At 59.9% G+C, this 48,895-nt stretch carries 47 protein-coding genes and 1 rRNA gene (1 of these 48 running past the window's edge); 17 read left to right on the forward strand and 31 right to left on the reverse strand.

What is annotated here, in order from left to right; all coding sequences use genetic code 11:
* The 4 genes from ACQUTG_RS17110 to apbC form a co-directional block, all read right to left on the reverse strand.
* Positions 1–375 carry the start of a valine--pyruvate transaminase gene (locus tag ACQUTG_RS17110; RefSeq protein ID WP_428920541.1) on the reverse strand. Its footprint begins 903 nt before the window's first position, so only the first 375 of its 1,278 coding nucleotides appear in the window; it begins with the start codon at positions 373–375; its stop codon lies off the left edge, out of view.
* A 65-nt stretch (positions 376–440) separates the two neighbouring features.
* Complete coding sequence (locus ACQUTG_RS17115) at positions 441–1,040, reverse strand: YjaG family protein (protein ID WP_428920542.1); 600 nt, start codon at positions 1,038–1,040, stop codon at positions 441–443.
* A complete protein-coding gene (gene dcd / locus ACQUTG_RS17120; protein WP_428920543.1) occupies positions 1,037–1,603 on the reverse strand; it encodes a dCTP deaminase in 567 nt (188 codons plus the stop codon). Before dcd ends, ACQUTG_RS17115 begins: the two co-directional genes overlap by 4 nt.
* 251 nt (positions 1,604–1,854) lie before the next feature.
* Entirely contained in the window at positions 1,855–2,955 is a 1,101-nt protein-coding gene (apbC, locus tag ACQUTG_RS17125) for an iron-sulfur cluster carrier protein ApbC (protein ID WP_428920544.1), read from the reverse strand.
* 190 nt (positions 2,956–3,145) lie between these two features.
* Here apbC and metG point away from each other — a divergent pair, with 190 nt between their 5' ends.
* From metG to nth, 8 genes are read left to right on the forward strand one after another with little or no spacing between them, the layout of a single operon-like run.
* Positions 3,146–5,176, forward strand: a complete 2,031-nt coding sequence (gene metG, locus ACQUTG_RS17130) for a methionine--tRNA ligase (RefSeq protein WP_428920545.1) — start codon at positions 3,146–3,148, stop codon at positions 5,174–5,176.
* 25 nt (positions 5,177–5,201) lie between these two features.
* Complete coding sequence (gene rsxA / locus ACQUTG_RS17135) at positions 5,202–5,783, forward strand: electron transport complex subunit RsxA (protein WP_092002993.1); 582 nt, start codon at positions 5,202–5,204, stop codon at positions 5,781–5,783.
* Positions 5,784–5,799: 16 nt separating this feature from the next.
* Entirely contained in the window at positions 5,800–6,378 is a 579-nt protein-coding gene (gene rsxB, locus ACQUTG_RS17140) for an electron transport complex subunit RsxB (protein ID WP_428920546.1), read from the forward strand.
* A complete protein-coding gene (gene rsxC, locus ACQUTG_RS17145) occupies positions 6,378–8,207 on the forward strand; it encodes an electron transport complex subunit RsxC (protein ID WP_428920547.1) in 1,830 nt (609 codons plus the stop codon). The genes rsxB and rsxC overlap by 1 nt, the downstream gene beginning before the upstream one ends.
* A 21-nt stretch (positions 8,208–8,228) precedes the next feature.
* Complete coding sequence (rsxD, locus tag ACQUTG_RS17150; protein WP_428920548.1) at positions 8,229–9,281, forward strand: electron transport complex subunit RsxD; 1,053 nt, start codon at positions 8,229–8,231, stop codon at positions 9,279–9,281.
* Positions 9,282–9,284: 3 nt separating this feature from the next.
* Positions 9,285–9,920, forward strand: coding sequence for an electron transport complex subunit RsxG (rsxG, locus tag ACQUTG_RS17155; protein WP_428920549.1), 636 nt, complete (start codon positions 9,285–9,287; stop codon positions 9,918–9,920).
* Positions 9,921–9,922: 2 nt separating this feature from the next.
* Entirely contained in the window at positions 9,923–10,639 is a 717-nt protein-coding gene (locus ACQUTG_RS17160) for an electron transport complex subunit E (protein ID WP_428920550.1), read from the forward strand.
* A 28-nt stretch (positions 10,640–10,667) separates the two neighbouring features.
* On the forward strand, positions 10,668–11,306 hold the full coding sequence (nth, locus tag ACQUTG_RS17165; protein WP_428920551.1) for an endonuclease III: 639 nt from the start codon (positions 10,668–10,670) through the stop codon (positions 11,304–11,306).
* A gap of 79 nt (positions 11,307–11,385) precedes the next feature.
* On the opposite strand, the gene ACQUTG_RS17170 is transcribed toward nth, so the two are convergent.
* The 17 genes from ACQUTG_RS17170 to ACQUTG_RS17250 form a co-directional block, all read right to left on the reverse strand.
* A complete protein-coding gene (locus tag ACQUTG_RS17170; RefSeq protein ID WP_428920552.1) occupies positions 11,386–11,961 on the reverse strand; it encodes a chalcone isomerase family protein in 576 nt (191 codons plus the stop codon).
* A 200-nt stretch (positions 11,962–12,161) separates the two neighbouring features.
* Positions 12,162–13,151, reverse strand: a complete 990-nt coding sequence (rpoS, locus tag ACQUTG_RS17175; protein WP_428920553.1) for an RNA polymerase sigma factor RpoS — start codon at positions 13,149–13,151, stop codon at positions 12,162–12,164.
* 206 nt (positions 13,152–13,357) lie between these two features.
* On the reverse strand, positions 13,358–14,155 hold the full coding sequence (locus ACQUTG_RS17180) for a peptidoglycan DD-metalloendopeptidase family protein (RefSeq protein WP_428920554.1): 798 nt from the start codon (positions 14,153–14,155) through the stop codon (positions 13,358–13,360).
* Positions 14,156–14,360: 205 nt separating this feature from the next.
* Positions 14,361–15,332 (reverse strand): DUF368 domain-containing protein, encoded by a 972-nt coding sequence (locus ACQUTG_RS17185; RefSeq protein ID WP_428920555.1) that lies wholly within the window; start codon positions 15,330–15,332, stop codon positions 14,361–14,363.
* Positions 15,333–15,361: 29 nt separating this feature from the next.
* Entirely contained in the window at positions 15,362–16,018 is a 657-nt protein-coding gene (locus ACQUTG_RS17190) for a protein-L-isoaspartate(D-aspartate) O-methyltransferase (protein WP_428920556.1), read from the reverse strand.
* The gene (surE, locus tag ACQUTG_RS17195; RefSeq protein WP_428920557.1) at positions 16,015–16,785 is read right to left on the reverse strand and encodes a 5'/3'-nucleotidase SurE; all 771 of its coding nucleotides are present in this window, start codon (positions 16,783–16,785) and stop codon (positions 16,015–16,017) included. Before surE ends, ACQUTG_RS17190 begins: the two co-directional genes overlap by 4 nt.
* A 21-nt stretch (positions 16,786–16,806) precedes the next feature.
* Complete coding sequence (truD, locus tag ACQUTG_RS17200; protein WP_428920558.1) at positions 16,807–17,859, reverse strand: tRNA pseudouridine(13) synthase TruD; 1,053 nt, start codon at positions 17,857–17,859, stop codon at positions 16,807–16,809.
* The gene (gene ispF / locus ACQUTG_RS17205) at positions 17,856–18,335 is read right to left on the reverse strand and encodes a 2-C-methyl-D-erythritol 2,4-cyclodiphosphate synthase (RefSeq protein WP_428920559.1); all 480 of its coding nucleotides are present in this window, start codon (positions 18,333–18,335) and stop codon (positions 17,856–17,858) included. The genes truD and ispF overlap by 4 nt, the downstream gene beginning before the upstream one ends.
* Positions 18,336–18,377: 42 nt before the next feature.
* The gene (ispD, locus tag ACQUTG_RS17210) at positions 18,378–19,079 is read right to left on the reverse strand and encodes a 2-C-methyl-D-erythritol 4-phosphate cytidylyltransferase (protein ID WP_428920560.1); all 702 of its coding nucleotides are present in this window, start codon (positions 19,077–19,079) and stop codon (positions 18,378–18,380) included.
* 142 nt (positions 19,080–19,221) lie between these two features.
* The gene (locus tag ACQUTG_RS17215) at positions 19,222–19,494 is read right to left on the reverse strand and encodes a septum formation initiator family protein (protein ID WP_113862191.1); all 273 of its coding nucleotides are present in this window, start codon (positions 19,492–19,494) and stop codon (positions 19,222–19,224) included.
* Positions 19,495–19,694: 200 nt separating this feature from the next.
* Complete coding sequence (eno, locus tag ACQUTG_RS17220; RefSeq protein WP_428920561.1) at positions 19,695–20,990, reverse strand: phosphopyruvate hydratase; 1,296 nt, start codon at positions 20,988–20,990, stop codon at positions 19,695–19,697.
* 180 nt (positions 20,991–21,170) lie between these two features.
* Entirely contained in the window at positions 21,171–22,016 is an 846-nt protein-coding gene (gene kdsA / locus ACQUTG_RS17225; protein ID WP_343816990.1) for a 3-deoxy-8-phosphooctulonate synthase, read from the reverse strand.
* 2 nt (positions 22,017–22,018) lie between these two features.
* Positions 22,019–23,647 carry a CTP synthase gene (locus ACQUTG_RS17230; protein WP_428920562.1) on the reverse strand — a complete coding sequence of 543 codons (1,629 nt, stop codon included), beginning with the start codon at positions 23,645–23,647 and terminating at the stop codon, positions 22,019–22,021.
* Between the two features lie 88 nt (positions 23,648–23,735).
* Positions 23,736–25,091 carry a tRNA lysidine(34) synthetase TilS gene (tilS, locus tag ACQUTG_RS17235; RefSeq protein ID WP_428920563.1) on the reverse strand — a complete coding sequence of 452 codons (1,356 nt, stop codon included), beginning with the start codon at positions 25,089–25,091 and terminating at the stop codon, positions 23,736–23,738.
* Positions 25,075–26,028 (reverse strand): acetyl-CoA carboxylase carboxyl transferase subunit alpha, encoded by a 954-nt coding sequence (gene accA, locus ACQUTG_RS17240; protein WP_428920564.1) that lies wholly within the window; start codon positions 26,026–26,028, stop codon positions 25,075–25,077. The genes tilS and accA overlap by 17 nt, the downstream gene beginning before the upstream one ends.
* Positions 26,029–26,133: 105 nt before the next feature.
* Positions 26,134–29,616 (reverse strand): DNA polymerase III subunit alpha, encoded by a 3,483-nt coding sequence (gene dnaE, locus ACQUTG_RS17245; RefSeq protein WP_428920565.1) that lies wholly within the window; start codon positions 29,614–29,616, stop codon positions 26,134–26,136.
* Positions 29,617–29,659: 43 nt separating this feature from the next.
* Positions 29,660–30,124, reverse strand: coding sequence for a TlpA family protein disulfide reductase (locus tag ACQUTG_RS17250; RefSeq protein WP_428920566.1), 465 nt, complete (start codon positions 30,122–30,124; stop codon positions 29,660–29,662).
* Positions 30,125–30,194: 70 nt separating this feature from the next.
* Between ACQUTG_RS17250 and arsC the strand changes: the two genes are divergently transcribed.
* From arsC to ACQUTG_RS17265, 3 genes are read left to right on the forward strand one after another with little or no spacing between them, the layout of a single operon-like run.
* Entirely contained in the window at positions 30,195–30,548 is a 354-nt protein-coding gene (arsC, locus tag ACQUTG_RS17255) for an arsenate reductase (glutaredoxin) (RefSeq protein ID WP_428920567.1), read from the forward strand.
* Between the two features lie 49 nt (positions 30,549–30,597).
* Positions 30,598–31,203, forward strand: coding sequence for an NAD(P)H:quinone oxidoreductase (gene wrbA, locus ACQUTG_RS17260; RefSeq protein WP_428920568.1), 606 nt, complete (start codon positions 30,598–30,600; stop codon positions 31,201–31,203).
* Positions 31,204–31,217: 14 nt separating this feature from the next.
* Entirely contained in the window at positions 31,218–31,577 is a 360-nt protein-coding gene (locus tag ACQUTG_RS17265) for a DUF2069 domain-containing protein (RefSeq protein ID WP_428920569.1), read from the forward strand.
* 25 nt (positions 31,578–31,602) lie between these two features.
* On the opposite strand, the gene ACQUTG_RS17270 is transcribed toward ACQUTG_RS17265, so the two are convergent.
* The 9 genes from ACQUTG_RS17270 to smrA all read right to left on the reverse strand — a co-directional run bounded on the left by ACQUTG_RS17270 (position 31,603) and on the right by smrA (position 39,215).
* Positions 31,603–32,661, reverse strand: coding sequence for a DUF3080 domain-containing protein (locus ACQUTG_RS17270; RefSeq protein WP_428920570.1), 1,059 nt, complete (start codon positions 32,659–32,661; stop codon positions 31,603–31,605).
* 29 nt (positions 32,662–32,690) lie between these two features.
* Entirely contained in the window at positions 32,691–33,380 is a 690-nt protein-coding gene (gene mtnC / locus ACQUTG_RS17275; protein WP_428920571.1) for an acireductone synthase, read from the reverse strand.
* On the reverse strand, positions 33,377–33,937 hold the full coding sequence (locus tag ACQUTG_RS17280; protein WP_428920572.1) for a 1,2-dihydroxy-3-keto-5-methylthiopentene dioxygenase: 561 nt from the start codon (positions 33,935–33,937) through the stop codon (positions 33,377–33,379). Before ACQUTG_RS17280 ends, mtnC begins: the two co-directional genes overlap by 4 nt.
* Positions 33,934–34,560, reverse strand: coding sequence for a methylthioribulose 1-phosphate dehydratase (locus tag ACQUTG_RS17285; protein WP_428920573.1), 627 nt, complete (start codon positions 34,558–34,560; stop codon positions 33,934–33,936). Before ACQUTG_RS17285 ends, ACQUTG_RS17280 begins: the two co-directional genes overlap by 4 nt.
* A 71-nt stretch (positions 34,561–34,631) precedes the next feature.
* Positions 34,632–35,576, reverse strand: a complete 945-nt coding sequence (locus ACQUTG_RS17290; protein ID WP_428920574.1) for an XdhC family protein — start codon at positions 35,574–35,576, stop codon at positions 34,632–34,634.
* Positions 35,577–35,619: 43 nt separating this feature from the next.
* Positions 35,620–37,824, reverse strand: a complete 2,205-nt coding sequence (locus ACQUTG_RS17295) for a molybdopterin cofactor-binding domain-containing protein (protein WP_428920575.1) — start codon at positions 37,822–37,824, stop codon at positions 35,620–35,622.
* Position 37,825: 1 nt separating this feature from the next.
* Positions 37,826–38,305, reverse strand: coding sequence for a (2Fe-2S)-binding protein (locus ACQUTG_RS17300; protein ID WP_428920576.1), 480 nt, complete (start codon positions 38,303–38,305; stop codon positions 37,826–37,828).
* A gap of 72 nt (positions 38,306–38,377) precedes the next feature.
* Positions 38,378–38,572 carry a hypothetical protein gene (locus ACQUTG_RS17305; protein WP_428920577.1) on the reverse strand — a complete coding sequence of 65 codons (195 nt, stop codon included), beginning with the start codon at positions 38,570–38,572 and terminating at the stop codon, positions 38,378–38,380.
* Positions 38,573–38,633: 61 nt separating this feature from the next.
* Entirely contained in the window at positions 38,634–39,215 is a 582-nt protein-coding gene (gene smrA, locus ACQUTG_RS17310) for a DNA endonuclease SmrA (RefSeq protein WP_428920578.1), read from the reverse strand.
* Positions 39,216–39,384: 169 nt separating this feature from the next.
* Here smrA and ACQUTG_RS17315 point away from each other — a divergent pair, with 169 nt between their 5' ends.
* The 6 genes from ACQUTG_RS17315 to ACQUTG_RS17340 all read left to right on the forward strand — a co-directional run bounded on the left by ACQUTG_RS17315 (position 39,385) and on the right by ACQUTG_RS17340 (position 48,436).
* Positions 39,385–41,298, forward strand: coding sequence for a putative nucleotidyltransferase substrate binding domain-containing protein (locus ACQUTG_RS17315; protein WP_428920579.1), 1,914 nt, complete (start codon positions 39,385–39,387; stop codon positions 41,296–41,298).
* Positions 41,299–41,310: 12 nt separating this feature from the next.
* Positions 41,311–42,018, forward strand: coding sequence for a 3'-5' exonuclease (locus ACQUTG_RS17320; RefSeq protein WP_428920580.1), 708 nt, complete (start codon positions 41,311–41,313; stop codon positions 42,016–42,018).
* 210 nt (positions 42,019–42,228) lie between these two features.
* Entirely contained in the window at positions 42,229–42,492 is a 264-nt protein-coding gene (locus ACQUTG_RS17325; RefSeq protein ID WP_113862171.1) for a DUF4212 domain-containing protein, read from the forward strand.
* Between the two features lie 6 nt (positions 42,493–42,498).
* The gene (locus ACQUTG_RS17330; protein ID WP_428920581.1) at positions 42,499–44,265 is read left to right on the forward strand and encodes a sodium:solute symporter family protein; all 1,767 of its coding nucleotides are present in this window, start codon (positions 42,499–42,501) and stop codon (positions 44,263–44,265) included.
* A 97-nt stretch (positions 44,266–44,362) separates the two neighbouring features.
* Positions 44,363–44,869: a hypothetical protein gene (locus tag ACQUTG_RS17335; protein WP_428920582.1), complete on the forward strand. Its 507-nt coding sequence runs from the start codon at positions 44,363–44,365 to the stop codon at positions 44,867–44,869.
* Positions 44,870–44,920: 51 nt separating this feature from the next.
* Entirely contained in the window at positions 44,921–48,436 is a 3,516-nt protein-coding gene (locus ACQUTG_RS17340) for a PAS domain-containing hybrid sensor histidine kinase/response regulator (protein ID WP_428920583.1), read from the forward strand.
* A 331-nt stretch (positions 48,437–48,767) separates the two neighbouring features.
* On the opposite strand, the gene rrf is transcribed toward ACQUTG_RS17340, so the two are convergent.
* Positions 48,768–48,882: ribosomal RNA gene (gene rrf / locus ACQUTG_RS17345) — 5S ribosomal RNA — on the reverse strand.
* Positions 48,883–48,895 lie beyond the last annotated feature (13 nt).

Consider the following 48,895-nt stretch of genomic DNA (forward strand, 5'->3'; position numbering starts at 1 on the left):
GTCGCCATAATCGCCGCCAAACATGTTGAACAGCATGAAGAAGGCGGCCTGGCTGCCGTTGGTCAGGGCAATGTTTTCGGGTTTGAGGCCCCAGCCATACTCCCGGTTCAGCAGGTCCGCCAGCGAGGCGATAAATTGCTTCTCGCCCTGGGGCGGATCGTAGACCCCCACCAGGCGGCGGACATCATCCTCATTCCGGCTCATATCCCCGAGAATTTCCTGCACCCGCTGCTGGATCTCCGGAATATGCCCGGGATTCCCTCCGCCCATCATGATCATGTCATCCCCGGAGGCCATGGCATTTCCCAGATCGTCCATCAGGGAAGTGATGCCGGCATCGGCGGTGAATTTGCGACCAAAAGCAGAGAGTTTCATGGCTCTATCCAATCAGGGCTGACAAACAGGTTTAACATCAAGTGTAGCGCGGACAGCCGGGTTGTTTAGCTGTCCAGGGCAATTCCGAGATTGCTGACGCCGTCATTAGCGGCTTCCGCCCTCAACTCGGCGATAAAGGACTCCTTGGGAACCCGCTGGCGTTTCAACTCAAGCACCAGGTCCCGCTGGAACATCTTGTCTTCTTTCATCAGAGGGTGGTGATCGAGCAGGCGCACCAGCTCATCTTCCGAAAGGTCTTCGCCTTCTGACATCTCGATGAAGTTCATCACCGTTGCGGTGGCCAGCTGGGAGGCCTCGGTTGCCCGATGCTTGTTGGGGTTCAGGCGGTTGAGCAACGCCTGCTCCAGTAACTGGCAGAAGTCGAAGGCCGGGTAAACGCCATAGGCATCGTAGTCGTCCACGTTGGGCGACAGGGTTTCGAGTTTGCTGAGTAACTGGGGAATGGCGGCTTCGCTGGCCTCTTTCTGGAGCATGTCCCACCCCAGGTCCAGCAGCTGGCGCATCTTGGCGCCCGTTTTCAGGCCAACGGCGTCGGCGAACAGGGCATAGTTCGGGAACGAGCGTTCCGCAAGGGCGAGCAGGAAGGCGCATTCACGCCATCCCTGCAGTTGTGCGACGGCTTTGAGAAACTGGTTGGCGTTCATGTCCTGGGCAGGGTCACGCCGGTCTGGCCGAGATATTTGCCGCCCCGGTCCTTATAGCTGGTATCGCAGACCTCATCGGACTCGAAAAACAGCATCTGGGCAACGCCTTCGTTGGCGTAGATCTTGGCCGGCAGGTTGGTGGTGTTGGAAAATTCCAGGGTCACCTGGCCTTCCCATTCCGGTTCCAGCGGCGTGACGTTCACGATGATACCGCAACGGGCATAGGTACTTTTGCCGAGGCAGATTGTGAGCACGTTTCTCGGAATCCGAAAATACTCGACGGTCCGCGCCAGCGCGAAGCTGTTGGGCGGGATGATGCAGACGTCGCCGGTGTAGTTGACGAAGCTGTTGTCGTCGAAATTCTTCGGATCGACAGTGGCGCTGTGGACGTTAGTAAAGATCTTGAATTCGTTGCTGCAGCGGACGTCGTAACCGTAGCTGGAGGTTCCGTAGGAGATGACACGGCCTTTTTCGGTTTCGCGAACCTGTCCGTGTTCGAACGGTTCGATCATGCCGTGTTGTTCGGACATCCGGCGGATCCACTTGTCGGATTTGATGCTCATTGGTGAAATCTCGTTTCCACTGGAAAAATTGAGGCGTAGTTTACCTGTTAGCTCGGAGTCTGTCGAAGGCTCCCGGGCTTATCTCAGGACTGCTTGTTTTGGGGGCTGCGAAGCCAGGGGCTGCTGTCCAAAACATGCTACAAGCACATCCCTGTGCGCTTGTTTCGGGCCGTCCCTGGCCCTCAACAATTTTGGACAGCAGCCCCTGGCCTCGCGATCGAGCCTTTCGGAATTCGCCCACTAAAGCCGGCTTAGTGTTCGGTTACGGAAACACTTGAGATTGAACCAGACAGGTTACGCTCCCGGGTAGACAGCTCCGCACCAACCCGACGGGCAATGTCCCGGTAACGGCGGGCCACTTCAGAATCCGGCTCGGCAATGACGGAGGGGGTACCGCCGTCGGTCTGTTCCCGGATGGTCATGTGCAGTGGCAGCTGACCTAACAGGGTGGTGTCGTATTCCGCCGCGATGCGTTCGCCGCCGCCGTGGCCAAACAGGGGTTCTTCGTGGCCGCAGTTGCTGCAGATATGGACGCTCATGTTTTCGATCACGCCCAGGACCGGGATGTCGACCTTGCGGAACATTTCAATGCCTTTTTTGCCGTCCAGCAGGGCGATGTCCTGGGGGGTGGTGACGATGACGGCGCCGGTGACCGGGACTTTCTGGGCCAGGGTGAGCTGGATGTCACCGGTGCCCGGGGGCATGTCGACGATGAGGTAGTCGAGTTCGTTCCAGAGGGTCTGTTGCAGCAGTTGCATGACGGCGCCGCTGACCATGGGACCACGCCAGACCATGGGGGTTTTCTCGGTGACGACGAAGGCCATGGAGTTGGCTTGCAGGCCGTGGGCTTCCATGGGGACGAAGTATTTGTTTTCTCTCGTATCCGGGCGTTTGCCTTCGGGTACGCCGAGCATCATGCCGATGCTGGGGCCGTAGATGTCGGCGTCGAGGATGCCGACTCTTGCGCCTTCGGCCTGCAGTGCCAGGGCAAGGTTGACGGCGGTGGTGGATTTGCCGACGCCGCCTTTGCCGGACGCCACGGCGATGATGTTCTTGACGCCTGGAACCGACGGGATGTCTTTCTGGACTTTGTAGGAGTGGATTTTCTGGCCGACGTGGACGTCGGCGCTGTCAACGCCGTCGACGTTTTCCAGAGCGTTGGTGACGATCTGCTTGAGCGCTCCGGCAATGCCTTTGGACGGGTATGGCAGCTCGACCATGAGGGTAACTTTGCCGCTGTCGTCGGCAGACAGATTTTTGACGGCGCCGAGTTCGTACAGGTCCTTTTCAAGGTAAGGATCCCGGTATTCGCGGACAGCGGCTTCGAGGGCCTGCTGGGAAATCTGGGTCATCGGGTTCTCCGGAATAAGCTCATGAACACGGAAACGGGCGTTTCAGGTGAAAAATTACTGCTTGGAAGGTATCATCTGTGCCCGTTTCTGACCATATGGGGTCTTTACCTGGAACAATCAATTCGGGATCTGTGCCAGGACCCTGTTTTTGTCTTTCCAACCCTTACCAACAGAAGGTTCGGACATCACCATGACGCAAGCGAGCAAGCATCAGCGCGATATTCTGGTTACCAGCGCCCTGCCCTATGCCAACGGGCCGATCCACCTGGGTCACCTGCTGGAGTATATTCAGACCGATATCTGGGTGCGCTACCAGAACATGCGTGGCCACAACTGCTACTACGTTTGCGCTGACGATGCCCATGGCACCGCGATCATGCTGCGTGCCGAGCGAGAAGGCATTACTCCGGAGCAGCTGATCGACCGGATCAGCCAGGAGCACCAGGAAGACTTTGCGGGCTTCCATATCCGCTTTGACAACTATTACTCCACCCACTCGGAGGAGAACCGTTACTTCTCCGAGTACATCTACCGCCAGCTGCAGGAAAACGGGCACATCGCCACCCGGAAGATTACCCAGTTCTTCGATCCGGAGAAGGAGATGTTTCTGGCGGACCGTTTCATCAAGGGCACTTGCCCGAAATGCAAGGCGGAAGACCAGTACGGGGACAACTGCGAGGCCTGTGGCGCCACCTATACGCCGGCGGAGCTGATCAATCCGCGCTCTGCAGTGTCCGGCGCCACACCAGTGGAGAAGCAATCCGAACACTATTTCTTCAAGCTTCCGGATTTCCACGACTTCCTGGCCAAGTGGACCCGCAGCGGCACCCTGCAGCCGCAGGTAGCCAACAAGCTGGCTGAGTGGCTGGACGCCGGTCTCCAGGAGTGGGACATCAGCCGTGATGCGCCCTACTTCGGTTTCGAGATTCCGGATGCCCCGGGCAAGTATTTCTATGTCTGGCTGGACGCCCCCATCGGCTACCTGGCCAGCTTCAAGAATCTGTGCAACCGCGAAGGCATCGACTTCGAACACTTCTGGAAAGCAGATTCCGAAGCCGAGGTCTATCACTTCATCGGCAAGGACATCATCAATTTCCACGCCCTGTTCTGGCCGTCCATGCTCCACGATGCCGGTTTCCGGACGCCGACCGCAGTCTGGGCCCACGGCTTTGTGACCGTCAACGGCAAGAAGATGTCCAAGTCCCGTGGCACCTTCATCATGGCGCGCACCTACCTGGATCATCTGAACCCGGAGTACCTGCGCTACTACTTTGCAGCCAAGCTCACCGGCAGTGTCGATGACATGGACCTGAATCTGGAAGACTTTGCAGCGCGGGTGAATTCAGATCTGGTGGGCAAGGTGGTGAACATCGCCAGCCGCAGCGCCGGATTCATCACCAAACGCTTTGATGGCCAGCTGGGCACGGTGACCGAGCATGGGAAGCTGAAGGAGTTCATCGAGGCGGGCAAGGAGATCGAGGAGTTTTTCGAGGCCCGTGAATTCGGCCGCGCCATGCGTCGGATCATGGAACTGGCGGATATCGCCAACCAGTACGTGAACGACGAGCAGCCCTGGGTCATCGCCAAGCAGGAAGGCCAGGACGACAACCTGCAGGCAATCTGCACCAATGCCATCAACATGTTCCGTATCCTGATGACCTACCTGGCACCGGTGTTGCCGAAGACTGCCGAGGCCTCCGAGGCGTTCCTGAATGCCAGGCTGGACTGGAACAACCGTGCGGAACTGTTGGAAAACCACGGTATCAACAAGTTCAAGCCCCTGATGAACCGCGTGGACATGGCCCAGATTGAGAAGATGCTGGATGCCTCCAAGGAGGAACTGCCTGCAGCGACTGGTCAGCCGGAACCTGCTGCCAATCTGGAGCCGATCGCCGATGAGATAGAATTCGGTGATTTCGCGAAAGTGGACCTTCGGGTCGTTAAAATTGTCAAAGCAGAGCATGTTGAGGGTGCAGACAAGCTACTTCGCCTGACTCTTGACGTGGGACATGGCGAACGCAACGTGTTTGCTGGTATCAAGTCCGCATACAAGCCGGAGGAACTGGAAGGCCGCATGACCGTGATGGTGGCCAACCTGAAACCGAGGAAAATGAAGTTCGGCATGTCTGAGGGCATGGTTCTGGCCGCCGGCCCGGGGGGCAAGGATATTTTCATCCTGTCGCCGGACTCCGGGGCGACCCCGGGCATGCGGGTAATGTAAGGCAGCGCGAGGAAGAGCAGCTCCGATGACAGAGTATTTGCTGATACTGGTCAGCACCATTCTGGTGAACAATTTCGTACTGGTTCAGTTTCTGGGCCTGTGCCCGTTCATGGGTGTGTCCGGGAAGCTGGAGACCGCCATGGGCATGTCTCTGGCCACCACCTTTGTGCTGACCCTGTCATCGGTATGCAGTTACCTGGCCTACACCTACCTGCTGGCGCCACTGGATCTGGCATTCCTGAAGACCATCACCTTCATTCTGGTGATTGCGGTGGTGGTCCAGTTCACCGAGATGGTGGTTCGCAAGACCAGTCCGCTGCTCTACCGGGTTCTGGGCATCTTCCTGCCCCTGATCACCACGAACTGCGCTGTTCTCGGCGTGGCACTTCTTAACCTTAACAAAAACAACAACTTCGTTGAGTCTGTCCTGTACGGGTTCGGTGCAGCGGCCGGTTTTTCCATGGTACTGGTGCTGTTTGCCGCCATGCGTGAGCGTATCGCGGTGGCCGATGTTCCGGTTGCCTTCCGGGGCGCCGCCATTGGTATGGTAACCGCAGGGCTGATGTCGCTGGCATTTTTGGGCTTCACCGGCCTGGTCACTGTCTGACGGAGCATTTGTTGTTATGTGGACGGGCATTCTGATCGCCGTTGCTGTGCTGTTGGCCCTGGCCGTGGTTTTTGGCGGTCTGCTGGGCTTTGCCTCCGAACGGTTCAAGGTTGAGGGTAACCCTCTGGTCGACCAGATCGACGCCCTGTTGCCACAGACCCAGTGTGGCCAGTGCGGCTTCCCGGGTTGCCGCCCGTACGCCGAAGCCATCGCCCAGGGCGAAGCCATCAACAAGTGCCCTCCGGGCGGTGAGAGCACCATCAAGGCCCTCGCCGACCTGCTGGACGTCGAACCCCAGCCCCTGGATGCCGAACACGGCGTCGAGCAGGCCAAGCGCGTCGCGGTCATCCGTGAGGATGAATGTATCGGCTGTACCAAGTGCATCCAGGCCTGCCCGGTGGATGCCATCCTGGGCGCAGCAAAACACATGCACACGGTGATCGAGAGCGAGTGCACCGGTTGCGACCTGTGCGTCGAGCCGTGTCCGGTTGACTGTATCGACATGGTCACTCTCGAACCGGACATCCGCACCTGGACCTGGACACCGCCGAGTTCCGGAATCATTGCCACTGACCGCCAGGGAGCCAGCGCCTGATGACTCAATTGTGGGATTTCTCCGGCGGCATCCATCCGGCCGAGAACAAGCAGCAGTCCACCTCCGGACCGATCCGGACAGCCGGGTTGCCCGAACGTCTGGTGCTGCCGCTGCAACAACATATCGGTGATCCCGCAGAACCACTGGTGGAAGTCGGTGAACGGGTGCTGAAGGGACAGAAGATCGCCGATGTCACCATCGGCATGGGCGTACCGGTTCACGCCCCCACGTCCGGGGTGATCGAGAGTATTGCCGAAATGCCGGTGCCACACCCTTCGGGGCTGGATGACTGGTGCATCACCCTCAAACCTGACGGTGAGGACCAATGGCGGGAACGGAATCCGATGTCCGATTACCGTGGGCTGGATCGGGAGACGGTGCTTGGAATCATCCATGAGGCCGGCATTTCCGGCATGGGCGGCGCCGGCTTCCCCACCGATATCAAACTCCGTCCACCCAAGGACCGCAAGGTGGACACCCTGATTCTCAACGGCGCCGAGTGCGAGCCCTACATCACGGCCGATGACATGACCATGCGGGAGAAAGCGGCCGAGGTGGTTGCCGGCCTCAAGGTAATGGCCTGGATCCTGCGCCCGGAGCGTTGCGTGATCGGCATCGAGGACAACAAGCCCCAGGCCATCGAGGCCATGCAAAAGGCCTGCGAAGGCACCCAGATCGAAATTGCGGTGATCCCGACCAAGTACCCGTCCGGTGGTGAAAAACAGCTGATCCGGGTCCTGACCGGACTGGAAGTCCCCAGTGCCGGAATCCCGGCCGATATCGGCGTCATGTGCCAGAACATCGGCACCGCCGTTGCGATCTCCCGGGCAGTCTTTGAAGACAGCCCGCTGATCTCCCGGATCGTCACCATTACCGGAGACGCGGTCCGGGAGCCGGGCACGTTCGAGGCGCTGATCGGCACACCGATCGACTACCTGCTTGAACAGGCAAAGCTGGAGCCGCAGAAGGTCAACCGTCTGGTACTGGGCGGCCCTATGATGGGATACACACTGACCACCACGGCGGTTCCGGTGACCAAGACCACCAACTGCGTGATCGCAGCCACCGAGACCGAATTGCCGGCGCCGCCGCCGGAACAGCCCTGCATCCGCTGTGGCCAGTGTGCGGAAGTGTGCCCCATGGAGCTGCTACCCCAGCAGCTGTTCTGGTATTCGAAATCCGGCGAATTCGAAAAGGCGGAACACCTGAACCTGTTCGATTGCATTGAATGCGGTGCCTGTTCCTACGTGTGCCCCAGTTCCATTCCCCTGGTGCAGTATTACCGTTACGCCAAGGGCGAGATCCGGGTCCAACGGGCGGAGCAGATCAAGGCAGATCGAGCCCGGGAGCGCTTCGAGGCCCGCCAGGCACGACTGCAGCGGGAGCAGCAGGAAAAGGAGCAACGGCGTAAGGAACGCGCGAAAGCCGCTGCCGAAGCCCAGGCGAAAAAACAGGCAGAGGCTGAAAAAGCCGCCGAGGCCGGTGAGGCGGTTGATGATCGTGCCGCCAAGGCGGCGCTGGTGCAGCAGGCCCTGGAACGCAAGAAGGCCAAAGCCGCCAAGGCAAGTCCGGAAGCCAGTGCGCACACAGCCACCAACGAGGATAAGCCCGACATCGAGGCGCTGGAACAACAGTTAAGCCAGGCAAAATCCAAACTGGACACCATGCAGGGCATGCTGGATGAAGCCAAGGCCCAGCAGGCGGACAACGTCGACAAGCTGGAGCGCGCCGTGGCCAAAAATCACGATCGAGTAAAACGTGCCGAGCAGGCCCTGGCGGACGCCAGCAAGGCCCTGGCCGGCACCACCGAATCCCAGACATCCGATTAACCGAGCCCAGGCCCGATCTCCATGGCATTTGTTCAACAATCATCGCCCCATGCCCGCAACGCCCGACCAACGTCCCGGGTCATGCTCTGGGTCATCATCGCGGCATTGCCCGGGCTGATTGCCCAGACCGTCTTCTTCGGCTGGGGCAACCTGATCAACGTGGTCTGGTGCATTGCCGTCGCCCTCGCCTCCGAGGCAGCTTTCCTGAAACTGCGCGGTAAGCCGGTGGCGTTTTTCCTGAAGGACAATACTGCAGCTGTTACCGGCCTGTTGCTGGGTCTCTCCCTGCCCCAGTTTGCCCCCTGGTGGGTATCCGCCATAGCCGTCATCACTGCCATCATCATTGCCAAGCAACTATACGGCGGCCTGGGCTCCAACCCGTTCAATCCTGCCATGGTCGGCTACGCCCTGGTGTTGATTTCCTTCCCGGTTGCCATGACCACCAACTGGGCCGAGGCGGCGATGCTGTTCCAGGGCTCGCCCGGATTCGGTGAAACCCTGGCCCGAATCTTCTCGGCCTCCCAGACCGCCGTCGACGGCTGGACCATGGCCACGCCGCTGGGAGAATACAAGCACAAGATTGCTTCCCACACTGCCACCGAGGTTCTGGCTCACCCCACGTTCGGTGAGGGTATCGCCAGGGGCTGGGAATGGGTCAACGTTGCCTTCCTGGCCGGCGGCTTGGTGCTGGTGTTCCTGCGCATTATCACCTGGCATATCCCGGCGGGCTTCCTCGGCGGGCTGGTCCTCATGAGCCTGGCCTTCGGTGCCAATGCCGATCAGTACGCGCCCCTGTCCCTGCACCTGCTGGCAGGCGGCACCATGCTGGGCGCCTTCTTCATCGCAACCGATCCGGTCTCGGCGGCAACCAGTCACCACGGCAAGCTGATCTACGGCGCAGGCATTGGCGTGCTGATCTACGTCATCCGTTCCTGGGGTAACTACCCGGATGCGGTAGCGTTCAGCGTCCTGCTGATGAATTTCGCCGTACCTTTTATCGATTACTACACGCCACCGCGTGCCTATGGCCACCACAAGGCCCGCCGCGGTTTGCCTGGCAAGGATCAGGGGTAAGACATGGCTGCACTGGCAAAATCCATTCGACGCAGCGCCATCGGCCTGGGCCTCTTTGCCATCATCACCGGCGGGTCCATCGCAGTGACACAGGCCCTGACCGAGGAGCGCATCCAGGAAGAGGCGGCTCGGGCAGAGGCGCGAGCCCTGTTTGAAATCATCCCGGAAACTCAGCATGACAACGATCTGCTGAACGATACGGTCCAGTTACCGGCCAGTGAGCGGCTTGCCACCAAAGGACCGGTGACCGTCTGGGTAGCGCGGAGAAACGGTGAACCTACGGGCTTCATCATGCCGGTAGTGGCCCCTGACGGGTACTCCGGCGACATCCGGCTATTGGTTGGTATCGACCTCCAGGGCACAGTGCTTGGCGTGCGCGTGGTGAACCACAAGGAGACACCGGGACTCGGCGATCGCATCGAAACCAAGAAATCCGACTGGATTTACAGTTTCGAGGGCCGTTCCCTGGACAACCCCGAACCCCGTAACTGGAACGTCAAGAAAAACGGCGGCGCGTTTGACCAGTTCACCGGGGCCACCATCACCCCCCGCGCCGTGGTCAAGGCGGTCCAGAAGTCTCTGGTATACTACCGCCAGAATCGGCGGGAAATCCTGAACCGACTTGAGGAGACGCCCTGATCATGGCAAGCAAGACCTCCGCAGAAATCATCCGCGACGGGCTGTGGAACAACAACCCCGCGCTGGTTCAGGTCCTGGGTTTGTGCCCCCTGCTGGCAGTAACCAGCACCGTGGTCAACGCCATCGGGCTCGGTTTGGCCACGCTGATGGTACTCATGGGCTCGAATCTGGCGGTATCATTGATTCGCAACTTCGTGGGTGAGTCGGTCCGGTTACCCGCGTTTGTGATGATTATCGCGTCGTTCGTCACCTGTGCCGAGTTACTGATGCAGGCCTTCACCTACGAGCTTTACCAGATTCTGGGCATCTTCATTCCCCTGATCGTCACCAACTGCACCATCCTGGGCCGGGCCGACGCCTTTGCCTCCAAGAACAGCCCGGGACCGGCGGTGCTGGATGGCACCATGATGGGCCTTGGATTTCTGGCGGTGCTGATTGTTCTCGGGGGAATGCGCGAGCTGATCGGCCAGGGCACCCTGTTTGCCGATATGAATCTGCTGTTGGGACCCATGGCCGCCGACTGGGTGGTTCGCCCGTTTGAAAACTATCCGGACATGCTGTTCATGGTGTTGCCTCCCGGCGCTTTTGTCGGGCTGGGGCTGCTGATCGCCCTGAAGAACGGCATCGATAGTCAACTCGAGGCCAGGCGCAAGGCCGCAGCGCCGGAACCCGCCACCAGTGGCAGCAAGCGTGTCCGCGTCACGGGCAATGTTTCCTGAACCCAAACCAGAGCAGTACTGCTGACGGATGAACAAGCAAAAACGTATCGAAATCTTTACCCGGCTGCGGGATGCCAACCCCAACCCGTCCACGGAGCTGAACTATTCGTCGCCGTTCGAGTTACTGATTGCCGTGATTCTCTCGGCCCAGGCTACGGACGTGGGAGTCAACAAGGCCACCGACAAGCTGTTCCCGGTGGCGAACACACCGGAAGCGATTCTGGCGCTGGGGGTGGATGGACTCAAGGAATACATCAAGACCATTGGCCTGTTCAACAGCAAGGCCGAAAACGTCATCAAGACCTGCAGAATCCTGATCGAAAAGCATGGCGGCCGGGTCCCGGAAAAGCGTGAGGATCTCGAAGCCCTGCCCGGTGTCGGGCGCAAGACTGCCAACGTGGTGCTCAACACCGCTTTCGGTCACATGGCCATGGCCGTGGATACCCATATTTTCCGGGTATCGAACCGCACCGGAATTGCACCGGGGAAAAACGTCCTGGAAGTGGAAAAGCGCCTGTTGCGTCTGGTACCGAAGGAATTTCTTCTGGATGCCCACCATTGGCTCATCCTCCACGGCCGTTACACCTGCACCGCCCGCAAGCCCAAGTGTGGCGCCTGCATCATCGAGGATCTGTGCGAGTTCAAACAGAAGCGGGACTACCTCTGACCCCCCACTCCGGAAACAAAAAAGCCGACGCTCCCTGGCGGGTGCGCCGGCGTCCCGATGTGTTCTCAGCGGCTGAGGATCAGCGCTGACCCAGCATCCGCTCTTTCAGGTTTTCCTGGGCGGGCTTATCGGACAGCCAGATTCCGAACAGCGCCTTCTTGAACGCCAGATCACCCACGGTATCCCGCACTTCGCCGTTCTTCAGGGCCCGCACGCCCTCACCCGGCAAGTAGACCAGATCAAACACATCGCCTTCCTGGATCTCTTCCTGGAATACGGCCATGAACTGGTCGATGTTATCCTGGACCGGTGCCATGTTGCCATCGGTAGAGGCCTTGAAGCCCTCAAGAGTCGCCTCGGTCATACGCTCGCTGGTGATCATCCCCGAGATGATGTGCAGGGTAATGGCCTGGGGCTCGTCGGCATTGATCACCGCCTCGCCGTCACTGATACTTTCTGGAACGTACAGACCACCCACATAGAGGTCCATGAACCATTTCGAGCGGGTACCGGCGCCGTTGAGCTTCAGCTCGGTGCCCATGGCCTGATAGGTCTCGGGAACATCGACACCTTCAACGGTCAGAGCCGAGGCAGGGGCTGATAACATTGCTGTAAGGATCAGGGATGCGAATCCTGATGAGAGAGCCTTCTTCATAGTCCTTTCCTTTTCCATCGTTATTATTCAATGCGTTTTCATTCGTCACCGGGGCTCGACACCCTATCCTGCCCGGTCAACGCATTCTAACAACGACCCCGGGCAGCAGAGCGCCACCTGGTTCTCATTTGCGAGGCATAAAAACAGAAAAGCCAGCCAAGGTCATTGGCCGGCTTTTCGATTACTGACGTCGGTGGAACTTACTGGAACAGCAGATTACCGGAGAGGCCTTCCTTTTCCAGGATTTCCCGCAGGCGACGAAGCGCCTCCACCTGGATCTGACGTACCCGCTCGCGGGTCAGCCCGATTTCCTGACCGACTTCCTCGAGGGTACTCACCGGATAGCCGCGCAGACCAAAGCGGCGGGAAAGCACTTCCTGCTGCTTGTCGCTGAGCTGATCAATCCAGTTCTCGAGGCAGGAACACATGTTGTTGTCCTGCAGCAAGTCCGCCGGATCCGAGGCACCTTCGTCTGCCACGGTATCGAGCAGGGATTTCTCACCTCCGGCACCGATCGGGGTGTCCATGGAGGCAACCCGCTCATTAAGGCCCAGCAGTCGCTTCACGTCCGACGCCGGCTTATCGACCATCTGAGCGATCTCTTCCGCAGAAGGCTCATGATCCAGTTTCTGGGTCAGCTCCCGGGCCGCACGCAGATACAGGTTGAGTTCCTTGACCACATGAATCGGCAGACGGATAGTCCGGGTCTGGTTCATGATGGCCCGTTCGATAGTCTGGCGAATCCACCAGGTCGCATAGGTGGAGAACCGGAAGCCACGCTCGGGATCGAACTTCTCGACCGCACGAATCAGGCCCAGGTTACCCTCCTCAATCAGGTCAAGCAGGGTAAGACCGCGGTTGACGTACCGGCGGGCGATCTTGACCACCAGGCGCAGGTTGCTTTCAATCATGCGTTTACGCCCTGACTCCTCGCCTTTGCGGGCGAGACGGGCGAAGTAGACTTCCTCTTCCGGCGTCAGGAGGGGTGAAAAACCGATTTCGTTGAGATAGAGCTGGGTTGCGTCCAGCTGCTTCTGGCTGGTGAAGTACCGTCCCTGAGTGGAGATTTCCTCTTCATCGGCGCTGCCCGCCGACTCCTTTTCAACTTTCTCTTCTGCTAGCACTTGATCCTCGGAATCATCCAGATCCTCGACACGATCAACAATGATGTCTTCTTGCTCTGCTGACATGTTTCTTGCCCCGCCTCTCAATAATCCTGTGGAAGGTCCGATACTTCTTCTTATCCCGGACTCTAATTCATTCGTCTTCGTTTTATTCAGGACATTTGTTGTTTGGCCAAATCCGGCCGGATCATTCTTGTTATTTTGTCGTACGCGGTTTCTGTCAGTGCCGGCCTCCAGGCTTGCAACAGCGATCCTGGCTGCTTGCGTGAGCGCTAGCGGGGTGGCAGGTAATGGAGTGGATCGACAGGGTTGCCATTCTTCCGGATTTCAAAATGCAACATGGGTCGTTCCGCACCGCTGCTCCCGAGCTCTGCGATCACCTGTCCGGCGTTAACGTCCTCCCCTTCCTGCACCAGAATCTTCCGGTTATGGGCGTAAGCACTCAAGTAGTGCTCGTTGTGATTCACGATAATGAGGTTACCGTAACCAAGCAACCCGTTACCGGCGTAGACCACATTTCCTCTGGCCGCCGCTTTCACAGCATCGCCGGCTTTTCCGGCAATATCAATACCTTTATTGACTTTTCCGGATGTTGAATATCCTGCAATTACGGTGCCAGCGTGCGGCCAGCGCCAGCTGACGCTGGCGACAGTTTGCGAGCGTTTGTCCAGGGACTCGCCGGGCGCTGCAGGCCTGGTAACTTTCGGCCTGGGTGCCGATTTTGGCGTCGGCGCCGGGGGTGCAGCCCTGGATGGAGCCGCGGCAACCCTCTGCTTCTGACTATTCTGGCCAGAAGATGTGACAGTTCCGCGAAGGTCCAGGCGCAGCACCTGGCCGGGTTTGATAGTCCAGGGAGGCCCAATGCCGTTGGCACTGCCCAGTTCCCGGTAGTCGCGGCCATAACGCCAGGCAATCCGGTAGAGGGTTTCGCCGGGCTGAACGACGTGTCGTCCCCAGTACACGGGCGGGTTGTAGAGATCGTCCTGGTAGATCGCCGAAGTGTTGCAGGCCGTGAGCGCAACTACGCCCAGTGCGACCAGGAGCATTTTCAGGAAACGAGGCCGGGGCATGGCACCTGGGTGGAACCGCGGAAAGGCCGACCGAGCGGCATTGACGAGCCCACGCAAAAATCTCACAGGAATAAAGCTGCCCCAGTTATGAAAAATCCGTCTAAAAAGACCGAAGGATCAATCCAGATTCTAAAGTTTTTATAGTAACTCGCTAATTTATTGCACATTTCCAGAGGCAATCCAAGTTACGTGCTGGTTGCCCTTGTTACCGTGGGGAACACTGATTCTGTGCGTCAGGTAACACTTTTCGATTCCCGACCCACTCAATCGCCAGCACCAACAGCAGCCCGACCAATGCCATCAGTAACGCCATAGGCACCTGCGGATCCTGGCCCGTCAGCTGCTCAAAGGTTGCAGGACCAATGCTGATCTCATTAAGGGGTACCTGCTCGCCGGCACTGTTGGTACGCCAGCTGAGAACCTCTTTCCAGGGCCAGACCTTGTTCAGCGCCCCGACCATGAAACCGGTCAGCAGTGCCAGCACCATGTCGTGAAAATGATGAAATGCCCAGGTAATCAGACGCGCGATCGACAGCAACCCGACCAGGCACCCGGCCATGAACAACGCCAGAACCCCGAGGTCCGCCGCCTTGATCGCTGCCAGAACCGGCGCGTACATACCGATAATCACCAGGATGAAGCTCCCGGAAATCCCCGGCAGGATCATGGCGCAGATCGCCAGGGCGCCGGAACCGAAAAATGCCAGTGCCGATGGAGAGAGCTCGCCGCCGGACAGCGTGGTGACCCACCAGGCTACGGCAATGCCAGCAATCAATGGCAGCAACAGGGAAACGCGATAGCGGCGAACCTGCCGACCGACATGCCAGACAGACGCCACGATCAGCCCGAAGAAAAAGCTCCAGATCAGGATCGGATAGTTCGCCAGGGCGAAGCTTATGGCCGAGGCCAGGGTCACAATGCTGGACAGGATGCCCGCCAGCAGGCAGACCAGAAAGGTACCATCACAGGCGGCCCAGAACGCCCGGAACCGCCCCTTGAACAATTCCCGGAAAACAGCAACCGGGACGGCATTGATGGCTTCCAGCAAACGGAAATAGATGCCGGTGATGAATGCGATGGTGCCACCGGACACACCGGGAACAATATCGGCTGCGCCCATGGCCATGCCACGCAGGAAAACGGCAGCGGGATGCTGATTTCTCTGAACGTCAGGCATGGCTTCGTTTGATCCGTCACTCGATTTCCTCACCGGATCACGCCCCCGAGCAGGGGGACGAAGTGCACGGGCTCAAGCTCCCGCCGTTCAAAATGCTCGCCACGGCGTACGACTTCCACCAACACCTGTTTCTCCTCTCCGACCGGGGCAATCAGAACCCCGTTATCCGCCAGCTGCGCCAGCAACTCTTTCGGCACATCGCCGGGTGCGGCGGTGACGATGATACCGTCAAACGGTCCCCGCTCCGGCCAACCCATGCCACCATCAGCGTGCTTGAGCAGGACATTGCGCACACCCAGCTGCCGCAAACGGTCCCGGGCACGATCCTGTAAAGGCTTGATGCGCTCAACGCTGTACACTTCCTCGAACAGCTTCGACAGCACCGCCGTCTGGTATCCGGAGCCGGTCCCCAGCTCCAGGATACGAGCCGGCCCATGGTGATGCAGGATCTCGGTCATACGGGCAACGATATAGGGCTGGGACAAGGTTTGTCCGTAGCCGATCGGAAGCGAGGTATCCTCATAGGCCCGATGGGCCAGCGCCTCGTCCAGAAAGATGTGACGGGGTACCTCACCGATGATTTCCAACACCCTGTCGGACTCGATCCCGGATTCCCGCAGCCGCTGAACCAGGCGCATCCGAGTGCGCCGGGAGGTCATTCCAATTCCCTGGAGCTGGGCACTCATGACGACAGCCCTCCATCGGAAACCAGTTCCTCGACCCACTCCCGCAGCGGCACCAGCGCCTCATGGCGGGTCATATCAATGTGAACCGGGGTGATCGATACATAGCCCTCGCGGACCGCATGAAAATCCGTTCCAGGGCCGGCATCGCCGCCCTCTCCGGCGGCTCCGATCCAGTACCTCTGCTTGCCCCTCGGACAGGTCATGGGCACAGCCCCTTCGGCACGTTCCCGGTGGCCGAGGCGAGTGACACGAATACCGGCCAGCTGCTCCCACGGCAGGTCGGGAACATTCACATTCAGGATCGAGCGGGGCCCAAGCTGAAGCGGACGGTTCTGCTCCAGGAGCATACGGACAACCCGGGCGGCGGTCTCGTAATGGAAATGGCCGTCGTTCACCAGGGACACCGCAATCGCCGGCAAACCGAGGTGACGTCCTTCGGTAGCGGCAGCCACCGTGCCGGAATAAATGATGTCATCACCCAGGTTGGCGTGGGTGTTGATACCGGACACCACGCGATCAAAGGATTCCTCGAACAGACCATTCACCGCCAGATGCACGCAATCGGTAGGCGTGCCATCCACGGAATGGAATCCGTTGGGGTGCTCCTCGACGGTAAGGGGCCGGTTCAGGGTAAGTGCGTTACTCGCACCACTGTGGTCCCGGTCCGGGGCCACGACTTCAAGATCTCCCAGGCCCTGAAGCCCCTCATAGAGGGCGACAAGCCCCGGCGAATGCACACCATCATCATTCGATAACAGAATTCGCACAGTGTTCTCCGCTAGCACTTTTTATTCGTTATGACGGCCGAGGCTCATGTCCTCCAGCTCGAAAATATCGCCCAGCACGGTGGTGGCATACTGGCCAGGCGGCAAAACAAAACAAATCAAGAGGGTATCTCCGCCCTGCCACTCCCAGTCCAGCTCCTGCGGCTGAACAACCAGTGGCCGGCGCTCCGGCTGCATCCGCGTGGCAGCAAACAACCGTTCAAGCTCCGGCCACTTACCGACCACGTCCCGCTCCAAGGCTTCCTGACCATCGGTTGCGGTGGTCCCGCCATCGCCCCACATCGGCCCCGTGGGCCCGACAGCGCTCTCTGCCGGCTCTCCCGGCAGGCAGGTGTTCCAGCTACCATCCGATACCCGCGTAGCAAGCACCTCGTTGAACAACCAGGATCTCGCCGCCGAAAAGTACAATACGTTTTTCGATCCATCCCTGCCACCTCGGGAGCCACGTTTTGCGCGACCTGCCCGGCGGTTCAGTTGCGAGGGATCCATCTGCAGGGCCCGGTCAAGGTTGCCACCATCACGGCCAAAGCGCTGCGGCCCGAAGTAATTGGGCGCGCCCTGCTCTCCAAGGCGATTCAATGCTTCGTCAATCTCCGCCCTCGGACCCTCAACGCTCCTCAGCACGATGACAAACCGGTTACCCGAATGCTCCCCCCGACGCAATTTCCGGGGCGCCCTCGCCGACGCCAACACGCGCCAGTGCCCGGCCACCTCCCGGATAAAATCAGCGTCCCCGGTGTCCATACCCGGGCGGTAAAGACTGAACCATTGGCGGGTTACCGCGTGGCGATCCTTGAGCCCACAAAACCCGACATCAAAACTGCGACACCCGGCCATCCGCGCCAACTGCCTGGCTACAAACTCGGTGTTATCGCCCTTCTTCTCGAGGCAGAGACAAAGATGCTCACCTTCGCCGGGAACCAGCTCGGAAACCGCCAGGACTTCCTCGACCCGGAAATCCTCGGGAACGCTCTTCAGCTGCGCGCTGGCAACCCGACCGTGACTGGTTGGCCAGTCCAGGCGCCATTGATGGCCTGTGGTGTTTTGACTGCTCACGTGCTCACCGGCTCAAGCAGACAGATTGCCTGACAGGCAATCCCCTCGCCCCGCCCCGTAAAACCCAGCTTCTCCGTGGTGGTCGCCTTGACGCTCACCCGGTTCGCGGCAATCCCCAGATCCTCGGCAATGTTCAGACGCATGGCGTCGACATGGGGTGCCATCTTCGGCGCCTGGGCAATGATCGTGCTGTCCACGTTCACCACCTCGAAGCCCTCGTCACGCACCCGGGCCATCACCCGGCGCAGCAGATCCCGGCTGTCGGCGCCGGCCCATTCGTCACTGGTATCCGGAAACAGATGGCCGATATCCCCCAGGGCAACGGCCCCGAGCAGCGCGTCCGCCAGGGCATGGAGCAACACATCCCCATCAGAATGCGCCTTCAGGCCCTGACTGTGGGGAATCTGGACACCACCAAGAATGACGGAATCACCTTCGCAAAAGGCATGGACATCAAAGCCCTGACCAATCCGCATGCTGTTCTCCGGAACGTTGAAAGGAATTTCGGGCGGAACCGGTTACAGCCGGCTCAGGATAAAACCGGCCAATGCCAGATCTGACGGAACCGTAACCTTGATATTATCCGGCCGCCCCTCCACCAGAACCGGCATGTTACCGGAAAATTCCATGGCAGAGGACTCATCCGTCACCCCATACCCGGCATCAAGACACGCCTCCAGTGCCCGGGTCAGCGCCCCGAACCGGAACATCTGAGGCGTCAACGCCCGCCACAGCCTGCTGCGATCCACCGTGCCCTCCACCTCCGGCGGCTGGCCGTCGGCGGCCTGCTTCAGCGTATCCGCCACCGGAGCCGCCAACAGCCCGCCAACGGGGTGCCCGGAAAGGGTATCGATAAGGTTTGCCAGATCATCAGGATGGACACAGGGCCGGGCCGCATCATGCACCAGCACCCAATCGTTCTCATCGGCCTGCTCCTGCAACGCATGAAGCGCCGAAAGCACCGAATCGGCGCGTTCCTCACCACCGGTGCAGGTCTGGATACGGTCATCGTTGACGGCTTCGGTATCAGGCCACCAATGGTCCTGGGGGCTCAGGGGGACCATGCAGCCAGAAAAATCGGCATTATCGAGTAGGCGGGAAAGAGTAATATCGAGAATGAAACGGTTCGACAGCGTCAGGTACTGTTTCGGCACTTCTGACTTCATGCGCTTGCCAATGCCGGCAGCAGGAACAATCAACCAAAGTCTGGGGTAGGTCATAAGAGGTCTGCACGTGGTCTGGAGAGTGGCGGGGCAGTCCTTTCCAGGACTGTCTGTGGCCATGGATGGCCACAGTCAAGCGCACAGGGCGTGCTTGTAGCGTGTCCTGGAAAGGACTGCCCCGCCGCTCTGTGCTCCGCCCTTAGTTCTCAACAACCAGGAAGAAAGTCTCGTCCTCGCGAATCAACCCAAGGTTCATCCTGGCCCGCTCCTCCAACGCCCCCTGCTCACTGCGGAGGTTCCGCACCTCCGCATAGAGGCGATCGTTACGGGCCGCCAGATCGGCATTCTCCGCACGCTGCTCGGCAATCGACTGCTCCAGGGACCACACCTGCGCAAAGCTGCCCTCCCCGACCCACAGGCGAACCTGCAGCAGGAGAATCAACACAACCATGATGGCCCAAAGCGTCTTCATTCCAATTCCGTCGGAGAAATAACCGTTCAAAAATTCAACACTGACTAATGAGTATAGACCTTAGAGTAGATTAACAACAAATTCTTCTAACTGGTTGTACAAAAAGGCCATCGTGTCTGAATTTTCATCCAGAACGCGATGGCCTTAATATTTTGTTACCTACCGGCTGCCGCCGGCAAGCAGTTTTTTAACGCCGGACCTCAGCCCTGACCCTTGATCTCGCTCAGGCCACGGTAAGGCGCCTTGCCATCCAGCGCTTCTTCAATGCGCAGCAGCTGGTTGTACTTGGCAACCCGGTCGGAACGGCACAGCGAACCGGTCTTGATCTGGCCCGCGCAGGTGGCAACCGCCAGATCCGCGATGGTAGTGTCCTCGGTCTCACCGGAACGGTGGGAGATGACCGCGGTGTAGCCCGCATCCTGGGCCATCTTGATGGCATCCAGGGTCTCGGTCAGGCTGCCGATCTGGTTGAACTTGATCAGGATGGAGTTACCAATCCCCTTATCGATACCCTGCTTCAGGATTTTGGTGTTGGTCACGAACAGATCATCGCCCACCAGCTGAACCTTGGTGCCCAGCTTGTCGGTCAGGACCTTCCAGCCGTCCCAGTCACTCTCGTCCATACCGTCTTCGATGGAAACGATGGGATAACGCTCGCACAGACCGGCCAGGTAATCGGCAAAGCCTTCAGAATCGAAGCTTTTACCTTCGCCGGAGAGCTGGTACTGGCCATCCTTGTAGAATTCGGAAGAGGCACAGTCCAGAGCCAGGGTGACGTCTTTGCCCAGCTCGTAGCCCGCTTTTTCAACCGCTTCCTTGATGGCTGCCAGCGCCGCCTCGTTGGACGGCAGGTTCGGAGCAAAGCCGCCCTCATCACCGACCGCCGTGTTCAGGCCCTGGGCCTTCAGAACCTTCTTCAGACTATGGAAAATCTCGGCGCCCACACGCAGGGCTTCAGCGAAGCTCTTGGTGGCAACCGGCTGAACCATGAACTCCTGGATGTCGACGTTGTTGTCCGCGTGCTCACCACCGTTCAGGATGTTCATCATCGGCACCGGCATGGAGAACTTGCCGGAGGTGCCGTTCACATCGGCAATATGCTCATACAGCGGCTTGCCCAGGGAGGCAGCAGCGGCTTTGGCGGCAGCCAGGGAAACAGCCAGAATCGCATTCGCACCCAGGTTGGCCTTGTTCTCGGTTCCGTCCAGATCAATCATCACCTTGTCCAGACCACGCTGATCTGCGGCATCTTTGCCCACCAGAGCATCACGGATCTTGCCGTTCACGGCTTCAACCGCTTTCAGAACACCCTTGCCAAGGTACCGGGACTTGTCACCATCACGCAGCTCCAGAGCCTCCCGGGAACCGGTCGAAGCGCCGGAAGGTGCGCACGCACTTCCGATAGTTCCATCTTCGAGGATAACGTCTGCTTCGACAGTGGGGTTACCACGGGAATCCAGAACCTCGCGGCCCTTGATGTTGGCAATCTTGGTCATTCTTCTCTGTCTCCAAGTTCGTGTTCAGATTTGGGAGTCAGAGCGAGCGGGAACGGCCCTGCGAAAACCGCTACAAGCACGTCCATGTGCGCTTGTTTCGGGCCATCCCTGGCCCTCTACATTTTCGCAGGGCCGTTCCCACTCGCTCCCATAGTCCGTATGAAACGCCAACACCGCCAATCAGGCGGTGTCGATGGGTTTAAAACTTTTAACCAGGTCATCCACGGCTTTGACCCGCTCAAGGAACGGCTCAAGCTGGCTGAGCCGCAAGGCGCACGGGCCATCACACTTGGCCTGGTCGGGGTCCGGATGCGCCTCCAGGAACAGACCGGCCAGGCCCTGGGACATACCCGCCAGCGCCAGATCCGTCACCTGGGCACGCCGGCCACCGGCCGAATCGGCTCGGCCACCCGGCATCTGCAGTGAATGGGTCACATCAAACATCACGGGCACATTCATCGCCTTCATGATGCCGAAGCCGAGCATATCCACCACCAGGTTGTTGTACCCGAAGCTGCTGCCCCGCTCGCACAGGATCACCTTGTCGTTGCCGGCCTCCTCGCACTTGGTGATGATGTGCTTCATCTCCTGGGGCGCGAGAAACTGGGCTTTCTTGACGTTGATCACCGCACCGGTCTCGGCCATGGCGACCACCAGATCGGTCTGGCGGCTCAGGAATGCCGGCAACTGGATGATATCGCACACTTCCGCCGCCGGGGCCGCCTGGGCAGGCTCGTGAACATCGGAAATAATCGGGACGCCGAACTTGCTCTTGATGTCCGCCAGGATCTGCAACCCCTTCTCAAGACCGGGGCCACGGAACGAGTGCACGGACGAGCGGTTCGCCTTGTCGAAAGAGGCCTTGAACACGTAAGGGATGCCGAGGCGACCACAGACATCCACATACTTTTCAGCCACCTCGAAGGCCAGCTCCCGGGACTCGAGCACGTTCATTCCGCCGAACAGCACGAATGGCTTGTCGTTGGCGACTTCGATGCCCGAGACGTTTACCGTGCTCTGCGCCATGCTCAGGACTCCTTCTTGTGCGCCAGAGCCGCTTCAACAAATCCCTTGAAAAGCGGGTGACCGTCCCGGGGGGTGGAGGTGAATTCCGGGTGGAACTGGCAGGCAACGAACCAAGGATGATCCGGAGCTTCCACCACTTCCACCAGTTTGCCGTCGCTGGAGCGGCCAGAGATTTGCAGGCCCGCACCCTCAAGCGCCGGCAGGAAATGGTTGTTCACCTCATAGCGATGACGATGACGCTCGCGAATGGTCTTCTTGCCGTAACAGTTGGCAATGGTAGATCCCTCGCTCAGGACACAGTCCTGGGCACCCAGGCGCATGGTGCCGCCCAGATCAGACTCTTCCGTGCGCTCTTCGCGCTCACCGGTGGCATCCAGCCATTCGGTAATAAGCCCCACCACCGGCTCCGGGGTATGGGTACGGAATTCGGTGCTGTGAGCATCCTTCAGGCCGGCCACGTTGCGAGCGTATTCAATCACTGCTACCTGCATGCCGAGACAAATGCCCAGGTAGGGCACCTTGTTTTCGCGGGCATACTGTACGGTGCGGATCTTGCCTTCAACACCGCGCTCGCCGAAGCCACCGGGCACCAGGATCGCATCGGCGGACTCAAGCACACGGGTGCCGTCACGCTCGATGTCTTCGGAATCGATGTAGTTGATATTGACCTTGGTGCGAGTCTTGATGCCCGCGTGCAGCAGGGATTCAATCAGAGACTTGTAGGCATCCAGCAGCTCCATGTACTTGCCGACCATGGCAATGGTCACTTCCTGATCCGGATGCATCAGGGCATCGACCACGCTGTCCCACTCGCCCAGGTCCGCGGAGCGTGCATCCAGACCAAACCGCTCGATCACCAGCTGGTCCAGGCCATGCTCGTGCAGCATGCGCGGAATGGCATAGATAGACTTGGCGTCCTGGAGCGGAATGACGGCGCGCTCTTCCACGTTGGTAAACAGCGCGATCTTGCGGCGGGAGCTGGCATCCACTTCATGCTCGGAACGGCACAGCAGAATGTCCGGCTGCAGACCGATGGAGCGCATCTCCTTTACGGAGTGCTGGGTCGGCTTGGTCTTGATCTCGCCGGCAGTGGCGATATACGGAACCAGTGTCAGGTGCATGAACAGGGCACGCTGGGGACCGACTTCAACCTTCAGCTGACGGCAGGCTTCCAGGAACGGCAGGGATTCGATGTCACCCACGGTGCCACCGATCTCGATCAGTGCCACATCCACGCCTGCGGCGCCTTCCACTACCCGGCGTTTGATTTCATCGGTGATGTGGGGAATGACCTGCACGGTACCGCCCAGGTAGTCGCCACGCCGCTCCTTACGGATCACTTCCTCGTAGACGCGACCGGTGGTGAAGTTGTTGCGGCGGCTCATCCGGGTGCGGATGAAACGCTCATAGTGGCCAAGGTCCAGATCGGTTTCCGCGCCATCTTCGGTGACAAAAACCTCACCGTGCTGGAACGGGCTCATGGTGCCGGGGTCTACGTTGATGTAGGGGTCCAGCTTGAGAATGGTGACCTTCAGGCCGCGTGCCTCGAGGATGGCTGCCAGGGAGGCAGACGCAATACCTTTCCCCAAGGAGGACACGACACCGCCGGTGACGAAAATATAACGCGTCATGCAGATTCCGTGATTATCTGGTTCGGTGAAGGAGGGAGATTGTTCATCTCAAGATGGGACGCCAGACTACCAGAAAGCCCCCCCTGACTCAATCACAATCCCGTTCCACAAACAGCCGCCAGCCGGCGGCAGGGGCGCCTCCCGAGTATTGTCCAGAACACCACAAATCGCCAATTGCGATCAGGGTTTCACCCTTCCCATCCCGGCTGAAAACCAGCGGAATACGTGGCCTCTCCCAGGGCGGAATCCCCTGCTCCTGCAACCATTTTTTGACCAGTTTTCCGGGCCCATCCGGCACCGGACGGAAACGCTCACCCCCTTGCCTCGTAGATACCCGTATTGCCGGCGGTGGCTGTTTCTGGCCATCTACCGGAAGCAGCAGGAGGCGCCAGCCTCCCCAACAGAGTGGCTCATCGGGCACAAGCTCTGCGCTTGCCGTCTCCGGTTCAGGCTGGTCGGGAACCAGATACAACCGCCCCCGGAAACGACGGATGGCAAAGCCCGCACCGAGCAATTCCGGCTTACCGTCTTCCCGGGCATGGATCAGATCGGAGATCACCTGCCGCCAGTCCTGTATCGACGGCAGCTCGTAACCGGAAGTCCGGATCCACCAGCGCAACAGGTTTTTCTGTTCCGGGAACGGCAACTGGTTCAGACGTTCGGTGCACGGATACCGGCCATCGGGCGCACAGTCGCGCCACTGGATCTCTGCCAGCCGGTCGGTCAGTGCCACCTGTTCGGCACAGGCAGCGGCGGTATGACTGAGCCTGGCATTCAGGCCAGGCCAGCGCTCTTTGAGTTCCGGCAGGATTCTATGCCTGAGAAAATTCCGGTCGAAACGTTCGTCGACATTACTCGGATCCTCCACCCACTCCAGACCGGCCTCATTGGCCCATTGAGACAACTGCGCACGGTCGAACTCAAGCAGTGGGCGCACAAGTCGCCCTGACCCCAGTGCCCGCTCACTGGGCATACCCGCCAGCCCCCGGGCACCAGTGCCGCGAAGCATTCTGAACAGTACTGTCTCGGTCTGGTCGTCGGCGTGGTGGGCCATCAGCAGCAAATCACCGGCCTCCAGGATCTCCTCGAACACGGCGTAGCGGGCGTGGCGGGCAGCCTCCTCGATGCCACCGGCGCTGCCCTCGGCTGTCTCTGCCCGGACATCCACCCGGCGCACGAGCAATGCAATGCCCAGAGCCTCACAGGTCTGGCGGCAGAACTGCTCGGATTGCTCCGAATTGGCCTGTAACTGGTGATTGATGTGAACAGCGCGAAGATCGGGACTGCCCGGAAAACAGCAGGCTGCCAAGTGCAGCAGCAGGGTGGAATCCAGACCGCCGCTGAAGGCGATCCAGAGTCTTTTGTGCGCGGGAAGTGACCTGACCGGAGCGCAGAGTGCCTCCGGCCAGGCAAAACCGGGGACGGGCTTACCGCCCGTTGTCATAGCGGGTCAGCCGCTCGTAGCGGCGGGACACCAGCTCGTCCAGGGGCAGCCGGGATAGTTCCGTGACGCCCTTGGTCAGGGTTTCGCGGAGGGATTCCGCCATCTTTTCCGGATTGCGGTGCGCGCCACCCAGCGGCTCGGGAATAACGTTGTCCGCCAGCCCGAGATCCTTGAGCCGGTCTGCCGTCACACCCATGGCCTCGGCAGCCTGTGCTGCGTACTCCGCGCTTTTCCAGAGGATGGAGGCACAACCCTCCGGTGAAATAACCGCGTAGGTGGAATACTGAAGCATGTTCAGCTGGTCGCAGACGCCGATTGCCAGGGCGCCACCGGAGCCACCCTCGCCAATCACCGTGGAGATGATCGGGGTTTTCAGGCGGGACATCACGGCGAGGTTGAACGCAATCGCCTCACTCTGGCCCCGCTCCTCGGCACCGATACCGGGATAGGCGCCCGGGGTGTCGATGAAGGTCAGAATGGGCATCTTGAATCGTTCAGCCATTTCCATCAGGCGCAGGGCCTTGCGGTACCCCTCGGGGCGGGGCATGCCGAAGTTGCGCTTGACCTTGTCCCGGACTTCACGGCCCTTCTGATGGCCGATAACCATGACCGGCTTGTCGCCAAGGCGTGCGGTGCCGCCGACAATGGCCTGGTCGTCCGCGTAACGGCGGTCCCCATGCAGCTCGTCGAAATCATCGAAAATCATCTCGATGTAATCGAACGTGTAGGGCCGGCGCGGGTGCCGGGCCAGCCGGGCAATATCCCAGGGCTGCAGGTTCGAGAAAATGCTCTCCGTGAGACTGACGCTCTTCTTCTTGAGGCGGCTGATCTCATCGGTGATGTTGATGTCTGTGTCGTTACCGACCATGCGAAGCTCTTCAATTTTGGCTTCCAGGTCGGCGATCGGCTGTTCAAAATCCAGGTAATTAGGGTTCATGATGTTCCATCATTTTGATTTGCCTGACGACCCGGCGGGCCGCCAAAACCAGAATTTGGGACAAAGATAGCAGTGCATAAAGGCCGGCTAAAGCGGACATTGGTCTTAATCATAGACCAGTTCAACCGATTGGTCGCCCACCAGGTACCTGAGTTCCAGCAACAGGTTATCGTCCGGCTGCACCCGCCAGGACTCTCCGAGCTCGATACGGGTCCGGGCCTCGGGACTGCGGTACTCGATCCACACCGGACTGCCCTCGCAGCGGAAAGGCCGCAGGGTTTCATCCAGCTTGTCCAGCAGGCCGTTCTGCAGTTGATCCGCCGCCAGCTCCAGTTTCAGCCCCCGGCTGAACTGCTGCCGGGCGGTGGCCACGTCCATCACGGAGTTGACCCGCATTTTCATCTGCCCGGAGTAGTCATCGTGACTGACCTGCCCTTCCACCACAATAACCTGATCCGATTGCAGCAGCTCCCGGTTTTCAAAGAAGGTCTCCGAGAACAGGGTTGCCTCGATGCGGGCGCTGCGGTCGTCCAGGGTAATGAAACACATGGTCGAGCCGGTCCGGGTTTTCATGGTGCGCTGGGCAACCACAAGGCCTGCCACACGCTGGGGCGCTTTGTTCGGTTTCAGGTCGGCGATCGATGAGCGGACAAACCGGCGCACCTCCTTCTCGTACTCATCGAAGGGATGACCGGTCAGGTACAGGCCAAGGGTATCCTTCTCACCCTTGAGCCGTTCCTTTTTCGGCCACTCACGGACGTGAGCCACATCGGCGTAGGCATCGCCATCCTCGCCACCGGACTCCAGCATTTCACCAAACATGTCCATCATGCCTACGGCATCGTTACGGGACTGCTGGTCAGCCTGCTGCACCGCCTTGTCGATGCTTGCCATGAGCAGGGCCCGGCCGGGACCAAGTTTGTCCATGGCACCGGCGCGGATGAGCGCCTCCATGGCCCGCTTGTTGACCTTCTTGAGGTCCACCCGCCGGCAGAAATCGAAGATATCCTCGAAAGGACCATCCTTGGCCGCCGCCACGATACTGTCAATCGGGCCCTCACCCAGGCCCTTGATAGCGCCAAGACCGTAAACGATCTGGCCCTCATCGTTGACGGTAAAGGTGTAGGCGGAACGGCTGACGTCCGGCACCAGCAGGTCCAGTTTCATGTTCCGGCACTCTTCGACCAGCGTCACCACCTTGTCGGTGTTCTGCATATCGGCGGTGAGTACCGCGGCCATGAACTCGGCCGGGTAATGGGCCTTGAGCCACAGGGTCTGGTAGGACACCAGGGCGTAGGCGGCGGAGTGCGACTTGTTGAAGCCGTAACCGGCGAACTTTTCCACCAGGTCGAAGATATTCTCGGCCAGGGTCTTGTCGATACCGTTGTTTTCACAACCGTCCAGGAAGATGGCCTTCTGCTTGGCCATCTCCTCCGGTTTTTTCTTACCCATGGCCCGGCGGAGCATGTCGGCACCACCCAGGGTATAGCCGGCCATCACCTGGGCAATCTGCATGACCTGCTCCTGGTACAGGATGACCCCGTAGGTGGGCTCCAGTACCGGCTTCAACCCCTCATACTGATAATCCGGATGCGGGTAGGACATCGGCTGCCGACCGTGCTTCCGGTCAATAAAGTCATCCACCATGCCCGACTGCAGTGGGCCGGGACGGAACAGCGCCACCAGTGCGATCATGTCTTCCAGGGAATCCGGCTGCAGGCGGCGGATGAGGTCCTTCATACCGCGGGATTCCAGCTGGAACACCGCCGTGGTTTCGGCCCGTTTCAGCATCTCGAAAGACGGCTTGTCATCCAGCGGGATGGTACTGATATCCAGGATACCCTCGCCGAGCTTTTCCCGGCGCGGGTTGATCATGTTCAGGGCCCACTTGATGATCGTGAGGGTCCGCAGACCGAGGAAGTCGAACTTCACCAGGCCGGCGTCTTCCACGTCGCCCTTGTCGAACTGGGTTACCAGGCTGCCGCCCTCGTCATCGCAGTACAGCGGCGAGAAATCGGTGATTTTGGTGGGGGCGATTACCACACCACCGGCGTGCTTGCCCGCGTTCCGGCAGACACCCTCGAGCTTGAGGGCCATTTCCCAGATTTCCTGGGCTTCCTCGTCCTGTTCCAGGAATTCCTTGAGCTGGGGCTCCTGTTCGATCGCCTTTTCCAGGGTCATGCCCACTTCGAACGGAATCAGCTTGGACAGCTTGTCCGCCAGACCGTAGGACTTGCCCTGAACCCGCGCCACATCGCGCACCACCGCCTTGGCGGCCATGGTACCGAAGGTGATGATCTGGGAAACCGCCTCACGACCGTACTTCTCGGCGGTATAGTCGATCACCCGGTCGCGGCCTTCCATGCAGAAGTCGACGTCGAAGTCGGGCATGGATACACGTTCCGGGTTCAGGAACCGCTCGAACAGCAAGTCGTATTCCAGCGGGTCCAGATCGGTGATCAGCAGAGCATAGGCCACCAGGGAGCCGGCACCGGAACCCCGGCCGGGGCCTACCGGCACGCCGTTGTTCTTGGCCCACTTGATGAAGTCCATCACGATCAGGAAGTAACCCGGGAACCCCATCTGGGTGATGATATCCAGCTCGAAGTTCAGGCGCTTGTAGTAGGCCTCCCGTTTCTGATCGTATTCCGGGTCGTCCTTGCTCAGGGTCTTCGCCAGGCGCGCTTCCAGGCCCTCTTCAGACACATGGCGGAAGTATTCGTCCATGGTCATGCCGTCGGGGATCGGATAGTTGGGCAGGAAGTACTCGCCCATGCGCACTTTCACCGAGCAGCGGCGGGCAATTTCCACCGTATTCTCGACCGCCTCGGGAATGTCCGAGAACAGCTCGATCATCTCCTCGGCGCTGCGCAGGTATTGCTGGTCACTGAACCGGCGCTCCCGGCGGGGATCGTCCAGAGTACGGCTCTCACCAATGCAGACCCGGGCCTCGTGGGCCTCGAAGTCATCCGCCTCCAGAAAGTGGACATCGTTGGTGGCCACCACCGGCAAGCCCAGCTCTGCCGCCAGCTCAACACTCAGGTGCAGACAGTCTTCATCACCCGCCCGTCCGGTGCGCTGGAGCTCCAGGTAGTAACTGTCCGGATAGAGGTTCATCCAGTATTCGGCGCGCTCACGGGCCAGCTCGGGCTTACCCGCCAACATCGCCTTGCCGACATCGCCCAGTTTGGCCCCGGAGAGCGCAATCAGACCCTTTGCCCGTTCTTCCAGCCAGCGTCGCTGGATGATGGGTTTGCCGAAGCGCTGACCGTCGGTGTAACCGAGAGAGATGATTTCCGTAAGATTCAGGTAGCCGTCATTGTCCCGTGCCAGCAGCGTCAGGCGGAACGGGTTGTCCGGCTCGTCCGGGTTTTCCAGCCACAGGTCAGCGCCGATAATCGGTTTGACACCGGCACCGGTGGCCGCCTTGTAGAAACGCACCAGCGAGCACATGTTGGACTGCTCGGTCAGTCCCACGGCGGGCATACCCAGCTCGGCGACCCGGCTGATCAGCGGTTTCACCCGGACCAGTCCATCCACCATGGAGTATTCGGAATGTACGCGAAGGTGTACGAAGGTTTGCGCCATAATATAAGGCTGTTCCTGCTTGTGTTCAGTCGTGGGCGCGGGCTCAGCCGCCAATCAACGCCCGGATATCCGCTTCTGTCTGGGGGCCGAAGCGGGTTTCCAGTAATTCTCCGTCCGGGTTCACGACAAACGTTGCCGGCAATGCCACCGGCACCTGCCAGCCGAACCGGGAAGCGGGATCTTCCGCCAGCATGGTGAACTCGATGCCCATCCGCTCACCCAGGTCTACCAGTTCCGCTCCGGTTACGCCGTCAAAGTTGACGCCAAGCACCGCAATATCAGGCGCTTTATCCAGTTCGTTCAGTTCCGGGATTTCCTCCAGGCAGGGCTTGCACCATTCGGCCCAGTAATTGACCAGCACCCATTGCCCGCGCAGGCTGTCCCAGTTCAGACGGGGCCCTTCCGCGCGTTCAAATTCGGTTTTCTGGCAGCCTGACAAAAAAACCGCCACAAGCACAGCTGCAACCATCAACCCTCGGGTTCGTCCACCCGACACAGGGTACTGCACGGCAACTCCTCCTGTTAGACTACGGGCCTTTCAAACCCGCTGTATCCATCCCAGACAATCAGGCCAGAAGATGACAGAACCGACCCGGATTTTCCACAACCCGCGCTGCTCCAAGTCACGTCAAACACTTGAACTGCTTAACGAACGGGGAATCGAGCCGGAGATTATACGCTACCTGGAAACCCCTCCGACAGCGGAAGAGCTCGGGAATATCCTGGACATGCTGGGGTGCGAGCCCCGGGAACTCATGCGCACCAAGGAAACCGAGTACAGGGAGCTGGGCCTGGATAATCCCGAGCTGTCCCGGGAACAGCTGCTCCAGGCGATGTCCGGGCACCCGAAACTGATCGAACGCCCCATTGTGATTCGTAATAACAAGGCGGCCCTGGGCAGACCACCGGAGAATGTTCTGACCATTCTGTAATGTAAAAACCGAATCCAGCTACAAGCCGCCAAGCAAGGAAACCTGTTCCATGGCAGAGCATGCACCTTACGTCCTGATTCTTTACTACAGCCGCAACGGGCAGACCGCGGAGCTGGCCGGTCAGATCGGCCGGGGCGTTGCCCGGGTCCCGGGCATCGAGGCCCGCCTGCGTGCCGTGCCGCAGGTGTCCCCCGATACCGAAGCGAGCTTGCCGCCGGTACCTGATGAGGGGGCGCCCTATGCCACCAAGGCCGACCTCGCCGGATGCTCCGGGCTGGCCATTGGCAGCCCCACACGCTTCGGCAACATGGCGGCACCTCTGAAACATTTTCTCGATACCACGGGTGACCTGTGGCTGAGCGGCGCCCTGGCCGGCAAACCTGCCGGTGCTTTCACGTCAACCGGCAGCCTCCACGGTGGCCAGGAAACCACCCTGATGACCATGATGATGCCTTTACTGCACCATGGCATGGTGTTGTGCGGCCTGCCCTACACCGAGCAGGCACTGAGAGAGACCGAATCCGGGGGAACTCCCTACGGCCCCTCCCACTGGGCCGGTACCGCTGAACAGCTACCGCTGAGTGAACACGAGAAAACCCTGTGCCAGGCCTTCGGCCAACGCCTGGCAACCCTGGCCCTTAAACTGTCCGACTGAACCGGAAAGCAACCATGCTCCACAACGCAAACGCCAAACTGACTGCCCGGCTGACCATTCTGCTGTACCTGGCGGTGCTGGCGACCCTCATTGCCACCACGTTTTTCCCCGCGCCGGTTGAAGGGGTTTCCATCACCCTGATGCTGGCAGTAAAACTGGTACCCCTGCTGGCCTTTGCCGTGCCGGTATTCCGGGGCCACAATCGCGGCTACATCTGGATGGCCTTCGTGGTGATCTTCTACTTCACCCAGGCGGTGGTGTCAGCCTGGCTCAGCGAGGGCGCGCCCGGCCCGGTATTGTTGACGGTGCTGACGCTGCTACTGTTCGTCGTTGCCATGGTTCACCTGAAGGTAAATCGTCCGCAGGCAAGCTGACTCTCGCGGGCAGGCCTACCCCCTATCACGCCCCGGGGCGCAGACCGCACTGCCCCAGCAGGTCCTGCCAGGCCCGGGTGTGATCCGCCATGGCCTGGTCCAGCTCCAGCCAGAGGCTGTCTTCCGCGGACAGGGACAGATGATGCCGGTACCATTCCCGGAAACGCTCCGGCATTACCGCTTCCTGCTGCTGCGCCAGTCTGGCCAGGGGCTCGATCAGGGCATCCCGGGCCCGGCGGATCTCTCCCATGTAAGGCTGGATCTCCCCGATGTATACGCTGAAGAACATGTTCTGCACGATATCGGACTGATTGTTCGGCTTGCCATTGAGGCACAGCGGCCGGCCTTCCAGCCGTTCGTTCAACAGGCCGGTGGCGTCGTCCAGCCTGGCCGCCAGCAACCGGGCACTGTTTATCAGCTGCCCCGCCCGATATTCCGCCTGCCATCGCTGATGAACGTTGCCAGCGAAATCCAGTGACACATCCAGCTTCTGATCCAGCAACCTGGCAGTGGCGGCATTCAACTGCTGCGCATCCAGGGCCAGATCTGAAACCGGATCGCCTTCCGGCGCTACCGGGTAATAGCCCTTGGCCAGGGTGAAAAGGGCCTCCACCTCCTCCACACCCCAGGTGGCATTCCACACCGCGATGGGCAGGGACTCCCGCTTGCTCTCGATGGCCTCCCCCAGGGCTTCCTCAAGTTCCTCGTCATCCACCTCCGGCAGACACTCCCGGGCCGCCTCGATGAAGCGCACCTCGTAACGGAGGCGATTCAGGGGCTGCATGACCCGGCCCATCACCGAATTTTTCTCGCCCACCACAAACTGCAATTCGCAGCCATAGAGGGACAGGAAGTCGAGCATGCCCATGTCCAGCTCCGGCATGGCCAGCACCCGGTCACGGCGGCGGGGAATCTGCTCCGCGGGTTCAGGGGAAGACAACTCGGGTTCCGTCTCCAGAACCCGGGCGACCCGCTCCACGTATTCATCCAGCATGGGGCGGGCATCGGAGAAGGGATTACAGGCACTCAGGACCGGAACCATAAGCAGCAGCGCCATCGGGCGGGCGCGGTGTTTTCCGGTCATGGAATCCTCCTGTCGGTCGGGCGGAGGTGTCAGCGCTTGCGCAGCAGGGTTTCCACCTCCGAGAAATCACGGGCGACAAAACGGCCGGTGTCAGGCAGCTCGCCCTCCCGGACCAGCCAGGCGGTCTTCATACCGGCAGCTTCTGCCGCTTCGAGTTCCTCCTCGACATCGGACAGGAACAGCACGGTTTCTGGCTCGACACCCAGCTCTTTCAAAATATTACGATAGGAATCGCTTTCTTTCTTGCCGCCGATGCGGGTGTCGAAATACCCCGAGAAAAACGGCGTAAAATCACCCTCGGTGGTAAAGCCGAAAATGAGCTTCTGAGCCTTCACCGAACCGGAAGAGTATACGAACAGGCGCAGGCCCCGATCATGCCAGCGCTGCAGGTAATCGGCCGCGTCCGGGTAGATATGGCCCTTCAGCTCGCCCTGCTGGTAGCCCTGTTCCCAGACCATGCCCTGCAGGGCTTTCAGGGAGGTTTCCTTGCGGTCCTCCCGGATCCATTGCTGGAGTACTTCCACGAGGCCGTCCACATCCTGTCGATCGATTCCACTGTTTTCGGCAACCGCATCGAGCTGTTCAGCCACGGCAGGGTCATCCCGGTTTTCGGTCACGAATCCGGGCAGGTGCTCGGCCGCAAACGGGAACAGCACGTCGTGCACAAACGAAATGGAGCTGGTGGTGCCCTCAATGTCCGTCAGGATAACCCGGATCATCCACCCGCCTCCGCCAGCGCTTCGTATCGGGGCAGTCTGCTGGCAATGTCCTCACCGGTAAAGTCGGCCACCCAGCCTTCAGGATTGCTGAACAGGCGGATGCAGGTGAACTCCGGCTCGGGCCCCATATCAAACCAGTGCCGGGTGCCGTCCGGAACGCTGATCAGATCATTCTTCTGGCACATCACCGCGTAGACCTGGTCACCGAAGTGCAGGTAGAACAGGCCCTGGCCCCGCACGAAGAAACGGACCTCGTCTTCACTGTGGGTGTGTTCATCCAGGAATTTCTGGCGGAACGCCTCTTTCTGCGGGTTATCCGGATTGAGGCTGATGACATCGGCGGTCTGGAATCCGCATTCTTCCTTCAGCCGGGCCACTTCCTCGCTGTAGGCCTCCAGAATCTGTTCCTGGGTGGCATCGGCCGGCAAGTCACGGGTCGGCCACTGCTCGAAGCGAATGCCCTGGGTGGCCAACAGCTCGCGGATTTCCGACGGGTCTTCCGTCACGGTCCGGGCGTGCTCTGGCTGGTTTTGATCAAAGATGCTCAGGGTGGTCATGGGCGGACCCTCATGGTTTCAAGTTCACATTCAAAGAGGAATTCAAACGCTTCCACATGGCGCAGGCAATCGGCCATGGTGTTACCCCAGGTGTACAGGCCGTGGCCCCGGATCAGGTAGCCCGGCTGCTCCGGGTGCTCTGTGAACCAGGCCTTGGTATCCCGCGCGAGCGCATCGATATCCTGGGTATTATCAAACACAGGAACCGTCAGTACGGATTCGTGGGTCTGCACGCCGGCGAAGGCCTTCTGCAGCTCATAGCCTTCGAGTTCCAGTGCCCGGCCCGGCTCCAGCAGCCGGCTCAGTACGGTGGCTTTCACCGAATGGGTGTGCAGCACCGCCCCGACCTCCGGGAACAGTTCGTAAAGCACGGTGTGCAGGCGGGTTTCCGCCGAGGAACGGCAGTTACTCTGAACAGGCTGGCCGGACAGATCCACCACCATCACATCGCCGGCACCCAGCTGGCCCTTGTGCCGGCCGGAAACGGTGATCGCGATGTGCTCGTCATCGATCCGCGCCGAGTAGTTGCTGCTGGTGGCCGGCGACCAGCCCCGCTGGTACAGGAAGCGACCGGCTTCGGCGATGGATTCTGCCGCAATGGCGTATCGGGTGACATCAAACACGGTGTTTCTCCACGGACCAGTGCCAGGGGTGTCCCCGCCTACCGGAGATTATCAACCCTCGATTGTCGCCATTATAGGGATGGTTGGGCTGCCCGCAAATCATGTCGTGCGGCAATCAGGTCCGCCACGATGGAAATGGCAATTTCCGCCGGAGTCTTGCTGGGAATATTGACTCCGATTGGTGCTCTGAGCCGGGCAAGCGCCGACTCATCCAGTCCCAGTGAGGCAAGCCTCGACCGGCGTGCCTCGGAGGTTTTGCGAGACCCCATGGCACCGACGTAGAACGCCGGCGACTGCAGCGCTGCCAGCAAACCCATGTCATCCACGCGGGGGTCGTGGGCCAGCGCCAGAACCCCGCACCATTGATCACCATAGTCGTCAGCAATGATGTCGTCCGGCAGCCGACGGCTCAGGGGAATATGCGGATACTGCCAGCCATCGGCAAAGGTATCCCGGGGCTCGCACAGGGTGACGGAGAATTCGGCAGCCGAGGCGAACTCCGCCACATGACGCGCCACCTCGCCCGCACCAATCAGCAGCAGACGACACTCCGGCTGCAGGGAGTGCACCAGGGTCTGCCCGTCAAAGGCGACGCCATTGCGGACATTGAATTCTGCTCCCAGAAGACGCATACCGCCACCAACGAACACTTCCCGCACAACCGGTTGTCGTTCAGCCAATGCGCTGGACACGCTTTCGATGTGAGTCAAGCTGTCCGACGGTACCAACGGTTCCACCAGCAACCGGATCCGTCCGCCACAGGGCAGCTGGAAGCGGTCCCGGTCCCCGTCGGTAATTCCGTAGTCAATCAGGAGTGATTCGACGGGCCCTTCAGTGGCAGTTCGGCGCAGCAGATCCTCCTCCAGACAGCCTCCAGAGACCGAGCCGCTCCAGCGACCGGTCTCCGACACTGCCAGCCAGGAGCCCACCGGCCTCGGAGACGAACCCCAGGTTTCCACGATGGTGCACAACCAGACCCGTTCGCCCCCATACAGCCAACAACGGACACTGTCCATAACGGAGACCTGACCGGAAATCACGGGCGCACTCCCGCAGCCATCAGGCCTCCGCTTTCAGAGGCAGGGTCCGCTGACGTTTGCCGGTCAATGCAAACAGGGCATTGCCCAGGGCCGGAATCACGGGCGGCACACCGGGTTCACCGACGCCGGTCGGTGTCTCGCTGCTCTCCACAATTTCCACCTCGACCTCCGGCCGCTCGTACTGCCGTAACAGCGGGTAGTCGTGGAAGTTGGATTGCTGGACTTCACCCTGTTCCAGGGTAATCTCCCCATACAATGCCGCCGTCAGGCCGAACAGGATACCGCCCTCGATCTGGTCAACCACGATTGCCGGGTTGACCACCTGGCCGCAATCCACGGCCGCGGCAACCTTATAGACCCGGATCGAGCCATTCTCGACTCCGGCTTCCACAACCTGTGCCACGTAGGTACCGAAGCTGCGCATCAGGGCAATACCGCGGGCCCGACCCTCGGGTACCGGCGTATCCCAGCCGCCCAGTCGGGCCGCCCGGTCCAGCACCTCCCGATGTCGGGGCTCGTTCTCCAGCAGGCGGTGACGGAAGCGGTAAGGGTCCTGCCCCGCTTCGTGGGCCAGTTCATCCATGAACGTCTCGACGGCAAAGCCATTATGGGAATAACCCACCGAGCGCCACCAGGTAATGGGAACCCCCGGATCGATATGGGTATGGCGGATATCGATGTTTGCCACCTGGTAGGGATACTCGATCGCCCCCTCGATGGCGGAGATATCTTTCGGGGTGGCAATGCCTTCGGCCCAGACTCCGACCTTGCCGAGGGTGTCGTAAAGGAACTTGGGCGTCCACGGGAACTGCGCCGGGCCAGCATTGCGAACGTACCAGTTCAGAATCTGCGGGCCGACGATCTGGTGATCCCAGCCACTGAGCTCACCCTTGTTCAGGCCCGCCTTCATCCGGTGCAGCATCGCCGGGCGGTACAGATCGTGACGGGTATCCTCTTCCCGGGACCAGATCACTTTCACCGGCTGGTCCACGCGGAACGCGACGGCCGCGGCTTCTTCGATGTAGTCCTGGGTCAGGCGGCGGCCAAAGCCACCCCCGAGGAAGGTGGTGTTGATGGTGACTTCGTCCGGGGCAAGATCGGTCACCCGGGCAGCGGCAATCCGGCCCAGATCCGGCGCCTGGGTCGGCGCCCAGATCTCCATATGATCGTTGCGGTACCAGGCGGTAGCGTTCATGGGCTCAAGGGTGGCATGCGCCAGGTAAGGCTGGCTGTACTCGGCCTCCACCACCTTGTCAGCAGTTGCCAGAACGCTTTCGGTATCGCCCTCGCTCCGCTCTGACTCGCCGGCATCTTCATCCGCCGCCTTGCGATAGGTCTCGAACACCTCGCCCGTGGACAGCCCCAGCGCCCCGGAGAAGTCCCACTGGATCCTCAGGGCGTCCTGGGCCTTGCGGGCACGCCAGTACTTGTCAGCGACGACGGCCACGCCCCGGTCGATTTCCATGACTTCAAGAACCCCGGGCATGGCCCGGACCTCATCACCATTGAACGACTGCACCTTACCGCCGAAACGGGGTGGGCGGGTGACCACGGCGTACACCATGTCCGGCAGGCTGACATCAATGCCGTATACAGCTTTGCCGGTGGACTTGGCCCGGGCATCCAGCCGCCGGTTCTGTTTTCCGATGTATTTCCACTCGGCTGCCGGCTTGAGCGCGACGTCCCCGCGCAGAACTTCCTTGGAAGCCAGCTCGACCAGCTGACCGTAGCGCATGGAATCGATGCCATTGGGGTGGATGACCCGACCATCACTGGCCGAACACTCAGCGGCATCGACCCGCCAGACGCCTGCAGCCGCGCGGATCAGCATCTGCCGGGCAGAGGCACCGGCCGTCCTCAGTGGCTCCCAACTGGTAGCCAGACTGGTGCTGCCCCCAGTGAGCTGCAGCTTGTACAACGGATTCTTGTACTCATCGGCAACGGGGGCAAAGCGCGGCTCGATGGCCTCCGGTGCCACTTCCAGTTCCTCGGCAATCAGCGTGGTAAGGCCGGTGTAGGTGCCCTGCCCCATTTCCACCCGCGCCAGGGTGAAATAGATCCGGTCATCCCGGGTAATCTCCAGCCAGGCATCCGGGCGCCATTCGCCGGTCTCCTCCTCGTAGCCCGCGGGAAGTCCGGCGCAGCCGGGCAGAGACAGGGAAAGCACCAGGCTGCCGGACGCTCCGGCACCGACTTTCAGGAAATCCCTTCGGTTCATCGCCATGTCACACCTCCGCCTGCGCCGGCTGCTCGCCGGCAACCACGGATTCCACGGCAGCGATGATCCGGCTGTAGGTGCCACACCGGCAGAGATTGCCAGTCATGGCTGCAACAATCTCGTCACGACCCGGTGAGGGATTGGTCGCAAGCAGATGGGCGGCGCTCATGATCTGCCCGGACTGGCAATAACCGCACTGGGGTACCCCGTGGTCAATCCAGGCCTGCTGCAATGCATGCAACCGATCGCCACTGCCCAGACCTTCAATCGTGGTCACTTCGCCATTTTCTGCCATTTCCACGGGAGTAGAACAGGAGCGCACCGGCTGCCCGTTCAGGTGCACCGTACAGGCGCCACACAAACCGGCGCCGCAACCAAACTTGGTACCCGGCAGGCCCAGTTCGTCCCGCAGCACCCATAACAGGGGCGTATCTGCCTCGATATCCAGCAAGTGAGTCTCGCCATTCACTGTCAGGCGCAATGCCATTCCCTCTCTCCTGTGCAGGGGCTTTTTGTCAGCCCGCTTCTGTTTTTACGGGGCAGGTCGGCACCGGGGCTTTTATTTGACGACTTCCTCGCCGTCCTTGTTTACCCAGATCTTGCGCTCGCCGGAGTCCATCTGGCCGTTCGAATTCCAGACCTCGCGGCTCTCCGTGGCTTCCTCGACCTTGCCGTTGTCATTCCAGATCACGCGATCCTTGCAGCCGGCCAGAGCCAGCACTGAGAACACAATCACAACGAACTGCTTAACCACACTTACCTCCAATACCGGTTTTCCCGGTGTTTCAACATGATGTTGGAAAGGAATGAAAACCCTACCGGCTTCCGTGGATTTCTCGATTGCGCTGCTTGTCGCGATCACTCTTCCGTACCATGACATACACCGCGCCGGTGCCACCATGGTGTTTTTGGGCCGAATGAAACGCCAGCACATCGTCAAGTTCGGGTAGCCACTTGGCGAGGTAGCTTTTCAGCTGGGCGATGCCGTCAGGGTTACGCTCGCCCTTGCCGTGAAGAATGATCACCGAGCGAAGGCCGTACCGGACGCAATCACCGATGAAGTTGAATACTTCCCGCCGGGCCTGCTCAACGGTCATCCGGTGCAGGTCGAGGCGGGCTTCAATGGGATACTGACCGAGTCGAAGCTTGCGGAAGACACCATGCTGGATGCCCGGCCGCTGCCAACTCAGAATATCGTGCGCGGTCAGTGGCTCCACCATATCGGAAGTCAGCGGATTGACATCCTTCAGCGGTTTCTCCACCGCCGAGCGCTGACGCTCCAGGTGGCCCGGAGTCAGCTCCCTGGGCGTGGAGACCTCCGCCCGGTTCGGTTTGCGGATGCGCCGGACGTCCTTCATTTCTTCCAGGAAGGCCAGGCGCTCATCTTTACTGGTCATGGATCGGTTTGTATCTGGATTGACTGATATCAGAACTTTACCACCGCCCCGGTATACCATAAAGAAACCAACCACCCAGACTGCCGCCTGCGACCAAAATCGTAGGGCCCGATTCCCGGTCCTGCACTACACTCAGGCGGACAATAATAATGATCGAATGGATCCGGACATGGCCTCGAATCAGGACAGTAACCGCCCCCAGAACACCCGCGCCATCATGGGCTTCCTGCGGGAGCATGCACCTTTCTCCAGCATGGACGATGCCCATCTGGCCCATTTTGCCGAGCACGCGACCCTCAGGTTCTTTGCCGATGGTGACGAGGTACTCTCACCGGATGACGGCATCGTCAAACGATTTTACGTGGTCAAACAGGGTCGGATCCGTGGCGAACGCCACAATGAGAAGGAAGACCGTACCGAGACCACCTTTGAAATCAGCCGGGGCGAGTGTTTCCCGCTGGCCGCGATCATTGGCGAACGCCCCACCCGCACCCTGCATCGGGCTGATGGCGACACCTTCTGCCTGAGCATTGAACAGGACGCCTTCATCACACTGTTTGCCGAGAGCGACCCGTTCCGGGATTTCTGCCTGAGGGGCGTCAGCAGCCTGCTTGACCAGGTGAACCAGCGCATCCAGTCCAACGCCATGGCGTCCATGGGTTCCAGCAACAGTCTGGACACACCACTGGAACGCTATGCCTTGCGCAACCCCATCGTCTGCTCTCCGGATCTGCCGGTACGCAAGGCGGTGGCGCGCATGCACGAGAACAATGTCGGCAGCATCATTATCACCGACGACAACCGGCACCCGATCGGCATTTTCACCCTGCGGGACCTGCGCACCATGATCGCCGAGGAAAAGGGCCCCCTGGATACACCGGTCCGCCAGGTTATGACACCCGACCCGTGCCGCCTGCCGGCCCATGCGGATGCCTTCGAAGCCGCCATGCTGATGGCCGAGCACCATTTTGCCCACTTGTGTGTGATTGACGATGAGCAACGCCTGATCGGCGTGGTCTCCGAGCGGGACCTGTTCGCGCTGCAGCGGGTAGATCTGGTCAACCTGGCCCGCACCATTGGAACGGCCACTCATTTGCGCACGCTCGTGAGCCTCCGCAGCGACGTATCCCGGCTGGTGGATGCCATGCTGGCCCATGGTGCCGATTCCGGTCAGGTGGTAAAGATCATCACCACCCTCAATGACGTCACGGTGCGCCGGGTCCTGGAACTGAATTTGCGGAAGAACGATCCGGGCATCCCCTTCACCTGGCTGACCTTCGGTTCCGAGGGCCGTCAGGAGCAGACCCTGCTCACCGATCAGGACAACGGCATCCTGTTCCGGACGCCAGAGGGAATGACCGAGGAACAGGTCCGGGAGAAGCTGTTGCCCTTCGCCCAGACCGTCAACAACGAGTTGGCCGAGTGCGGCTTCACGCTGTGCAAGGGCAACATCATGGCCAGCAACCCGAAACTGTGTCTGAGCGACCGGGAATGGGATGACTGGTTCATCCGCTTTATCGATGCCTCCACGCCCCAGAATCTCGTGTACTCATCCATTTTCCTGGACATGCGGGCGGTATTCGGCCCGACCGAACCCTTGCACGAGCTGCTGGAAAAGGTTCTGGCGCGGATCCGCAAGAATGCCCTGTTCCAGAAGATGCTGGCCGGAAACGCCTTCCAGCGTAAACCGCCGCTGACGATGTTCCGCAACTTCCGCTACCTGAATGACGAGAAGAAACACGCCCTGGACCTCAAACGACAGGGCCTGGCCCCCTTCGTTGAAGCGGTTCGGGTGTTCGCTCTGGCCAACGGCGTGGAATCCGCCAACACGCTGGAACGGATGGAAGAACTGGCGAAAAAAGGTGTTTTCGACCCCAAGGATGCCAATGCCTGGAAAGAAGCCTACAGCCTTATCCAGGCGATCCGCATGCGCGCTCACCAGGAAATGCTGGACCGGGGCGAGGAGCTCACGAATTACATCGATCCGGATGACCTGAACCCGCTGGACCGTCGGATCCTGCGTGAATCTTTCCGCCAGGCCCAGCGACTCCAGCAGAAGCTGGAAGTAACCTATCAACTCTGAGAGCCGGACAGGATGCTGGACTACATCAAACAATGGCTGGAACGGCGCAGGGCCGGGCCCATCGGCGAGCACGACTGGGACAACCTCCCTACCCCCAAAAGTGCAGGCGACCAGCTCTTATCCGACAGCCGGCTGATCGTGCTGGATCTCGAAACCACCGGCCTCAATGCAGCAAAAGACGAGGTGATTGCCATTGGCGCCGTAGCCGTCAGCGGCGGCGTGATCCACCTCGATGACCAGTTCGACCTCATTCTCAGACGCCCCGAGCTGGATATCAGTGAAACGGTACTGATCCATGGCATCGGGCCGGAAGCCCTGACCCAGGGCCACGAAACCGAGGATGCCCTGCTGTACCTGCTCGACTGGATGAACGGCGACCCGGTGTTGGCCTACCACTCCGCTTTCGACCAGAAATTCCTGGAAAAGACGCTCAAGGCCGAGCTGGGCTATACCCAGCAACACCTGTGGATCGATGTGGCCGACCTGTTACCGGCCTTTTTCCCGGACGCCAAAACCGGTGGCAAGGGCCTGGACAACTGGGCGGATTTCTTCCGGCTGGAAGTCAGCGAACGCCATCATGCGGCTGCCGATGCGCTTGCCACTGCCGAACTCACCCTGGTGGCTCTGAACAAAGCCCGGAAAGAAGATGTAAAAACCCTGAAAGAATTGAATGACAAGCTTCGTTATCACCGAAGATTGCAAAACATGCATCGTTTTTGAGGGAGGGCAAAACCGCTTCACAAAATTGACCGATCCCAAGGCAAATTACTGAGAATTAGACCTTTTGCCAATATCTATATGTTGGTTGACCAGTAAAGTCATTAGGGACAACAGTCGGAGAAGTACTTATATGAATAATAAATTCTCTAACCGAAATACCTCACCAAAAATCCATCCAACCTCCACAACAACAACACAGGAGTGAATCCTATGTCAGGTCATAGCTACGACGCTGAAAACTACTGGAAGGCGAACCTCCGCCTGATATTCGGGAGCCTGATTGTCTGGGCCCTGGTATCTTATGGCTGCGCCATCCTGCTTCGTCCGATGCTGGCGGGCATTCCCGTTGGCGGAACCGACCTGGGCTTCTGGTTCGCCCAGCAGGGCTCCATCCTTACCTTTATCGCTCTGATCTTCCACTACGCGTGGCGCATGAACAAGATCGACGAAAAATTCGGCGTACACGAGGAGTAAGGACGAATGAGCCAATTTGCAATCAACATCATTTTCGTAGGGGGCTCTTTCCTCCTCTATATCCTGATTGCTATCTGGGCGAAAGCCGGTAGCACCAAGGACTTCTACGTTGCCGGCGGCGGCGTTCACCCGGTCACCAACGGTATGGCGATCGGTGCAGACTGGATGTCAGCGGCATCCTTCATTTCCATGGCGGGTCTGATTGCCGCCGGCGGTTACGCCAACTCCACCTTCCTCATGGGCTGGACCGGCGGTTACGTACTTCTGGCCATGCTGCTGGCTCCGTACCTGCGGAAGTTCGGCAAGTTCACGGTTCCCGAGTTCATCGGTGACCGCTTCTACAGCAAGAACGCCCGCCTGGTGGCCGTTATCTGCCTGATCGTCGCGTCCGTGACCTACGTAATCGGTCAGATGGCCGGTGCCGGTGTTGCCTTCTCCCGCTTCCTGGAGGTTGACGCGACCCTGGGTCTGATCATCGCAGCGGTTGTGGTATTCATGTACGCCGTTATGGGTGGCATGAAGGGCATCACCTACACCCAGGTTGCCCAGTACTGCGTACTGATCATCGCCTACACCATCCCGGCTGTGTTCATCTCCCTGCAGCTGACCGGCAACCCGCTGCCGCCGCTGGGTCTGTTCTCGACCCACGCTGACTCCGGCCTGCCGATTCTGGAGAAACTGAACCAGGTCATTACCGACCTCGGCTTCAACTCCTACACTGCCGACATCGACAACAAGCTGAACATGGTTCTGTTCACCCTGTCCCTGATGATCGGTACTGCTGGTCTGCCGCACGTTATCATCCGGTTCTTCACCGTACCCAAGGTTGCCGACGCGCGCTGGTCAGCCGGCTGGGCCCTGGTCTTCATCGCCCTGCTGTACCTGACTGCTCCGGCCGTTGCTTCCATGGCTCGCCTGAATCTGATGACCACCATCTACCCGGATGGTACTGACGCGGCTCCGATCCTGTACGAAGAGCGTCCGAACTGGGTCAAGGAGTGGGAAGTCACCGGTCTCATCCAGTTTGAGGACAAGAACAACGACGGCCGTATCCAGCACTACAACGCCAGCGAGTCCTTCCAGGCGGAAGCGGATGCGCGTGGCTGGGCTGGCAACGAGCTGACCGTTAACCGGGACATCCTGGTACTGGCCAACCCGGAAATTGCCAACCTGCCCGGTTGGGTCATCGGTCTGATTGCGGCCGGTGGTCTGGCAGCGGCACTGTCCACAGCGGCGGGTCTGTTGCTGGCGATCTCCTCTGCGGTGAGTCACGACCTGATCAAGGGTTCCATTAACCCGAACATCACGGAGAAAGGCGAACTGCTGGCAGCCCGGATTTCGATGGCTGTGGCGATCGTGGTGGCCACCTGGCTTGGTGCCAATCCACCGGGCTTCGCGGCACAGGTAGTAGCTCTGGCGTTCGGTATCGCCGCAGCCTCCCTGTTCCCGGCGCTGATGATGGGTATCTTCTCCAAGCGTGTAAACAACACTGGCGCCATCGCTGGCATGCTGTCCGGTCTGGCCTTCACCCTGGTATACATCTTCGTGTACAAGGGCTGGCTGTTCATCCCGGGCACCAACAACCTGCCGGATACCCCTGAGAACTGGGTACTGGGCATCTCCCCGCTGTCCATCGGTGCGGTTGGTGCAATCGTCAACTTTGCGGTAGCCTTCATTGTGTCCAACGCAACTGAAGAACCGCCCGTTGAGATTCAGGAGCTGGTTGAAAGCGTCCGTTACCCACGTGGTGCCGGTCAGGCTCAAGACCACTAAGCAACAACTCAACCTGATTCATTCGATGAATTGACAGGTTGATACTGGACGGGCTTCCTCATCGAGGGAGCCCGTTCTTTTTTGAGGAAGTAGATTTATGTTCTGGACCTTTATCGCCACAGTCTTTTGCGGCCTCGGCGCGGCCGGCATTGCCCTGGGTATCCGCGCCATCACCCGCAACAAGGCGCCCCGCTGGCTCATCCCGGTATTTGCCGGCGCCGGCATGCTCGGCTATCTCATCTATGGCGAGTACACCTGGTACGATCACAAGCAGACCCTGCTGCCGGAAGAGGCCGTGGTCGTCGGTACCGAAAGTGACGGCATACTCTGGCGCCCGTGGACTTTCCTGTTCCCCTACGTCACCGCGTTTTCCACCGTGGATGTGGAAAGCATCAGCCGCGATACCGACAATCCGGACATCGTGCGCTTCACCCTCTATCGTTTCGAGCAAAAGATGACCGACGCGGTCTCCCATCGCGTGCACCTCATCAACTGCGCAAGCCGTGAGCTGGTCCCTCTGGGCGCTGACGGAACACCCCGGGTGGACAACATGAAGGTCCTTGAATCGGGCAACCCGCTGTTTCAGACCGTCTGTGCCGACTGACTGGAGGTTTGAAACGGAGATTCCAAGCTGATTTAACGAGAAGAGCGTTTCATGATTAGCGCCTGGCTGCTGGTATTAATCTCGATTACCTACATTTCCATTCTGTTTGTCATCGCCTGGGCCGGTGACAGGCACCCGGGACTGTATCGGAAACGCCTGGCGCGAACCCACATCTACGCCCTTTCCCTCGCGGTCTACTTTACCTCCTGGACATTCTATGGCGCCGTCGGCCGCGCCACCCAGGAGGGATTGGGTTTCCTGCCTATCTATCTCGGCCCCTTGCTGGTGTTCATCTTCGGAGCTCCATTGCTCCGGCGCATCATCTACATCAGTAAACGTAACAACAGTACCTCCATCGCCGACTTCATTGCCTCCCGGTACGGCAAATCCCAGGTTCTGGCGGCCATGATCGCAACCTTTGCGCTCATTGGCAGCGTGCCCTACATCGCCCTGCAGCTGAAAGCGATTGCCATGGGCTTCAACGTCCTGTCCGAGAGCGGCACCGGCTACCGGGAGCTCAGTTCCGCCGCCTGGAACGATTCGGCCTGGTACATCACCCTGGCCCTGGCGGTGTTTACCGTGCTCTTCGGCACCCGCCACCTGGAGTCCACCGAGCACCATCGGGGCATGATCCAGGCGGTCGCCTTTGAATCCCTGATCAAACTGATTGCCTTTGTTGCCGTCGGCCTGTTTGTCGGGTTCGGCCTGTACAACGGCTTCGGGGACCTGTTTGACCAGGTCCGGGCGGCGGATCTTGCCGGTGCCCTGACCACGGACGGACTGGAGGCGCCAGCCTTCATTACCCAGACCCTCGTAGCGATGCTGGCGATCATCTGTCTGCCCCGGCAATTCCACGTCATGGTGGTGGAAAACACCGACCACCGGGACTTCGAAGTGGCTCGCTGGGCGATGCCCATTTACCTGGTGGTGGCCAGCGCCTTTGTGCTGCCCATTGCCGCCGCCGGCCTGCTGTCGCCGGATATCAGCATGGGCAATCCGGACATCCTGATCCTCCAGCTGCCTATTTTTGCCGGCGAAGAGTGGCTGGCGATTCTGGTATTCCTGGGGGGCGGCTCTGCGGCAGCGGCGATGGTGATTGTCTGTTCGGTTGCGATCGCCACCATGGTCAGTAACGAAATCATCATGCCGGCGCTTCTCAAGTTCTTCCGCCCCGGCATGAACCGGCGCACCGACCTCAGCTACCTGTTACTGAGCATCCGCCGGGTAGCGATCTTCGTGGTTCTGCTCACCGCCTATGGCTTCTACCGGATGGCCGGCGAAGACTACAGCCTGACTGCCTTTGGCTTGCTGTCCTTCGCCGCGGCGGCCCAGTTCGGGCCGGCACTGGTGGGCGGTATTATCTGGCGCCGGGGCAATTACATGGGCGCCGTCTGGGGCCTGGCGCTGGGCTTCCTGATGTGGTGCTACACCCTGCTCCTGCCGGCTCTGGCGACCACGGGCTGGATTGCAGACAGCCTGATCAACCATGGCCTCTGGGGCCTGGGCTGGACCCGACCCACGGCCCTGTTTGGCTCCGACCTTGACCAGACCAGCCACGGCATCATCTGGAGTCTCGGGATCAACACCGTAACCTATGTCGTCCTGTCCATGCTGACCCGTCAGCGGGTGCGCGAGAAGATCCAGATCGCCTCGTTCTTCCATGACCCCCAACCCAAAGCGGAGACCGCCCACCACCAGAGCTGGCAGGGCGAGATCCTGATTTCGGATCTGCAGGCGCTGACCGACCGTTTCATGGGTGAGGACCGCTCCGAGACCATCTTCAGAAACTACGAACGGCGTAACGCTATCCGTCTGCACCCTCACCGCCCCGCCTCCACGCACCTGATGAAATACATCGAGCGGCAATTGGCATCGGTGATCGGCGCTTCCACCGCCCGCGTGGTGTTGGAATCCACCCTCACCGGCCGGGACATGCAGATCGAGGATGTAGTCAGCATTGTCGATGAAGCATCCCAGGCCATGACCTTCAGCCGGGAGCTGCTGCAATCAGCTATCGAGAACATAAGCCTCGGGGTCTCGGTGGTGAATCACCAGCAGCAACTGGTGGTCTGGAACCACCGCTACCTTGAGCTTTTCAAGTACCCCAAGGGCTTCGTTCGGGTTGGCCGGCCGGTGGAAGACCTGATGCGTTACAACCTCACCAACGCCAATCATTCAGCTCGACGCATCGATCAGATCATTGCCGACCGCTGCAACAGCATGCGCGAGGGCAAACCGATGTCCTACGAGCGCCAACGCCCCGATGGCACGGTGCTCCGGATCGACGGCAGCCCCATCCCCGGTGGCGGCTATGTGACCACCTTCCAGGACATCACGGCAATGCGCCGAACCGAACAGGCGCTGAAAGAGACCAATATCTACCTGGAGCAACGGGTCAAGGAACGTACCCAGGAGCTGCAGGTCATCAACGAGCAGATGCTCAAAGCCAAATCCGTGGCCGAGCAGGCCAACCAGAGCAAGACCCGGTTTCTGGCCTCAGCCAGCCACGACCTGCTGCAACCACTGAATGCCGCCCGGCTGTTTACCTCTGCTGTTGCCGGCAAGGCCAATGATGACGAAACCAGGGAACTTGTAGAACATATCGACAGCTCCCTGGGTGCTGCGGAAGAAATCATCAGCACCCTGCTGGATATCTCAAAACTGGATGCCGGGGCCCTGGAGCCGGATATCGGTGTTTTCCCGGTCAATGAGCTCTTGCGCCACCTGGCGACCGACTTCACCGCCATCGCCAAGGAACAGGGTCTGGAACTGCATGTGGTGCCCAGTACCGCCTGGGTCAGATCCGATGCAAAACTGCTGCGCCGGGTGGTCCAGAATTTCCTGTCAAATGCTATCCGCTATACACCGAGCGGAAAGATACTCATGGGATGTCGGCGCCTGAAAGGCTATATCCGGATCGAGGTGTGGGACACCGGCCCCGGCATTCCTGAAGACCAGCTGGCCCATATCTTTGAGGAGTTCCGCCGCTTCCAGCACGGGCGCGACAAGAAGGGCCTTGGCCTGGGACTGGCGATTGTCGACCGGATCAGTGGCATGCTGAACCATCCGGTGAGCGTCCATTCAGTCCAGGGGCGCGGTAGTGTGTTCGGTATCACTGTGCCCTCGGCCGCTCCTGAGCAGACCGAACCAAGCGCCAAGCCTGCGTCCGGTCCAAGGCGGGTTTCAAGCCTGGGGGGGCTCCAGGTACTGTGTATCGACAACGATCCGGCAATCCTGCAGGGCATGGCCGCCCTTTTGGGCAACTGGCAGTGTGACGTAACCTCGGCGGAAAGCCTTGAGGATGCACTGGAGAAGCTCGATGGCCAGCAGCCGGATATCATACTTGCCGATTACCAGCTGGATGACAACCGGAATGGCCTGGATGCCATGGACAGTCTGAGGGCGGCTATCAGCGAGGATATTCCAGGAATACTCATCACCGGCTATATGGCGCCTGAAGTGCGTGAAGATGCGATCGAGAGGGGCTACCAGATTCTTTACAAGCCGGTTAAACCTGCTGCGTTGAGGGCGATGGTGAACAAGCAGTTGAAGCAGAAGCGGGGGTGATTGGCTGCTGTCCTCTCGGTTGGTTTATGGCGTGTATAAAAAACCCCGGTGCCTAATAGGCACGGGGTTTTGTTTTGTCCAAAGGGGAGGTTTGGGCAGCACCTGTTGAGCATGGGTATCGGGCAGCACTATGTGCTGCCGATGACCTACTTTGCTCGCGCTGTCGCGCTCGGCCCTTCGGGCCCGTCGTCGCTGCGCTCCGACGTCCTGCGGCTGCCGCAGGCAGCCTTGTCGCATGGGGGCCGTTTGTAGCCGACACCAGGTCATCGTCAGGTTCTTAATCCCATAAAAAAACCCCGGCAGCTACGCTGTCGGGGTTTTGGGATTAAGAACCTGACGATGACCTACTCTCGCATGGGCCATGCCACACTACCATCGGCGCTGGTCTGTTTCACTTCTGAGTTCGGGATGGGATCAGGTGGTTCCAGACCGCTATGGTCGTCAGGCAAAACGGTTGAT

This window comes from Marinobacter sp. DUT-1, from assembly GCF_050379415.1.
Taxonomy (GTDB): Bacteria; Pseudomonadota; Gammaproteobacteria; order Pseudomonadales; family Oleiphilaceae; genus Marinobacter.

What these genes read in the sequence shown, in the direction of transcription:
- ACQUTG_RS17115 (WP_428920542.1), bottom strand. Translation starts at nt 1,040, where the DNA reads ATGAACGCCAACCAGTTTCTCAAAGCCGTCGCACAACTGCAGGGATGG.
- dcd (WP_428920543.1), bottom strand. Translation starts at nt 1,603, where the DNA reads ATGAGCATCAAATCCGACAAGTGGATCCGCCGGATGTCCGAACAACAC.
- apbC (WP_428920544.1), bottom strand. Translation starts at nt 2,955, where the DNA reads ATGACCCAGATTTCCCAGCAGGCCCTCGAAGCCGCTGTCCGCGAATAC.
- metG (WP_428920545.1), top strand. Translation starts at nt 3,146, where the DNA reads ATGACGCAAGCGAGCAAGCATCAGCGCGATATTCTGGTTACCAGCGCC.
- rsxA (WP_092002993.1), top strand. Translation starts at nt 5,202, where the DNA reads ATGACAGAGTATTTGCTGATACTGGTCAGCACCATTCTGGTGAACAAT.
- rsxB (WP_428920546.1), top strand. Translation starts at nt 5,800, where the DNA reads ATGTGGACGGGCATTCTGATCGCCGTTGCTGTGCTGTTGGCCCTGGCC.
- rsxC (WP_428920547.1), top strand. Translation starts at nt 6,378, where the DNA reads ATGACTCAATTGTGGGATTTCTCCGGCGGCATCCATCCGGCCGAGAAC.
- rsxD (WP_428920548.1), top strand. Translation starts at nt 8,229, where the DNA reads ATGGCATTTGTTCAACAATCATCGCCCCATGCCCGCAACGCCCGACCA.
- rsxG (WP_428920549.1), top strand. Translation starts at nt 9,285, where the DNA reads ATGGCTGCACTGGCAAAATCCATTCGACGCAGCGCCATCGGCCTGGGC.
- ACQUTG_RS17160 (WP_428920550.1), top strand. Translation starts at nt 9,923, where the DNA reads ATGGCAAGCAAGACCTCCGCAGAAATCATCCGCGACGGGCTGTGGAAC.
- nth (WP_428920551.1), top strand. Translation starts at nt 10,668, where the DNA reads ATGAACAAGCAAAAACGTATCGAAATCTTTACCCGGCTGCGGGATGCC.
- ACQUTG_RS17170 (WP_428920552.1), bottom strand. Translation starts at nt 11,961, where the DNA reads ATGAAGAAGGCTCTCTCATCAGGATTCGCATCCCTGATCCTTACAGCA.
- rpoS (WP_428920553.1), bottom strand. Translation starts at nt 13,151, where the DNA reads ATGTCAGCAGAGCAAGAAGACATCATTGTTGATCGTGTCGAGGATCTG.
- ACQUTG_RS17180 (WP_428920554.1), bottom strand. Translation starts at nt 14,155, where the DNA reads ATGCCCCGGCCTCGTTTCCTGAAAATGCTCCTGGTCGCACTGGGCGTA.
- ACQUTG_RS17185 (WP_428920555.1), bottom strand. Translation starts at nt 15,332, where the DNA reads ATGCCTGACGTTCAGAGAAATCAGCATCCCGCTGCCGTTTTCCTGCGT.
- ACQUTG_RS17190 (WP_428920556.1), bottom strand. Translation starts at nt 16,018, where the DNA reads ATGAGTGCCCAGCTCCAGGGAATTGGAATGACCTCCCGGCGCACTCGG.
- ispF (WP_428920559.1), bottom strand. Translation starts at nt 18,335, where the DNA reads ATGCGGATTGGTCAGGGCTTTGATGTCCATGCCTTTTGCGAAGGTGAT.
- ispD (WP_428920560.1), bottom strand. Translation starts at nt 19,079, where the DNA reads ATGACCTACCCCAGACTTTGGTTGATTGTTCCTGCTGCCGGCATTGGC.
- ACQUTG_RS17215 (WP_113862191.1), bottom strand. Translation starts at nt 19,494, where the DNA reads ATGAAGACGCTTTGGGCCATCATGGTTGTGTTGATTCTCCTGCTGCAG.
- eno (WP_428920561.1), bottom strand. Translation starts at nt 20,990, where the DNA reads ATGACCAAGATTGCCAACATCAAGGGCCGCGAGGTTCTGGATTCCCGT.
- kdsA (WP_343816990.1), bottom strand. Translation starts at nt 22,016, where the DNA reads ATGGCGCAGAGCACGGTAAACGTCTCGGGCATCGAAGTCGCCAACGAC.
- ACQUTG_RS17230 (WP_428920562.1), bottom strand. Translation starts at nt 23,647, where the DNA reads ATGACGCGTTATATTTTCGTCACCGGCGGTGTCGTGTCCTCCTTGGGG.
- tilS (WP_428920563.1), bottom strand. Translation starts at nt 25,091, where the DNA reads ATGACAACGGGCGGTAAGCCCGTCCCCGGTTTTGCCTGGCCGGAGGCA.
- accA (WP_428920564.1), bottom strand. Translation starts at nt 26,028, where the DNA reads ATGAACCCTAATTACCTGGATTTTGAACAGCCGATCGCCGACCTGGAA.
- dnaE (WP_428920565.1), bottom strand. Translation starts at nt 29,616, where the DNA reads ATGGCGCAAACCTTCGTACACCTTCGCGTACATTCCGAATACTCCATG.
- arsC (WP_428920567.1), top strand. Translation starts at nt 30,195, where the DNA reads ATGACAGAACCGACCCGGATTTTCCACAACCCGCGCTGCTCCAAGTCA.
- wrbA (WP_428920568.1), top strand. Translation starts at nt 30,598, where the DNA reads ATGGCAGAGCATGCACCTTACGTCCTGATTCTTTACTACAGCCGCAAC.
- ACQUTG_RS17265 (WP_428920569.1), top strand. Translation starts at nt 31,218, where the DNA reads ATGCTCCACAACGCAAACGCCAAACTGACTGCCCGGCTGACCATTCTG.
- ACQUTG_RS17270 (WP_428920570.1), bottom strand. Translation starts at nt 32,661, where the DNA reads ATGACCGGAAAACACCGCGCCCGCCCGATGGCGCTGCTGCTTATGGTT.
- mtnC (WP_428920571.1), bottom strand. Translation starts at nt 33,380, where the DNA reads ATGATCCGGGTTATCCTGACGGACATTGAGGGCACCACCAGCTCCATT.
- ACQUTG_RS17280 (WP_428920572.1), bottom strand. Translation starts at nt 33,937, where the DNA reads ATGACCACCCTGAGCATCTTTGATCAAAACCAGCCAGAGCACGCCCGG.
- ACQUTG_RS17290 (WP_428920574.1), bottom strand. Translation starts at nt 35,576, where the DNA reads ATGGACAGTGTCCGTTGTTGGCTGTATGGGGGCGAACGGGTCTGGTTG.
- ACQUTG_RS17295 (WP_428920575.1), bottom strand. Translation starts at nt 37,824, where the DNA reads ATGGCGATGAACCGAAGGGATTTCCTGAAAGTCGGTGCCGGAGCGTCC.
- ACQUTG_RS17300 (WP_428920576.1), bottom strand. Translation starts at nt 38,305, where the DNA reads ATGGCATTGCGCCTGACAGTGAATGGCGAGACTCACTTGCTGGATATC.
- smrA (WP_428920578.1), bottom strand. Translation starts at nt 39,215, where the DNA reads ATGACCAGTAAAGATGAGCGCCTGGCCTTCCTGGAAGAAATGAAGGAC.
- ACQUTG_RS17315 (WP_428920579.1), top strand. Translation starts at nt 39,385, where the DNA reads ATGGCCTCGAATCAGGACAGTAACCGCCCCCAGAACACCCGCGCCATC.
- ACQUTG_RS17320 (WP_428920580.1), top strand. Translation starts at nt 41,311, where the DNA reads ATGCTGGACTACATCAAACAATGGCTGGAACGGCGCAGGGCCGGGCCC.
- ACQUTG_RS17325 (WP_113862171.1), top strand. Translation starts at nt 42,229, where the DNA reads ATGTCAGGTCATAGCTACGACGCTGAAAACTACTGGAAGGCGAACCTC.
- ACQUTG_RS17330 (WP_428920581.1), top strand. Translation starts at nt 42,499, where the DNA reads ATGAGCCAATTTGCAATCAACATCATTTTCGTAGGGGGCTCTTTCCTC.
- ACQUTG_RS17335 (WP_428920582.1), top strand. Translation starts at nt 44,363, where the DNA reads ATGTTCTGGACCTTTATCGCCACAGTCTTTTGCGGCCTCGGCGCGGCC.
- ACQUTG_RS17340 (WP_428920583.1), top strand. Translation starts at nt 44,921, where the DNA reads ATGATTAGCGCCTGGCTGCTGGTATTAATCTCGATTACCTACATTTCC.